Below are 40536 nucleotides of genomic sequence, written 5' to 3' on the forward strand. Positions count from 1 at the left end.
ACATCCATACGTAAACGTTGCGCTGTTAAAGCGGAGGCAGTGGTATTCATCCCATGAAATATAGACATCTATTACTTACCTCCTTTAATAACGGTATTCAATGTGTTTAATTTCCCATTAACACGATCGATTAGCGCATTATAATAAATTTGATTCTCTGCTAATTTTGCTTGCTCGGCATCCATATCTACAGCATTCCCATTGTTTCTATATCGCAAGTTCTCCACAATATTGACACCTGGTGTAGATTGTCGAAACGTGAAATCATAATGTCTATTATCAGTACGATATGCAGAAATAGCTATGCTCTTCTGCTCTTTCAGCATATCCTTAAAACTAACATTTTTCGCCTTATAATTAGGTGTATCGACATTGGCGATATTATTTGCGATTGTTTTATGATTTAAAGTGGCATAGGAAAGTCCTTTTTCCAGGCTACTAATAGTTCCTCCAAATATATTCAAAACTGTTCACCTCATTTTATTTCAATCTATGTACTTGTTAATTTATCCAATAATACAATTGTAATTAAGATGATACCTAGTGTCTATTGTCTTTTGTCACTTTTTAATAGTCTATACGCCCTATTTTTTCTCCCTCTCAACCATGACAAAACTTCCCCATCCTTTGTGCCTCTAAGCTTCAGTAAAGATTATTAATCATCTAGTTATTTTACACCATTTCGACAGTGTTTACGATTTTATTGTGAAATATGCCTTTTTATGAGGTTAATCGCCTTTTTTAATCTTAATTAAGAAAGGTCCCTTTTTACTAGTTCGATCAATAGTAGAGTATTTTATATAGAGATACTATACGTTTATTCACCATTCTTCCAAAGTAACATATATGGAATTTTTATATGCTAATGGTAGTGACAAATTATCGAACATTCTTAGGCTAAAAGCAACGAAATCCATGTTTTTGTATTAAATCTCTAAAAAAGAAGAGCTATAAAATTTCGAAAATACGCAAAAAAGCGTCTATATTTACCATAGACACTTTCATAATTTTGAAAAACAATACAATTAATAAACTTTTTAAGAAAGGTGAAACGCGTTAGCGTTTGCTTCTCTCACTCTGTTCTAAACTTCTTATACTCGTGTTGCTAACCTTTCATCTTATAAAACTACCACTCTGTTTAAGGTCTCATCTTTCTCACTATCTCACGCAGAAATCTATAGGCTTTCCACTCTAATCCTTAAAGGTGTACTCTCTTTTTAGCGAAGGTTGCTTTATCACGCTTTGTTGTGACTATTCACCTTTTCACATTGAAAATAGACATAATACGTTTTATATTTTCTACTGCTATTATGAAAAGGCATTTTTGTATCCTGATAGCTAGCTGCATTCCTAGTGAATTAATCACTCCCCTGTATGCTGGCAGAACGAAAATCAGCCCTTCTCCTTTCCAAAAGGTCATGTACATCATTCTCTTTTTCAACAACAATAAAAGCGTCTATGTTTGCCATAGACGCTTTCGTTAGCTTCTTATAAGAAGCATTTATTTCATTTTAATTTCTGCTAAAGCATTTAAGAATTTATCGTTTAGTACTTTAATATAAGTACCTTTCATACCTAAAGAGCGAGATTCAATGACACCTGCTGATTCAAGTTTACGTAATGCGTTTACGATCACTGAACGTGTAATACCCACTCGGTCAGCAATCTTAGAAGCAACTAGTAAACCTTCATTACCATCAAGTTCTTCGAAAATGTGTTCAATTGCTTCTAACTCACTGTATGAAAGTGAATTAATAGCCATTTGCACGACAGCTTTGCTACGAGCTTCTTCTTCAATTTCTTCAGACTTTTCACGTAAAATTTCCATACCAACTACTGTTGCACCATATTCAGCTAAAATTAGATCATCATCTTCAAATTGTGAAGATAAACGAGCAAGGATTAATGTGCCTAAACGTTCACCACCACCAACGATTGGTACAATTGTTGTTAAAGCGTTTTGGAATAAATCTTTATTTTCTACTGGGAAAGCAGTATGTTCATTATTAATGTCTAAATTTGAGGATGTTTCAGAGATCGTAAATAAGCTATGTGTGTATTCTTCTGGGAATTGTCTCTCTTCGAACATTTTTTTCATACGCTCATTTTCAATTTGTTGGTGAATTGAAATACCCAATAATTTACCTTTACGACTTAAAATATAGACATTACTATCGATAATATCGCCTAATGTATCGGCCATTTCCTTAAAGTTTACCGGCTTACCAGCAGAAGCTTGAAGCATCGAGTTAATTTTACGTGTTTTTTCTAATAAATTCATTATATGTTCCTCCTATAAATAATCCGAAGAGTATTTACTAAATATTCTAAAGGTTTTTATTATTGAATGATACTAATCAGCTTTATCTTACAGTATAAACTGTGACAAATCTTTGTTTTTTACTATACCCGCAAGTTTTTGATCCACATACGCCGCATTGATCGGGATACTTGCTGGTGCAATTTCAGATGCCTCAAACGATAGTTCTTCCAGTAAACGTTCTAATATCGTGTGTAAACGACGGGCTCCGATATTATCTGTTTCCTGATTCACTTCGGTTGCTATCTCAGCTATTCGTTCAATAGCATCTGTCGTGAAATGAATTTCTACGCCTTCTGTCTCTAAAAGTGCTTTATATTGCAAAATTAATGATTGATCTGGTTCTTGTAAAATACGCACAAAATCCTGTTTTGTTAATTTTTCTAGCTCTACCCGAATTGGGAAACGGCCTTGCAACTCGGGAATTAGATCTGATGGTTTTGACATATGAAATGCCCCAGCAGCAACAAACAACATATAATCCGTTTTCACTGCACCATACTTGGTAGTAACAGTAGAACCTTCTACAATTGGTAAAATGTCACGTTGAACCCCTTCACGGGAGACATTCGCCGAAGTATTTCCTTCTTTACTAGCAATTTTATCGATTTCGTCAATAAAAATGATACCCGATTGCTCAGCCCTATTAATGGCTTCCTGTGCTACTTCATCTGCATCTATCAGCTTATTTGCTTCTTCTATTGTTAAAATACGACGTGCGTCTTTTACTTGCACACGGCGCTTTTTCTGTTTTTTAGGCATTAAACTAGATAGCATATCCTGCATACCACTATTCGCAGACATATCCATCCCAGTTCCTTGTAACGCATCAAAAATGGATGGATTTTGTTCTGTTACCTCTACAGTAACCCACTCATTTTCTAACTTACCATTGCGTAAATCAATCGCAATTTGAGCACGCTTCGAGCGAACTTCTCCATCATCTGCTGATGAATCATCATTTGTTGGTTGTTCTTTCCCACCGAATAGCATTTCAAACGGATTTTGCATCGCCTGTTTTTTACGTAAAGAAGGCACCAAAAGTTTCACGATTGCTTCATTTGCTAATTCTTCTGCTTGTTCTTTGACAGACTCCATCATTTCTTCTTTAACAAGACGATGAGAAGCTTCTACCAAGTCACGTACCATTGATTCAACATCTCTACCCACATAACCTACTTCGGTAAACTTTGTCGCTTCAACTTTTACAAAAGGAGCATTAGTAAGCTTTGCAATCCGTCTGGCTATTTCTGTTTTACCGACACCAGTTGGCCCAATCATCAAAATATTTTTCGGAATAACTTCAGCCTTCATATCTTCATTTAACAACGAACGACGATAGCGGTTTCGTAACGCAATAGCTACAGCTCGCTTAGCTTCATTCTGCCCAACAATGTAACGATCTAAATGCTCAGTAATTTGTCTTGGCGTTAAATTTTTTTGTGTCATTAGTTCAGCGCCTCCACGATAATATTATGATTCGTAAATACACAGATTTCAGCAGCTGTTTCTAATGCCGCTTCAGCAATTTCACGAGCAGTCATTGTTTCACCTGCATATTTTTTTAATGCTCTACCTGCAGACAATGCATAATTGCCACCAGAACCAATGGCCAAAATGCCATCATCAGGTTCAATCACTTCTCCTGTACCTGAAACGAGTAATAAAGTCGTTTTATCCATTACTAGTAGCATTGCTTCTAGCTGGCGCAGCATTTTATCACCACGCCATTGCTTTGCGACCTCAACGGCTGCACGCTGCAAATTACCGTTATACTCATTTAATTTGCCTTCAAACATTTCAAAAAGTGTAAAGGCATCAGCAACTGAACCTGCAAAACCAGCGAGGACCTGCCCATTAAACAGACGTCTGACCTTCCTTGCTGTACCCTTCATCACAACTGCATTTCCCAATGTTACTTGACCATCACCAGCCATGGCACAGCCTCCGTTATGATGAACCGCAAATATCGTTGTTGCATGAATTTGTCCCATCTGCCTTCCTCCTTAGCTCTATTATGCCCTTGGATGAGCATTCATATATGTTTGACGAAGATGCTCTTTTGTTACATGTGTGTAAACTTGTGTAGAAGATAAATGTGAGTGACCTAATAACTCCTGCACAGTCCGCAAATCTGCGCCATTATTCAATAAATGGGTGGCAAAAGTATGGCGAAGCATGTGTGGGTAAATTTTCGTATGGAGTGAGGCCTTGTCAATCATTTCGTTTAAAATATGACGTACCCCTCTAGGAGTAAGTTCCCCACCACGCATATTGACAAACAACTGCTGATGATTCGTTTTTTTCATCAATCGTGGACGAGCTTGCTCTATGTAGTCCTGCATTGCTAAACTCGCAAATTGACCAAATGGAATGATTCGTTCTTTTCGACCTTTGCCCATTACTCGAATGATCGAATAATGAAAATCCACATCCTCTACATGAATTGAAGTCAGTTCACTCACACGAATACCTGTTGCATATAACAGCTCTAATATAGCTATATTTCTTAATGATTTCAAATCATCACCAGTATTCGCATCAAATAACTGTTTTAATTCTTCTTCGTAGAAAAAATTGGGTAAGCGTGATTCTTTTTTCGGATGATAGAGCGAACGAAATGCTCCGTCATCTAATCCGTACTGTCTATTTAGAAAGCGAAAAAAGGAGCGGATCGAGGAAATTTTCCTAGAAATAGAAGCCCTCGCCCTTTTCTCATCGTACAACTTTGTTACATAAAGACGTGCATGTATATATTCAACACTTGCTAAATCATGGATTCCCTCCGTTTGTAAAAAGGTTAAAAAATCTAGCAGGTCTGATTCATATTCTCGCACTGTATGAACAGAGAAGTTCTTTTCAACTTGGATGTAAAGCATGAACTGTTCGAGTGCATCTTGGGACGAAACTAACACGGAAGATTCACCACCAATAATTTATTAATAATTTTCTCAAATGACTGACACTTGTAATATAACGGATATACAATTCTTTGTCATCTCTTACAAGTTTGTATCGTTTTTCTTATCATTAATAAACATACATATTGACACTAAACCTATCTTCATAATATAGCAAGTGTAAATAGTTATATTATGAGAAAAACTCCATACAAAATAATAAAATACGTCTAATTAAGCATTTTGTCTACAAAAAGAAAAAGCCTCTAAGAGTATATCAACTTTTAGAGGCTTTTGGCAATTAAATTGTTTGTGAATTCACAAAATTTCGAATTGTGCTTATTGCGCGTGTTGCATGCATTTCCGCACGCTCTGGTTTAGAACGACGACCAGGTGGTAAGTCCGGGAAGATGCCGAAGTTTACATTCATAGGCTGGAAGTTTTTCGACTGTGCTTCTGTTATATAACGCGCCATGCTTCCTAATGCCGTTTCGAATGGGAAAATAATTGGCTCTTGTCCTAATGCTAAACGAGCTGCATTAATTCCTGCAATTAATCCACTACCTGCTGATTCAACATAGCCTTCTACACCTGTCATCTGACCTGCAAAGAAAATATTCTTTTGCTCACGAAGTTGATATGTTTTTTCTAAAACTTTCGGTGAATTAATGAAGGTATTTCTGTGCATGACGCCATAACGCACAATTTCTACATTCTCTAACCCAGGAATGAGCTGTAGTACTTCTTTTTGCGGACCCCATTTTAAATGCGTTTGGAAGCCAACAATGTTGTAAAGCGTGCCTGCTGCATCGTCTTGACGAAGTTGAACAACTGCGTAAGGACGTTTTCCTGTTTTTGGATCCTCAAGACCAACTGGCTTCATCGGACCAAATAACATCGTTTTCTCTCCACGAGCTGCCATTACTTCAATTGGCATACAACCTTCAAAGTAAATTTCTTTTTCAAATTCCTTTAATGGCACAACTTCCGCTTCGATTAGTGCTTGGCGGAAACGATCGAATTCTTCCTTTGTCATAGGACAGTTTAAATAAGCCGCTTCCCCTTTATCATAACGAGATTTTAAATAAACTTTATTCATATCTATACTATCTTTTTCGATAATGGGTGCTGCTGCATCGTAAAAGTATAAATAGTCTAAGCCAGTTAAACCTTGAATTTTTTCAGCCAAAGCTTTTGAAGTTAATGGTCCTGTTGCAATAACTGTAATACCTTCTGGAATTTCTGTGACTTCTTCATGAATAACCTCCACAAGTGGATGGTTTTTCACAGCATCAGTTACATACCCTGCAAATTCGTGACGGTCTACTGCTAGAGCGCCTCCAGCAGGTACTGAACATTGATCTGCTGCCTTTAAGATAACAGAATCTAACATACGCATTTCTTCTTTTATAACGCCTACAGCATTCGTTAACCCGTTTGCACGCAATGAGTTAGAACAAACAAGTTCCGCAAATTTATCAGTATGGTGGGCTGGAGTCTGCTTTACAGGACGCATTTCATAAAGTTTAACTTTTATACCACGCTTAGCAATTTGCCAAGCTGCCTCGCTACCTGCAAGTCCTGCTCCTATTACATTTACTACTTGTTCAGTCATGTTTCTTACCATCTTCCTATCATTGAGTTGGTGCTTCTTCATAGTCACATTTCGTACATTGAATTTGCACACCTTTTTTTATCTTTTTCTCTACTAATAATGCACTACATTTTGGACATGGTCTATTAATTGGCTTGTCCCATGAAACAAATTCACATTCAGGATACTGATTGCAACCATAGAATAGACGCTTTGTTTTACTTTTTCGCTCCACAATTTCGCCCGTTTCACAGGAAGGACATTTCACACCAATAGGCTTCATAATCGCTTTTGTATTTCTACAATCCGGGAAATTAGAACAAGCCATAAATTTGCCATATCGTCCGAGCTTAAAGACCATTGGAGATCCGCAAAGTTCACAGTCTTCACCTGCAGGCTCATCTTTAATGACAACCTTTTCCATAGCCTCATCCGCATGTTTTACATGGACTTCAAAGTCCTTATAAAATTCTTCCACAACTTTTTTCCATTGTCGATTACCTTCTTCAATATCATCTAAATCTTGTTCCATCTGTGCTGTGAATTCGATGTTTATGATATCTGGGAAAAATTCTAGTACGAGTTGGTGTACGATCTCGCCCAGCTCTGTTGGCATAAAGCGTTTAGCATCTAATACAACATAGCCACGGCGCTGAATTGTATCGAGGGTCGGTGCATATGTGGACGGGCGCCCAATTCCTAGTTCTTCCATTGTTTTAACAAGTCGCGCCTCAGAATATCGTGGTGGTGGCTGTGTAAAATGTTGTTTAGGCTCAATTTCAAGCGATTTTACTTGATCACCAATTTCCATCTCAGGTAAAAGTTTTGTTGTCTCTTCTGTTTGATCATCAGTACCTTCAATATATAGTTTCATAAAGCCTGCGAATTTAACTTGTGAGCCGTTTGCACGGAATAAAACATCACCATTTTGAAGATCTACAGCTACCGTATCAAGTACTGCTGGTGCCATTTGACTTGCAATAAAGCGCTCCCAAATTAAGCGATATAAGCGTAACTGATCACGGCTAAGTACTGCCTTTAATTCATCTGGTGTCCGCATTGTACTTGTTGGACGTATCGCTTCATGAGCATCCTGTGCATTTGAAGCTTTCTTGGTTTGCTTTATCTCTGTTGCAATGTATTCTTTGCCATATTTCCCCTCAATATAGGTAACCGCTTCTGCTTTTGCCGTATCAGAAATACGTGTGGAATCGGTACGCATATAAGTGATTAACCCGACTGTTCCCTCTTTTTTTCCAATATCAATACCTTCGTATAATTGCTGTGCTAGCATCATGGTCTTCTTAGCTCGGAAATTTAATTTTCGTGCTGCTTCTTGCTGTAACGATGATGTTGTAAAGGCTGGTGCTGCATTACGTTTACGTTCCTTTTTCGTTACATTGACAACATCAAAGTTTGTTCCTTTAACATCTTTTAAGATTGCCTTTACTTGTGCTTCATTTGTTAATTTTATTTTGTCTTTACCATTTCCATAGTAAAGAGCATCAAATGATTTTTTTCCTTTTTCAAACGTTCCTTCAATTGTCCAATATTCTTCTGGTTGGAAGTTTTTAATTTCATTTTCACGATCAATGATCATGCGTAGCGCTACAGATTGTACCCGACCCGCTGATAAACCTTTTTTCACCTTTTTCCATAAAATCGGACTAATGTTATAGCCAACAAGTCGGTCCAATATACGTCTTGTTTGCTGCGCATCTACTAAATCCATGTTAATTGGACGTGGATTTTTAAAAGACTCTATAATCGCATCTTTAGTTATTTCATTAAATACAACACGACAATCTGAGTGAATATCAATATTTAATGCAGTCGCAAGGTGCCAAGCAATTGCTTCTCCCTCGCGGTCTGGATCGGCCGCTAGATAAACTTTCTTTACTTTTTTAGCTGCAGACTTTAATTCCTGTAACACAGGTCCTTTACCACGTATCGTAATATATTTAGGCTCGAAATTATTTTCAGCGCTAACGCCCATCTGACTACGTGGAAGATCTCGTACGTGTCCAACCGACGCTTTCACTTTATATTTCTTTCCTAAATACCGTTCAATTGTTTTTGCTTTTGCTGGTGATTCTACAATCACTAAATAATCCGCCATCTATGTCTCCCCCTTAGCGAGGTCTATTACTAATTTTTTAAGTTACCTGTTGCAAAATGTATAACAGATTTTAAGATAATGCAACTTTTTTTCAATTTTTGTTAGAAAAGAGGTCCATTGTTTCAATGATTTGATGACCATTCACTATCGGAATTGCTCCTTCTAAAAGCAATTGATTTGTCCCCTTCGATTGAGTTGCGTCTATAGGACCTGGCACCACAAATACATCTTTTCCTTGCTCCAATGCAAGCTCTGTCGTAATGAGTGTGCCACTTTTTAATGCCGCTTCTGTCACAACTAATGCTTGCGATAAACCACTAATGATTCGGTTACGCATTGGGAAATGCCATTTTTCAGGCTTCATATAAGGAGGATATTCTGTCATTAATAACTGGTGCTCTGCCATTTGTGTAGCAAGAATGCGATTTTCTGCTGGATAGAGATAATTAAAACCATGTCCAAGCACTGCTATTGTATGACCGCCCATATCCATTGTTGCCCTATGTGCCATTGTATCTGCACCTCTTGCAAGCCCACTAACAACCGTATAATCACGTTGAACAAGAGGTGGGACAATTAAGTCTATCGCTCTTTTCGAATACGCTGTCGCCTTCCTAGAGCCTATAATAGCTATCTGTTTTTTGTTTGTTAACAGGGAATATTGACCTTTCACATACAATACAGTAGGTGGACTTGATATTTCAAATAATTGCGCTGGGAAATAGGGATGATAAAACGGGATGGGGAAAATATGAGCCCGTTCATAGGCCTCTTCAAGTGGTGTTGTCATAATTTGTCGAAAGCGCTGAGAAAGTTGATATGCTTTATGTGCCGATATTTGTAAAACCTTTGCGATGTCGTCATAATGAATGTCTTCAAAAGTGCTTAAAAAATTCACAGGAGACAACAATTTCTGAAGTTTCTGAAGTGGTAATGGGTATACATAATGTAAGGCTAGTAATCTCTGCGTATCTACTGCTAGGATCATTCAATAAACCTCCTTTTATAATAGAAGAAATTAAATGACCGCATGATAATTTTCAACACAACATTTCATTATTATTTATAACATCTGCCACAAAATTGTTGATTTCTTCATAAGTAAGTAGGTAATTGTTGAATGAAGTATGATAAACAGTGTATAAATAATGAAAAAGATGTAGCCGTAATGGCTACATCTTCCATTTTAATGGGTTTTACACTTTTCGTATAGCCCTTTTTCTTTAATTACTTTAATCAATGTTTCACCAATTACAGAAGGTGTTTCTGCAACTTCAATACCAGCTTCGTTCATTGCTTTAATTTTCTCCGCTGCTGTTCCTTTACCGCCAGAAATGATAGCACCAGCGTGACCCATACGTTTTCCTGGAGGTGCAGTTTGTCCACCAATAAAGCCTACAACAGGTTTTGTCATATTTGCTTTAATCCATGCAGCTGCTTCTTCCTCAGCTGTACCACCGATTTCACCAATCATAACCACTGCGTAAGTTTCTGGATCATTATTAAAGGCTTCAAGTACATCAATGAAGTTTGTACCGTTGACAGGGTCTCCACCAATACCTACTGCAGTTGTTTGACCAATTCCAGCTTGTGTTAATTGATGTACTGCTTCATATGTTAATGTACCGGAACGAGAAACAACTCCTACATGGCCTTTTGTATGAATATAGCCAGGCATGATACCAATTTTACATTCATCAGCTGTAATAACACCTGGACAGTTTGGACCTACTAGGCGAGTGTTTTTGCCTTCCATATAACGTTTAACCTTAACCATATCAAGGACAGGAATATGCTCTGTGATACAGATTGTTAATTCTAATTCAGCATCAACAGCTTCTAAAATTGCATCTGCCGCAAATGGTGCAGGTACATAGATAACTGAAGTTGTAGCACCTGTTGCAGCTACAGCTTCTGCTACTGTATTGAAAACAGGAACTCCCTCGATTTCAAGTCCACCTTTACCTGGTGTTACACCTGCTACGATTTTAGTACCATACTCAAGCATTTGCTTCGTATGGAAAAGAGCTGTTTCGCCCGTAATCCCTTGTACAATTACCTTCGTATCTTTGTTAATAAATACAGCCATTGTTCTCCCTGCCTTCCTTAGCCTACTAGTCCCACAATTTTTTGTGCACCGTCAGCCATTGAATCCGCTGCAACGATGTTTAAACCAGACGCATTTAAAATTTCTTTTCCAAGTTCAACATTTGTACCTTCTAAGCGTACAACTAATGGCACAGCTAAACCAATCTCTTTAGCAGCCGTTACTACACCCTCAGCGATAATGTTACACTTCATAATTCCACCAAAGATGTTAACGAAAATGCCTTTTACGTTTGGATCAGAAAGGATAATTTTGAAAGCCTCTGTTACTTTTTCAGCTGTTGCACCGCCCCCTACATCTAGGAAGTTAGCAGGGCTTCCGCCATAATAACTAATTGTATCCATCGTTGCCATCGCAAGACCAGCACCGTTTACCATACAGCCAATATTTCCATCTAATGAAATATAGCTTAGGTCATATTTTGATGCTTCGATTTCTTTTGCATCTTCTTCGTCGAAATCGCGTAATTCGACAATATCCTTATGTCGATATAATGCATTAGCATCAAAATTGAATTTAGCATCTAGTGCTACAACCTCGCCTTGCCCAGTTACAACAAGAGGATTAATTTCTACAATTGATGCATCTTTGTCGATAAATGCTTGATATAAGCCTAACATTAATTTAACAGCTTTCCCTACAAGGTTTGCTGGAATATTCATATTAAACGCCATACGACGTGCTTGGAAGCTTGTTAATCCAACTACAGGATCTACTACTTCTTTGAAGATTTTCTCCGGATTCGTTTCCGCTACTTCTTCAATATCCATACCGCCTTCTTCAGATCCCATTACTGTAACACGAGATGTGGCACGGTCTAATACTAGACTTAAATAGTATTCTTTTTGGATATCAGAACCCTCTTCAATATACAAACGTTTTACTTCTTTTCCTTCTGGACCTGTTTGATGAGTCACTAAAATTTTTCCTAATAACTCTTTTGCGTATGTGCGCACCTCGTCAAGGTTTTTAGCGATTTTGACACCGCCTGCTTTACCGCGTCCACCTGCATGGATTTGCGCCTTGACTACTGTTACGTTTGAGCCAAGTTCCTTCGCTACTTTTACTGCTTCATCAGGGGAAAAAGCAACTTTTCCGTTTGGTACAGCTACACCATATTTTCTCAGAATCTCTTTCCCTTGATATTCATGGATATTCATAATACATCCTCCCATCAAACATTTGCATAGAATTGTTTTACTAACATAGACTATTCTAACGAAAGATTCTGATAAAGTCTACACTTTGTCTTTAGTTCGAATTTTCTCTCTTATTATGACGCTTTTTTCTATTTTGTGTACTAAAACAGCTTGCAAAAATAATCAGAATAATTCATTTTTTCTATATTTTCGTGCATGTTGTTGATCCAAACGATAAATAAATGCGAAAACTTCAGCTACAGCCTGATATAATTCTTCAGGAATAGACTCGTTTAAATCTAATTGACTAAGCAACTGCACAAGGTTAGGATCCTCATAAATCGGCACATTATGCTCATTTGCGCGGGCTAAAATATTTTCTGCAATTTTCCCTTTTCCCTTTGCTACAACAGTGGGACTATCAAATTGACCAAGCTTATAGGTAAGCGCAATTGCCTCTTTTCGGGTAAATTTTTCTTCGCTCATACGCGGATATCCACCCCACTCTGCTCCTCTCGCTGTTCTACTACAGGACTTATTTTTTCTGTTTGCCCTTTGTCAAATTGTTTAATAAACACACCTGAAAGTTGATAATTTTTTTCTGCCAATCCAATTTTTAAGGCAGCCTTTAACGGCTCGGCAAGTGATTGAATTTCCGAATTTTCATTAAAGACCGTTACTGTGACAACTCTATTTTGAACCTGCATATCAATCACTGTTTCTTGCATGGAAGCCATTTGTAAATAAAACAAAACGCGTGCATAGTTAGCATCAATTTTGCCATTATCTTTCATGCGACCATTCCACTGTAAGGTTGCATCCATCTTCTTACCAAAAAATTCAAGTGGGACTTGCATGATGAGCTGATGTTGATGACCATTTTCTCCTGAAGATAGCTGCATTCCATTCATACGCGTCATAAGCATCTCTGCCGCTTCCTTCATTTGAGGGGTTATATTAGTTTCCTGCAATAATGTATGGAGCTGTGGTTTTAGCTGATGTGCAATCATGTGTAAATCAGCAGACTTGTTCCCTAGTGTTGCCTCATAGCTAATTCCCAAATTTTTCAACACCGTTTTAAGAGCATGTTCCATTGCTTTACTATCCATTGAATTTTGCACTAGTGCATCTGCTTGCGTTACAACTTGTTGTATGAATGGTTGCGAAGAATCAATACTATTTTTTACAAGATTGCGCATGAATGCCTCATTCTGTGAAGGAGAATTGGCCTCTTGCCTAAATAGGGATAACAAATGATCTTTCACCGAAAGTGCATGGGCATCCTGTGTAAATAAACGATCAGCTGTATTTTGAGTAAATGCTTTTAATAACTGATCCTGCATTTGTTTAGCAAAAACCTCTAACGTTTGTTTTGTTACTGGTAACTGATTAAAACGATCCACCAGTTGATTGATTTGCTGTTTTTGCTCATTGGTTAATAAATTTTGACTTCCAGTCCAGGATTTAAGTTGCTCCACTAGTTGACTAGCATTTTCTGGCCTTGTAGCAAGTATGGTTTGAATCACTTGACCAGCTTGCTGCATTGGCTGAAAGGCTTTTGCTTCATTCATATTTGACCAGTTTTGCAATGTAGCTTGCTGAGGCAGAATCCCCGACTCTTTTAAAATTGATAAAGCTTGCATTTTTTCACTCATTGTCGCAGCGCTATTGGTTAAACTTTGTAAAACCCTAGCAAGCACAACACTACCTGTTTCTACTTCAAAGGGCTTTGCAATCGCTTGTATTTGTTGCATTAAATTTTGCCTCAATGACTCAGATAGAGCTGTATCCTTCGCTAAAAGCTGAGCAAAGTTATCCATGATAGTGGTCATACCAGAAGTCTTTTGACCACTCATCAATGCTTGAAACACATCATTTGTCATAGGCATTTTAAGCTCTATCATTTTTTGAATGGTTTGCAGAGCATCTACTTTTGATATACCCTCTGGTAATGCCTTTAACCACATTTCAGCTTGCAACATTTGTTCTTTCGAAATGGGTAGCTGCGCTTTCATAAAATGCCCTAATAATTGCTGCATCTCTGCTGATTTAGGCAAATTCATGGATTCTAATAACTGATTAATTTGCTGACTAGGGGTAGCTGCCTGTGCCATTGGTCCAGTCACTATTTTCAATTCCGTTTGTGGATTTGTTCCTGTTACCTGAAAGAAATGGGCATCCCCAGCTTTTAACGGCACTTCGAGTTTAGCTATAAATTTTTGATTACCTACTTGTATTTCTGCCATTTGATCTGGATATAATTGCTTAATTGTTCCGTGAAATATTTGTCCTTGTTTTAAAGCAAGTGGTTGATTTGTCGAAGTTATTGCATTTTGCTGCAGTTGAATCGGATTAAATGATGTGGCTGTCATATACATACTCCTTTCATCAATTACTCCTTCGTGTAATTGTCTACCGTATTTTAACTTTATGAAAACATAGATTTTATTGGTTCAAATGATTTACGATGGTGAATAGTCGGTCCAAACTCTTCTAACGCTTTTAAATGCTGCTTTGTCCCATACCCTGCATGTTGCCCAAAGCCATACATCGGAAATTCCTCGTCTAATTGCTCCATATACTCATCCCGTGCTGTTTTAGCTAAAATGGATGCAGCTGCTATCGCTAAGCTCTTAGCATCTCCTTTTATAATCGAATCTTGAGGAATTGTAATAGGTAATGTCATAGCATCGATTAAAACAACATCAGGCTTGGTCGATAATGATTCAACACTTGCCTTCATAGATTGTTTTGTTGCCTCATATATATTCAGTTCATCAATTTGTTCGGCAGGTTGAAAATGAATTGAATAGCTTATGGCATGCTCTTTAATTAATGTTGCAAAGCCGTTTCGTTTATCTTTCGATAATTGCTTTGAGTCATTCAGACCAACAAGTGCCTCACAATTTGTCGGTAAAATTACAGCTGCCGTCACGACTGGTCCTGCTAGTGGTCCCCGTCCTGCTTCATCTACACCCGCAATAAATGCATCAGTTCCCCCATAGCTTAAATCGAATGCAACTTTTTTTTGGTGCTCTTGCAGTAATTGACGTTTTTTATCCTGTCTCTTTTGCCAAGTTAGCCATGCCTTTTGTACACCTGCTCTTTCATCCGCTGCAATTTCTTTCATCCAATCTTGCCATTCCTCAGCAGCCTTCAATGCACTTGTAATTTCCTTAATGGTTTTCATTGTGTACTCCTTCTTACTTCTATTCAATCAAACTATATCATGTTCGGTTCTTATGTAGTCTCTTTAACTCGAAAACTATTTTCCTCTCTATCATCATTATCGGTTAAAAAATGTATTCCTAAAAGAAAAACTGCCACAAAAGAATGTGTGACAGTTTCAAATCCTTATAGTTGTTCAGTTGTTTCTTTTTCTAACTGCTCGTCCACAAAATCAAAGGTAAGTTTACCTAATTGTAATCCACGGATATCTCGAACAATTAGTTGGGCCACTTGATCATAATCTATTTCTCCACCAGGACCAAATACACGACGTAGCTTACCAATATGGTCAAAAGTATCCACTAACTCCTCATGGATAAACTCGAGACCGTAACGCTCCTCCATACGCTTTGGATAATGATTAGATAAGAATCGTAACCCATAGACAGCTAGGTCTTCCATATTTGTAATAGTATCCTTAATAGCTCCAGTTAAAGCTAATTTAAAGCCTACTTCTTGATCCTCAAACTTTGGCCATAAAATACCTGGTGTATCCAATAGTTCAAGCTCTTTACCTACTTTGATCCATTGTTGTGCTTTTGTCACACCTGGTGTATTGCCCGTTTTAGCGATATTTTTTTTCGCTAAGCGATTAATCAATGTGGATTTGCCCACGTTCGGAATGCCCACAATCATGGCACGAATAGCTCTAGGTTTCATTCCTCTTGCTTTCATGCGATCAAATTTTTCTTTTAAAATTTCTTGTGCCGCTTTCGTGACTTGCTGTAAGCCCTTGCCCTCAAGTGAGTTAATGGCTACTGCTTTATGACCACGCTTTGCAAAATACTCTACCCATTTCCGTGTTTCTTGTTCATCTGCCATATCCGCTTTATTTAAGATTAAAAGACGAGGTTTTTGGTTAATGACTTCGTCAATCATCGGATTACGTGAGGATAGCGGTAAACGTGCATCTATTAATTCAAATATAATATCGACAAGCTTTAATTTTTCAGTTACTTCACGTCGGGCTTTAGCCATATGCCCTGGAAACCATTGTATCGTCACAGCTATACCTCCTAAACTAAAAGAAAAGGGAGTAATTTTGCTCTCCCTTTCATGCATTACTTTACAATTTTTATGTCACTAAACGGCCAGAAAATCAGACTGGTATTACCAATAATTTCTTTCTGGTCAACAAGGCCAATATGTCGACTGTCTTTACTATATCGACGATTATCCCCCATAACAAAGATATACCCCTCAGGAATGGTATTGCTATCCAAGGAAACATCAATGTCATTTAAGGTGAAATCTTCTGTTAAGGTCCCCTCAGTAATTTGCGCTTTATAGGCATCTAAATAGGGTTCATCAATTGGCTCACCATTTATATACAATTGATCATCCTTATACTCTAGTGTATCTCCTGGCAATCCAATTACACGCTTTATGTAATTTTTTTGTTCAGGTGCATGAAATACAACAATGTCAAAGCGTTTTGGCTCCCCTATTTTATAACCAATTTTATTCACAATCATTCGATCGCCATCTTCAAGGGTTGGCATCATGGACTCTCCATCAACTGCAATGGGTGTAAATAAAAAATATCGAATAACTGCAGCAATCGCAAATGCAATTAATAGTGCTTTTGTCCATTCCCATAATTCATTTTTTTCTTTCACTTGTTTTTCCATTGAGAATTGCCCCCTTGTCTAACACCATTTTAGATGATAGTGAATAAAGATGACAAGCAAAAAGAAAAGAGGCTTGAACACAAGCCCCTCACTTTTAAGTCATAATTATCGAATTTCTTTAATACGAGCAGCTTTACCACGTAGGTTACGTAGGTAGTAAAGTTTAGCACGACGTACTTTACCGCGACGTACAACTTCTAAGTTAGCGATTTTTGGTGTGTGTACAGGGAATGTACGCTCAACACCTACACCGTAAGAAATTTTACGAACTGTGAAAGTTTCGCTAATTCCGCCACCACGACGTTTAATTACTACACCTTCGAAAATTTGGATACGTTCACGAGTACCCTCTACTACTTTCACGTGTACCTTAACAGTATCACCAGGACGGAAAGTTGGTAGATCAGAGCGAAGCTGAGATTTTGTAATTTCTGCAATAATGTTTGACATTGTTTTCTCTCCTTAGACAGATGCTCTTGCACGCAATCTATGCCACAGCGGAACACCGTAATTCAGTACTTCACATAGAAGTACAGATTAGATGTTATCATAAATAGGGTCGGCAATCAAGCATCTAGATGATTGTTTTTTAGTTTTTCTAGATACAATTTTTGCTTGTCTGTTAATGGATATTGCTCCAGTAAGTCTGGACGGCGCTCAAAAGTTCTTTTCAGTGACTGTTCCTCTCGCCATTGCTCGATTTTAGCATGATTCCCCGATAATAAAACATCAGGTACCTTCATGCCACGGAACTCAGCAGGTCGTGTATAATGTGGATGCTCAAGTAGACCCGTTGAAAAAGAATCCTGGATATGTGAATCCTCTTGCCCTAAGACACCAGGTAACAATCTAACTACACTATCAATAACAGTCATAGCCCCTAATTCCCCACCTGTTAAGACAAAATCGCCAATGGAAATTTCGTCTGTCACGAGGTGCTGACGTATACGCTCATCATAGCCTTCATAATGACCACATAAGAACACCAACTCTGTTTCCTGCGCTAGCTCTTCTGCTTTTTTCTGCGTAAAGCGTTCACCCTGAGGACACATTAATATGATACGTGGCTGTTTATCTGCCGTTATAGCCTCTACTGCACTAAACATCGGTTCAGGCTTTAATACCATACCTGCACCACCACCATATGGATAGTCGTCAACCTGATTATGCTTGTTCCCTGAAAATGTACGAATATCCGTTACCTCTAACTTTACAGCACCCTTTTCTTGTGCCTTCTTTAAAATAGATGCACCAAAAACGCCTGAAAACATATCCGGGAACAGGCTCAATACATGAATATTCATCATAATAAGCCTTCCATAACATGAATGACTATTTTTTTGTCCATAACATCAATATCTTTCACGATATCTTCTATATAAGGGATATAGTGTTCTTTCTTAGAGCCTTTTACTACCCAAACATCGTTTGCCCCTGTTTGCAGGATCTCTGTCACAACACCGATTGTTTCGCCCTCTTCAGAAATAACTGTGCAGCCTATTATTTCATGGAAAAAGAACTCATTTTCTTCAAGAAGATCATCAGTCATTTGATCTTTAGTCACTTTCAGCATGCCTTCTTTAAATGGCTCAACCAAGTTGATATTGTTCATGCCTTCAAAAGTTAATAAAATAATGTTTTTATGACGACGCATAGACTCAATCGTTACCCAGGTTGGCTTCTTATCGTCTTTTTTAAAGGCAGCAAGCTTATTTCCTACCGCAAAACGCTCTTCTTCAAAGTCTGTTGTCGATAATACACGTACCTCACCACGAATACCGTGCGTATTGACAATTCGACCTACATTAAACCATTCCATTCTACTTTCACCTCGTAAAAAACATGCTTATCTCCACAATGCATCTCGCTTATCCAAAAAAGGTTCCGTTCTTGCAAATGCGCTTTGGAAGAATGTTGTTTTAGCTAAGACTCATTTGTCTTGTTAAGAATAATATAAGCAATATCCTTTAGCTATACTCCTTATTCAAGCTTTAATTTCCACTTAAATAGAAGTCATAGCGATATGCTGATGTTAAAAAAAGATAAAAAAAGGAAGGAACCTACAAGCTCCCTCCTTTTTCGTCCAGATTTTACGCTTCATACTAAAAGGCCACTTCGAACTCCTAAGCGACATGTAAACACACCTATCAGGACTCACTAGTACTTGTTGCAAGAGCGTGAAAATCTTTTCTATTAATCCAATATATCGACGTAGGTCTTCTTTTGATGGTGACTACCTGCCGCTGAATAAACAATTGTACGAATCGCTTTTGCTACTCGCCCTTGCTTGCCTATGACTTTCCCTCTATCCTCTGGATGAACAAAAAGTTTATAAACAATTCGATTTGCATTTTCATCCGTCTCTATACGAACTTCTTCTGGATAATCGACTAACGGTAAAACGATTGCTTCAATCAGCTGCTTCAAAGACGTCGCCCCCGATTATTTACTGAATTTTTGGTTATGGAATTTTTCCATGATACCTTGTTCTGAGAACAGGTTACGTACTGTATCTGATGGTTTTGCACCGTCAGCTAACCATTTAAGAGCTTTCTCTTCATCAATGTTTACAGTAGCTGGTTGAGTTAGTGGGTTGTAAGTACCAACTGTTTCGATTTGACGACCGTCACGTGGTGAACGAGCGTCTGCAACTACGATACGATAGAAAGGAGATTTTTTAGCTCCCATACGTTTTAAGCGAATTTTAACTGCCATTTTAATAGCACCTCCGAATAAGTTTCACACAAGATAGTATATTATCAATGTTTAGGTTGTTTGTAAAGTGTTTTTTCTTAACACCTAAAAATTATTATTTAAACAATGAATCAAAGCCTGGTAATTTCATTTTTTTCTTCCCTTTACCACTTGCCATTCCAGTCATTTGCTTCATCATTTTTTTCATTTCATCGAATTGCTTAATGAGACGATTCACCTCTTGAATAGATGTCCCAGAGCCTTTCGCAATACGCTTTTTACGGCTACCATTCATAATTTCTGGGTTGGTCTTTTCAGCAGGCGTCATCGAGTAAATAATGGCCTCTACACGCCCCATTTGCTTATCATCAACTTTTACATTATCTAAGCCTTTGATTTTGTTAGCACCTGGTAGCATTTTTAAAATTTCATCAAGAGGGCCCATTTTCTTGACTTGCTGTAATTGCTCGACAAAATCATCAAAAGTGAATGTTTGAGATTTAAACTTTTCTTCTAATTCTTTTGCCTTAGCTTCATCTACATTTGCCTGAGCTTTCTCGATAAGTGACAGAACATCGCCCATACCTAATATACGAGATGCCATACGCTCTGGATGGAATGGTTCAAGCGCATCCATTTTTTCGCCCATCCCGACAAATTTAATTGGCTTTTGTGTCACAGATCGGATAGATAATGCAGCACCACCACGCGTATCACCGTCAAGTTTTGTTAAAACCACCCCAGTAATACCTATTGCTTCATTAAAGCTTTCTGCTACATTGACTGCATCTTGACCCGTCATGGCATCAACAACTAGGAAAACCTCATCTGGCTCTTTTAATGCACGAATATCCTTTAACTCTTGCATTAGGTCTTCATCAATATGAAGTCGACCAGCTGTATCGATAATTACCACATCATGATGCTCTTCCTTTGCCAATTCAATTGCCTGACGTGCAATTTCTACAGGAGATACCTCGGTACCTAACGCAAAAACAGGTAGTGATAACTGTTTTCCTAATGTCTGCAATTGTTGGACAGCTGCTGGACGATAAACGTCAGCGGCAACTAGTAATGGTTTACGATTATATTTTTTTCGTAGAACATTTGCCAATTTACCTGTAGTTGTCGTTTTACCCGCACCTTGTAGACCAACCATCATAATAACAGTGGGTGGCTTCGTATTAAACTTAATGGGACTTTGTTCGCCCCCCATTAATTCTGTTAGTTCATCTTGTACAATTTTAATAACTTGCTGACCTGGCGTTAGACTTTGCATAACATCAACACCGACAGCACGTTCACTTACCTTTTTTACGAATTCTTTGACTACTTTTAAGTTAACATCCGCCTCGATTAAAGCAAATCGGACTTCTCGCATCATTTCCTTAACGTCTTGCTCTGATACTTTCCCTTTGCCTTTAATCTTTTGGATCGTTCCTTGGAGTCGTTCCGCTAATCCTTCAAAAGCCATTGCTTTCGCCTCCTAATCCCATTCTTTCAGCTGTTCAATAAGTGCTAGCTGCTCTTCAGCTGTCATACTCTTTTCTGTAATCCCCATTGTTAGCTGTGACAGCATTTGGGTACGTTGTTGAAATTTTTCAAGTAAACATAATTTTTCTTCATATTCCTCAAGCATCGCTTCTGTACGACGAATATTATCATAAACAGCTTGGCGTGAAACACCATACGATTCAGCAATTTCTCCTAGAGAGTTATCATCTAAATAGTATAGCTCCATATAACTTCTTTGTTTATCAGTTAATAATGCTTGATAAAAGTCGAAGAGAAAGTTCATGCGTGTTGTTTTTTCAAGTAGCATCGAATGTTTCTCCTCCCGCTATTAGTCATTTGTATCATAACGAAAAGCGCCCGTCTGTGTCAAGGTAATCTCCTTGTCTAAAAGCTTAAATTGCTGCTTTCAGGCATTTCTTGCCTTTGGCTAGTATTACTCTTTTAAACAAGTCAATTCACCTATACACAGTCGAGCGTTTTTATCCTATACGTGTCAGCGTCATTTTATCCATTTTTGTTCAAAAACTGAAGCAAACTAAGCATCAAGCTTCCCCAAAAGAGATAAATGCCAAGCAAGATAAAATTATTTAGCTACAGTTAACTGTTACTCTTCATTATTTTCTAGTTCCTTATCCAAACCATCGGCAAAAAGTCCATAAACATATCGTTCTGCATCAAATGGCTGTAAATCATCCATTTTCTCACCAAGACCCACAAATTTTACAGGAATGTGTAACTTGTTTCGAATAGCAAGGACTATACCACCTTTAGCTGTACCATCAAGTTTTGTTAAAACAATCCCTGTTACATTCGTTGCTTCTTTAAATGTTTGTGCTTGAACAAGCGCATTTTGGCCAGTTGTTGCATCTAATGCTAATAATACTTCATGTGGAGCATTTGGAATTTCACGTGAAATCACACGATGAACTTTTTCAAGCTCATTCATTAGGTTCACTTTGTTCTGCAAGCGTCCAGCTGTATCACAAATCAACACATCTGCTTTTCTATTTTTTGCTGCACGAATCGCATCGTACATCACTGCTGCTGGGTCAGAGCCCTCTGATTGTTTAATAACCTCACAGCCGACACGATCTCCCCATACTTGTAATTGATCAATAGCACCAGCACGGAACGTATCACCCGCAGCTAATACAACTGATTTCCCTTGAGATTTTAAACGGTGCGCTAGCTTACCTATCGTCGTTGTTTTCCCAACACCATTTACGCCAACAAATAGAATAACAGTTAGTTCACCATCTGGCTGCATATTTAGCTCAATTAAATCTTCTTCACCTTGCTCATAAATTTCTACAAGCTTTTCAGAAATCACTGCTTGGATGCCATTTGTATCTTTAATATTTTTACGTTGCACTTCATAACGTAGTTTATCCATGAGTTCCATGACTGTTTCAAATCCAACATCAGCCTGTAATAGTAAGTCCTCTAATTCTTCAAAGAAATCTTCATCCACTTTACGATAACGTGCAACAAGGTCATTCACTTTTGAAGTAAAGGAATTACGTGTTTTTTCAAGGCCAGCCTTGAATTTTTGTGTTATTGACCACGCAGAAGGCTTTTTCTCTTCCAGTGGTTCGGCCTCTACTACTGCTAGCTCCTGAACATCCGGCTGTCCTTCTTCTATTTCAGCTGAGGGGTCTGCTTGCACTTCAATTTCTTTCACAATCGTCATTTCTGATGCTTCTTCACCTTGTTCAGGTACTTTTAGATCAGCAGGCTCAATGGCAGCAGGCTTGTTTAATTCCTCAAGCTCCGGCTCCGAATGGTCAGATTCCTGTTCTTTGTCAGCTGTGTCTAGTTTCTCTTCCTCTTCTGGATTACCCATTAATTTATCTTTTAAACGCTTAAAAAAACTCATGCTTGTTCGCTCCTTTGCTCCGCAAGTACGGGTTCATCTTCTAGTTTTACTGATACAAGTTTCGATACACCTGATTCTTGCATTGTTATACCATACAAGACATCAGCCCCCTCCATTGTACCTTTACGATGAGTAATCACAATGAATTGTGTGTCGAGACTAAACTTTTTCAAATATTGGCTATAACGCACAACATTCGCCTCATCTAAAGCCGCCTCTACCTCATCAAGAATACAAAATGGCACAGGTCGAATATTTAGAATGGAGAATAGTAAAGCAATCGCCGTAAGTGCACGCTCACCACCAGAAAGCAAACTTAAATTTTGCAATTTTTTCCCTGGAGGCTGTGCCACAATTTCAATACCTGTTTCCAATAAGTTTTGTGGGTCAATTAAAACCAAATCAGCTTGACCCCCGCCAAACAATTCACGGAAAACACGTTTAAATTGCTCTCTAATAGCATAAAACGTTTCACTAAAGCGCAACGTCATTTCTTCATCCATTTCTTTGATTGCTTCATGTAATGTTTCCTGTGCAGCAAGCAAGTCCTCTCGTTGTTCAGTTAAGAATGTATGACGTTCTAGCACTCTATCATATTCCTCAATCGCACCTAAATTAACGGGGCCTAGCTCTTCAATGGATCTTTTTAACAATTTAACACGTCTTCGCACAAACTCTTCATCTTCTATTGCCAGAGCTTCTTTTTCAGCCTCTTCGAATGTTAACTGATAATTTTCTTCGAGTTGTTCGATAAAATTATCCATTTCAAATTCTACACGATTACGTTTTAACTCATTGGCACGTATTGCTTCAAGATATCCTTTATGAATACGTTGCAGTTCCTTGAGTTGTTCTTCTAATGTAGAAAGTTCTTGTTGCTGTCCTAATTTCTGCTCTTTCTTTTCAGCAATAGTCTCTTGTAGGGCATCTCTTCTTGCTTTCCATGTCATAACCTGTTCCTCAACCTCTTCATCACTTAAGTGATTTGTCGATTCATCAGATTGAAGCCACACTATTTCCTGAGAAATATTTTTGACTTTTTGGTGCGCTTTGTTTAATTGTAGTGCTAGTTCAGCAGTCGTAATTTGAACTTGCGACAGTTGTTCCTGCATAACCGCTAACTGTGAACGTTTTTCAGCAAGCTGTTCTCGTAATACATCTTTCTCTGTCTCACCTTGTAACTTTACCTTACTTAATTGTTCGACAGTTTCATTGATTTCGACAAGGACTATAGCAAGAGTATTTAAACGCTCTTCTGCTGCTTGTTTTTGTATCAATAATGCTTCCTCACGAGTTTTTACATCCTTTGTTTCAGTTGAAGCAAAGGTTACTCTTGCCGATAAGCTTTTTTCAACGACCTCTAGCTCACGAATACGACTAGACTGTTGCATCTCATCTTTTCTTAATTGCTCTCCTTCAAGCTTTAGTTGCTCTACTTGATCTCGCAATTCCGCAAGCTTCTCTTTTTCGGCTGCAACAGCCTGTTCAGCACTATAAATAGAAGCTTGTAACGATTCTAGCTTAATGATTAAATCATCTAGCTCAGCTTTTCTTGTAAAGAGTGAGGATTGCTGTTTCAGTGCACCACCTGTTAAGGAACCCCCTGCATTAACAATATCTCCTTCAAGTGTGACAACTCGGTATCGGAAACCACATAATCGGGCAATTTGACTTGCGCCTTCTAAATTTGCTGCCACTATGACATTCCCTAATAGATTTTCAACAATTGTTCGATTGTCTTCATTAAAAGTGACGAGTGCATCTGCCATTTGAACAAAGGCAGGGTGTTCAGTTGCTAGCTGAATAGTGCCTGGATTAATTTTGCGTGATTTCATGACTGTTTTTGGTAAAAAAGTAGCACGTCCAGCACGTTTTTGTTTTAACCAATGAATGGCCTGCTGTGCGTGGCGTTCATTGGTTGTGACAATATGTTGAGAGGCTGCGCCTAACGCTGTTTCGATCGCTTGTGAATACTTTCCTTCAACTTGGATTAACTCTGCTACTGCACCTTCAATTCCTTGTAGTTCGCCTTTATCTCGCGCAAGTAAAACTTCTTTAACACCTTGGAAGAACCCAGAAAAATCAGCTTCAAGTTCAGCTAATGTATCTTTTCTAGCCTTTAGTTGTTGTTGATGCTGATAGGCTTTGTACAACATATCCTGCTTTTCTGTAAAGGATATGTTGACATTTTTCAACTGTATTTGTAATGTTTCATGTTGCTCTAGTTTTTTCTGCAAATCATTGGTTGTTAAGGAATGTTCAGCCACTAGCTTTTCTTTTTCAGCAATGATTTGCATAAGCTCTTGTCCAATTTCATCTGTTTGATTGGACATTTTTGCCGCCATTGCTTTTTGTTGCGCTAATTGCTGATCGATATTTTTCAATTCATTCTTGACTGTTGCCTCTTCATTTAATGAATCGATATATCGATTTTTATAGTCTTCTATTTCTTCCTCGATTTCTGTCACAGATCGATTTAATGATTGTTCTAACTGCTTGATGCTCTGCTTTAACACGGATACGGCTTGTTGCTTCTCGGAGAATACTTCTTTTTTCTCCTGTTCTTGAACCAGGAGTAATTCTACTTCCGCCTTAGCCTCTTGTAATGTCGTATTCAGCTGTAGTAGTTGATTCGATGCATTTTGGCGTTTTTCAGCCATCAATGCCTTACGACCATCCCAACGCTCTACCTCCATAGTGGCATTGACAAGCTCAGCCTGCGAAACATCCAAATAATCATCTAGATCTTTTAATAGCTTCCGTATATTGGCGGTCCGTTTCTCAATCATGGAAATATTTTGAGCTTGTTCTAGCTCTGTTGCAGAAAGCTTCGTAAATTCCTCTTTTAGCGCATGCAAAGATTGTGCACAATTTTTAAAATCATGCACAAGAATTGCAATATCAAAATCCTTTAGCTCAGAAGACATTTGTACATAATCTCTTGCACTAGATGCCTGCATTTCAAGCGGCTCTAATCGGTTGTCTAATTCATGGAGAATGTCTAATACGCGATACAAATTTTCATCTGTCTCAACAAGCTTATGCTCAGCTTTTTTCTTTCTTATTTTATACTTTAAAACGCCAGCTGCCTCTTCAAAAATAGAACGACGATCATCAGGTCGGCTATTTAAAATTTCATCGACACGGCCTTGAGAGATGATTGAAAATGCCTCTTTTCCAAGTCCTGAATCCATAAACAAGTCCGTAATATCCTTCAGGCGACACTGTTGGTTATTTAATAAATATTCACTATCACCTGAACGGTATACGCGTCTTGTTACACTGACTTCTGTATAAGAAAAAGCAAGTTGCTCGTCAGTATTATCTAAAATAAGTGTTACCTCTGCAAAGTTGAGTGGCTTACGAGAGTCACTCCCAGCGAAAATAACATCTTCCATCTTTGCTCCACGTAACGACTTTGCCGATTGCTCCCCAAGTACCCAACGAATCGCATCTGTGACATTACTTTTTCCACTGCCATTTGGTCCAACAACGGCTGTAACACCAGGTACAAAATCAATTCCAATGCGTTCCGCAAAAGATTTAAAGCCAATCACTTCTAGTCGTTTTAGGAACATCTATTAAGCCTCCTCTTTTGCAGCTTCTTCACGCATCATTCGCATTGCACATTGTGCAGCTTGCTGCTCGGCTTCTTTTTTTGATTTTCCACGACCAATACCAAGCTCTTGTCCATTTAATAATACGCTTGATACAAAGGTACGATTATGTGCAGGGCCTTTTTCATCGATAATCTCATAATGAAGAAGTCCATTATTCGTTTGCTGTACCATTTCTTGCAATTGACTTTTAAAATCCATCACATGCGAAAAAGCACCGACTTCTACTTTTGGGAACACGATTCGTTCTAAAAATGACACGACCGTTTGTAAATCTTGATCTAAATAAAGTGCACCTACAAATGACTCAAATACATCTGCAAGTAGCGCTGGACGTTCCCGACCACCTGTTAATTCCTCACCTTTTCCAAGCAATACAAAGCGTCCAAAGCCTAGCTCGTTAGCAAAAATCACTAGTGATGGCTCACATACAATGGAAGCTCTTAACTTTGTTAGCTCACCCTCGCTCATATTTGGGTATTTCTCAAAAAGATATTTAGAAACAGACAGTTCAAGTACTGCATCTCCTAAAAATTCAAGACGCTCATTATCCGTAAATAATTTACGGCGATGCTCATTCACATAAGATGAATGCGTGAATGCTTGATACAATAAATTTTTATTAATAAATGTGATATTTAATTCATGCTGTAACAGCTCAAATTGGTTGCGTACTTTTTCAGGAAGTACGCCAGATTTCTGCATAGTTCCTTTTCTTTTCATAGCCATTGAACAAATCTGCCTTCCTAATAGTTTCTACCGTTTTAGTGTACCTTTTTCAGGGCGTTTATGCAAAAGTATTTCGGCTTAAACACAATGTTTTGGAAATTTTTCCGGAAATTCCTCTTGATTCAGCATACATCTCCCATTAGAGAGAATTTTGAAGCCGACTTGTCATTAGATTTTTAACATAAAAAAGGGACGTGAATAGATCGAAAACCGATCCATTTCGTCCCCTTTAAATACATCTTCATTCATTGAATCTGCTCCTTCTAACAAGGAATGCAGAAAAAGTAATTTCTACTTTATTCAAGCTACCATAAAACCATTGTATGATTACGATGACCATTACACCATTAGAGGTGATCTATTTTCACTAAATAAAGTTTTAACGAAATTAGTTTAATTTACTTTCGATGTATGAGATTGCAGTACCTACTGTTGAGATTTTTTCAGCATCTTCATCAGAAATTTCCATATCGAATTCGTCTTCAAGCTCCATTACAAGCTCAACTACGTCTAATGAGTCAGCACCTAAATCATCACGGAAAGAAGCTTCAAGCGTTACTTCGCTTTCTTCCACACCTAAACGGTCCACGATTACTTTTGTTACGCGTTCTAATACTGTAGACAAATGATTCACCTCCCCTCAAATGATTATACAAAAAATCAGCGTATATGCCTAATTGAAATTACATGACCATACCGCCATCAATATGAAGTGTTTGCCCAGTCATATAATTAGCGTCATCCGATGCTAGGAAAGCTACTGCTTTTGCGATATCCTCTGGCTGACCAAGTTTCGCAAGAGGAATTTGTGTTAGCATACCTTGTTTGATATCCTCTGGCAATTGTTCTGTCATTTCTGTTTCGATAAAACCTGGTGCAATAGCATTAACTAAAATATTACGAGAAGCTAATTCCTTTGCCGTCGTTTTTGTTAATCCAATAACACCTGCTTTCGCCGCAACATAGTTGGCTTGACCAGCATTACCCGCTACACCAACGATAGAAGAAATATTAATGATGCGCCCTGCACGTTGCTTCATCATTTGACGTGTGACCGCTTTCGTACAAAGGAAAACACCTTTAAGGTTGGTATTTAATACATCGTCCCATTCGTCTTCTTTCATACGCATGATCAAGTTATCTCTTGTAATACCAGCATTATTAACTAAAATATCAAGGGAACCGTATGTTTTCACTGCAGCATCCATTAAAGCTGTAACTTCTTCGGTCTTTGAAACACTAGCTTGCACAGCAATTGCTTCGCCACCGTTTTCTTGAATCATCGCCACTACTTCTTCTGCTTTTGCCTGTGAGCCACTATAGTTCACAACAACCTTAGCACCTTCTTCTGCAAGCTTTAAAGCAATAGCGCGTCCGATTCCTCTTGAAGCTCCCGTTACAACGGCTACTTTTCCTTCTAATTTACGCATTAATTGACCACTCCTTCGACGCTTCTAAAACTGCTTCTAACGAAGCTTCATCATAAACACAATAGGCTGCAACAGAGCGATCAATTTTTTTCAAGAGACCGCTTAATACTTTACCTGGTCCACATTCGATAAAGACGTCAACACCTTGCGCAAGCATTTCGCGCATAGAAGCTTCCCATTGTACAGCACTATATACTTGTTCAACTAGCTCTTGTTGTATTGCTGCTACATCTTTTAATTCCTTCGCCATCACATTGCCAATCACAGGTATTTCAGGTGCGGAAAAAGGAATTTCTGCCAATGCTGCTTGCAGTTTCTCTGAAGATGGTTGCATCAAATCAGAGTGGAAGGGACCACTTACAACTAAAGGTATTGCTCGTTTTGCACCAGCTTCTTTAGCAGCAATGCTTGCTTTATCTACACCTTCTTTCGTACCCGAAATAACAATTTGTCCTGGACAATTCACATTAGCCACCTGAACAGAGTCACCCGATGCCGACACCTGCTCTGTTACCTCGTTCAATGCCTCTAGTTCCATTCCTAAAATTGCCGCCATTGCGCCTTGACCTGCTGGCACAGCTTCATTCATATAAAGACCTCGTTTATGCACGATTGACACAGCATCATCAAATGACATAACGCCTGCTAACACCAATGCACCATATTCTCCAAGTGAATGACCCGCTGCGTAGTGTGGTTGAATACCTGCTGCGCGTAACTTTTCAGCCACCATTACACCAGTAGTAAGTAGCGCTGGCTGTGCATGATATGTCAGTGTTAGCTCTTCTGCTGGACCCTCTAACATTAATTTAGATAATTCAAACTGAAGAGCTTGATCTGCACGATCATAAAACGCTTTACTTTCTACAGCATTTTCAACAAACTCTCGACCCATTCCAACTACCTGCGATCCCTGTCCTGGAAAAATAAATGCTATTTTCGTCATTTGAATAATCCCCTTTGCTTAATCAATTTCTATGTGACGTACTGTCTCCGTAATCGTCGAAATAACGGTATGCTCTACCATCGTATTGGCTTGTCGAATGGCACTGAAAATCGCTTTTGCATTTGATGATCCATGTGCCTTAATAACAGGTGCTTGTAAGCCAAACAATCCTGCGCCACCATACTCTGTATAATCCATTTTATTTTTCAAGTCACGTAAATTATTTTTCATGAGCGCTGCTGAAATTTTCGTTTTCGTTGAAGACATAAAGGCATCTTTTAACATAGAAAATAAAGCACCCGCCGTCCCTTCAATAGACTTCAATACCATATTTCCTGTAAAGCCATCCGTTACAACAACATCAGCTACGCCTTCAAGTAAATCACGTGCTTCTACATTTCCAATAAAATTCAAATCTGCTTCCTTCAATAATTCGAAGGCAGCTTTTGTTAATTCATTCCCTTTTTTATCCTCGGTACCGATATTTAATAAGCCAATACGTGGTTTTTGTATACCTCCAACCTTTTTAGCATAAATATCACCCATAATGGCATATTGCACTAAATGCTCTGGTCGAGCATCTGCATTTGCCCCTAAATCAAGCATTAAAAACCCTTTACCATCTAGCGTTGGTAGCGTTGTAGCTAATGCTGGTCGGGCTATTCCCTCAATGCGACCTACTTTAAATAGGCCACCCGCCATTAAGGCCCCTGTGTTCCCTGCAGAAAGGCAAGCATCTGCTTTACCCTCTTCTACTGCATCCATCATACGCGCCATTGAAGAATCCTTTTTTCTACGAACAGCACGGGCAGGATCATCAGTTCCTTCTACTACTTCCTCACAATGTATAACCTTTAATCGATCGTGTTGTTTTAAAAATGGTTCCAGCTTATCTTGATGACCATATAATTGGATTTCTAAGTTTGGAATTTGCTCTAATGCTAAAAATGCACCTTCAACAACTGATTTTGGTGCGTTGTCTCCACCCATTCCATCAAGCGCTAATTTCATTGTTACTCACCTTTACCTTTCGTGCGGTACATATCAAATTCACCAACAAAAACGGTTTCACCATTAACAGTAGATGTTACCTCGACTTTTGTACGATGTTTTTGTTCATCTCGTCCGATAACAATCGCTTTTGTAATAACACGATTTCCAGCTCGTACAGGTTTCACAAACGTAATATTGGAATGTACGGTTAATGCTAGTTCGTCATCAATTACTGCAACCGCTAATGAATTTGCTTGCGCAAACAAATGATGACCACGTGCGATGCCATTACGCTGAAACACATGCTCTTCTTGTACATCAAAAATCGAGAGTGCTCGATGATCTAATTCAATATCTACAATCTCACCAATGACCTCATCAATCGGGAGAGATTTTACTTCATTTTCATAGCTTTTTGAAGCAACATCTTTAATTCGCTCGCGTAATTCTGGTATTGATAATTCCATACGGTCTAAACGAATTGTTTGGACACTTACCTGAAACTGTGTTGCTAGCTGTTCATCTGTGACGAATGGATTTTCAGCTATCGTTTCAGATAGTAGTCGCTGTCGCTCTTTTTTCGTTCGTCTCAACTTCATCCGCCACCTTTTGAGTTGTTATTAGCACTTGGTACTAATATCAGTATATAGAGTATAAAAAAAGAATGCAAGACTTGTTTTGAAATCAAGTACTTACATTCTTTCTTTGCTAATAAGCTTCACACATTAATCGAAGCGCTCTCCTTGTAAAACGCCAGTATCTTCTAGCATTTTACGCAAGTATTGATAGTCGTCATCCTGCCAAAACGCTTTTGTTTCAAGCATCTCTGCAGCATCTTTTCTAGCAGTCTCCAGAATACGATAATCATGTACTAAATCAGCTACTTTAAAATCTGGTAAACCACTTTGCTTTCTACCAAAAAAGTCTCCTGGTCCCCTTAATTCAAGATCTTTTTCAGCTAAACGGAAACCATCATTTGTTTCCGTCATTGATTGCATACGTTCTTTTCCCTCATCAGACTTAGGGTCAGCAAGTAAAATACAGTATGATTGATGCTCACCACGTCCAACACGGCCTCGAAGCTGATGCAATTGTGCTAAGCCAAAGCGTTCAGCATCATAGACTATCATAAAGGTAGCATTCGGTACATTTACACCTACCTCTACAACGGTTGTAGAAACTAAAACCTGAATAGTCCCTTCACTAAAAGCACGCATAACCGCATCTTTTTCATCAGCTGATAAACGCCCATGCATTAAACCGACATGGTAACGATCTTTAAAATAAGTCGCTAGCTGCTCATAAATTTCCACAGCATTTTGAACATCAAGCTTATCGGATTCCTCGATAAGTGGACAAATCGCATAGGCTTGTCTTCCAGCCGCTAATTCTAATTCTAGTTTAGATAAAACGGAGCCGAATTGCTCTTTCTTCATCCAATGCGTTTCAATCTGTTTACGCCCTGCCGGCATTTCATCAATCATCGATACATCCATTTCCCCAAATGCAGTAATAGCTAATGTTCGTGGTATCGGAGTAGCTGTCATAAAAAGCACATCGGGATTCTCCCCTTTATCACGCAAAATACGTCGTTGCTCCACACCAAAACGGTGCTGTTCATCCGTGATGACAAAGCCTAGCTTATGAAAAACAACATCTGGTTGGATTAACGCATGTGTACCAATAACAATATCAAGCTCTCCATTTGCCAAATCAGCTAATAGGACACGTCGCTCCTTTGTTTTAGTGGACCCAGATAACAGTGCAACACGAACGCCAAATGGTTGGAACCATTCTTGCAAGTTCTCTAAGTGTTGTTCTGCTAATATTTCAGTCGGTGCCATTAAGGCTCCTTGAAAACCTGCTGTTACGGCCGCATATAGCCCTATTGCTGCTACGACCGTTTTACCTGAACCTACATCCCCTTGTAGCAAGCGATTCATTCGGTGTGGTTCCTTCAAATCCTTACAAATTTCATTCACCACACGTTTTTGGGCATTCGTTAATTCATAGGGTAATGAAGCGATAAAATCCCGTAATTTATGCACATCAAATTGAATAACTGTACCGTGTTCACTATCCTTCCTAATTTTCCGCAAAGCTTGAATACGCAATTGAAAGTTTAATAGCTCCTCATAGGCAAAACGTCTTCTTGCTTGTTTAGCATGTCCAGCATCCAACGGAAAATGAATACCCTCCAAGCCCTCTCTTATTGAAACGAGCTTATACGACTCTTGTAAATATTGTGGAATGGTATCTGGCAACATGGCCCCACAGTCATCTAACACTTGTCGCATATATTTACGAAATCTTTTTTGGGGGATCAAACCTTTCAGACTATAGACAGGCTCAAAGTCAACTTGATCCGTTTTAGGACCAAATGTAACTGAAGTGCCATTGATAACTTGTCTACCACGATCCCATTTACCAGTCACCGTAATAATAGAACCAGGTACAAGCTTTTGCTTTAAATAGCCCTGATTGAAAAATACGACTTTCACTAAATGTCTTCCTGCTAAAACAGTTACTTGGAGTCTTGACTTATTGCGGCCTAAAAATAAAATCGTAGGCTCCCGCTCCACCTTACACTCAACTGTAACCCGTTCGTTATGTGGCGTTTGCGTTAAATCTTTTAAACGAAAATCTTCATGTCGATGTGGGAACGTCCATAATAAATCAGCTATTGTATTGATTCCTAGTGATTCAAGATGGGCTGCTGTTTCTTTCCCGACGCCTTTTAATTCATTGACGGGTCCATATAATTCAGTCACCTTATCCCACAACTCCCTTCATTGATTGTTTATGTAGTGTTTATTACCTCTCTATCTAATGTACCATAAATTATTTCCCTAACCCTACACATAAGCAAAAACCCTACCAATGATTGATAGGGTTAAACTACATCATTTATATTTCCTAATAATATCAATAAAGAGCTTTATGGCATCAGGGAAAACATCTTCATCTAAATCAAACCTTGGATGATGATGAGGATATTGGCTTTTCTCACCGCCCATTCCGACAAATATAAATGCACCAGGTTTATGCTTTAGATAATAGGAAAAATCCTCACCACCCATAACTGGATCGACAAGCTCAAATACATCCTTCCCAAATTCTTCACAAATGATAGATTCCACAAAGCGAGATTGCCGAGGATCATTGATAAGTGGAGGTGTCCCTATAATAAAGTCGATTTTCCCCTCCGCTCCAAACGAACGGCAAATCCCTTCTGTTAAACTCACCATCTTCGTTTGAATCGTAGCTACGGTTTCTGGTGTTAATGCCCTAATCGTTCCTATTAATTTTGCTGTGTCTGGAATAATGTTATACGTTGTTCCTGCTTGGATATTGCCTACTGTTATAACGCCAGCATCTAGAGGATTAATAGTTCGACTAATGATACTTTGAAATGCTTGCATTAAATGGCTTGCAATATAGATTGGATCAATCGTTTCATGAGGCATTGAGCCATGTCCACCATGACCTTGAATCTCAATTTCAAAATCATCAACAGAAGCCATCATTGGTCCATGTGTTAATCCAATTTTCCCCTTCTTTAAACCCTGCCATAAATGGATACCAAAAATAGCATCGACACCTTCTAGCACGCCGTTTTGAATTAAGTAATCTGCTCCACTTGGTGTAATTTCCTCAGCTGATTGAAAAATAAGCATTATATTTGGCTCAATTTCTTTCTTATTTCTAGCTATCCATTCTGCAACTGCTAATAAGATGGCTGTATGACCATCATGTCCACACATATGAGCCACTCCTGGCTTTTGGGAGATATATGGCTTATCACCTTCTTCAACTATCGGTAATGCATCTATATCGGCCCGTAAAGCAATCGTCTTTGTACCTTTTGTCCCTTGAACCATAGCTACTACGTTTGGGGAATCATACGCTAATATTTCTATTTGAAGATGTTCTAATCTTTTGCGAATAAATTGACTTGTTTCAAATTCCTGACCAGAAAGCTCTGGATATTGATGAAGATAACGTCGATCTTCTATTGCTTGTTTTGCTAAATATTGCAAATCTATTTCCACTAAAAAAACTCCTTTTATTTTCCTTTAACGCTCTACATAAGAAAAATTCCCCTGAGGTCCTATGCAGATGACTTGCCACTACTATTCCTTGTACTTATTTCATTATACTAAAATCTTTCTTAACGAAATCAACATAAAAACATGCTACCTATTTAGATAGCATGTTTCTTGTTTTTATTGAAGGGCTTTAATACTCTGTAAGCCACCATTTTCAAGAATGGCTTTACTGATCGCCTTACCTGTTGGAGTTGCTGCTAGACCGCCTCGTGCCGTCTCTTTAAGATTAGGACTCATAGATTGTCCGATGCGATACATAGCACCAATTACTTCATCACATGGAATACGACTTGTTACACCAGCAAGTGCCATATCCGCTGCTACAAGAGAATTAGATGCACCCATTGCATTACGTTTAACACAAGGTACTTCAACCAAGCCAGCTACGGGATCACAGACAAGACCTAGCATGTTTTTTAGTGTAATGGCAAATGCTTCTGAACATTGCTGTGGCGTACCTCCAGCCATTTCGACAATAGCAGCAGCAGCCATACCTGCAGCTGACCCAACCTCTGCCTGACATCCGCCAGCAGCTCCAGAAATGGAAGCGTTATTGGCTACCACAAATCCAAATGCTCCTGACGTAAATAAATAACGAATCATTTGCTCACGTGTTGGATTTAGTTTGTTTTTTACAGCAAATAGTGTTCCTGGTACTACACCCGCCGAACCTGCTGTTGGTGTTGCACAGATTGTGCCCATTGCCGCATTTACTTCATTAGTTGCAACCGCTTTACTTACTGCATCTAATAATAAGTCACCTGAAAGTGACTTTCCTTGCGCAATATAATTTTGAAGCAATACGGCATCCCCACCAGTTAGACCTGTTACTGATTGCACACCTTGTAATCCACGTTCAATTGCTTCTTCCATTACCGTCAGATTTCGATCCATTTGCTGGATGATTTCTTCACGCGTTCTACCTGTGATCAATATTTCCTGTTCAATCATAATTTCTGATATTAATTTTTCTTCTTTCTCTGCTCGTTCAACAAGTTCACGAACATTATGAAATAAAACGTCCATCACGGGACACCTCCTTAGTTATTAATTTTTGAGACCTTTGTAATATATGGAATTAAAGATATTTGCTGTAGCACCTTATCCTCAATGTTTTGATCAACTTCAATGACCATTAAAGCAGTTAAACCACGTTCGATACGTGAAACCTCCATATGCCCAATGTTGACTTCATGCATTGCCAAGCAATTGGCTACATTGGCAATACAGCCTGCACGATCATCATGAACAACAAGAATAGCTGGCATGCCACCAGTTAAACGTAACTTAAAGCCATTGACTTCACTAACTTCAATTTTTCCGCCACCAATCGAAATACCGACTACTGACATTTCCCCTTCATCGTCTCCAATGACAAGTCGAGCCGTATTTGGATGCTCCGTATTAGCTGTTTCAGGAATAAATTCGTATGTTAATCCTGCTTTTTTGGCATCTTCAAATGCCGTTTTAATACGATCATCAAATGTATCGTAATTTAATAAGCCTCCTACAATCGCAACATCTGTACCATGCCCTCTATACGTTTCTGCAAATGATCCATATAAATGAATTTTCGCCCATTTAGGTTGTCTACCAAATAAATCCCTTGCAACACGCCCGATGCGAGCTGCTCCTGCCGTATGAGAGGAGGAAGGCCCAATCATGACTGGTCCAATAATATCAAATACTGAAGTAAACTTCATACAAACACCCCTCTATTCTATTCGTATAATAATATTTATTTTTATTTATATCATGCTTGATAGTTACTATAAAAGTAAAGCATTTAATTTATCAACTTTCAGAAAATTACCACTACTATAATTTATAGTAAATATTTATGCTTCTTTATTGTCCGCACCATATATACACAACTATAAAAGCGTTGACATTCCAATATTTCCAAATTTTATATCCTGTGGGTACGTACATTGAATTATTCATATTTAGTACGTTTTTAATAAATTTAATCCAACATTCTCTTTGTAGCATAAACAAAAGCAGTACACGTTTTGTGCACTGCTTTCTTTACGGAATAGCAAAGTAGCATGTAATTATTCTACTGAAATAATATATGGATATAACCCTTGTTTGCCATCAAATAATTCAACTTCTACATCTGGATAATTCTCTTCTATGAAAGCTACCAACTCAGATGCAGCTTGTTCAGTTGTATCTTCACCATAAATGACTGTAACAATCTCAGCATCTTCATCGACTAAATCCTTGATTACTTTTTCAGCTGCATCCTTTAGTGCTGGTGTAGAAAGGACAATTTTACCTTCTGCCAATGCCATAAAATCATCTTTGCGAATTTCAACACCATCAATAGATGTATCACGCACTGCATAGGTAACTTGACCTGTCTTCACATTTGCAAATGCGTCTGACATTGTTTTTTTATTTACATCAACAGCCGCCTCTGGATTAAACGCTAAAATCGCTGCCATTCCTTGAGGAATCGTCTTAGTAGGAACAACTGCTGCATCAATTTCTAATAGTTCAACCGCTTGCTCTGCTGCCATCACTATATTTTTATTATTCGGTAAGATTAATACTTTTTCTGCCCCGATTTCTTGTACAGCTTTCACGATATCTTCAGTTGAAGGATTCATTGTTTGACCACCTTCAATGACATAGGAAGCACCGATAGAGCGCAATAAATCTGCTACACCCTCACCCATAGCAATCGTGACAATAGCATACGGATGCTTTTCTACTTTTTTGGTAGGCGTTGGCGCTTTATGTTCTTCACCCACGATTGCTGAATGCTGCTCACGCATATTATCGACTTTAATTTTTATAAGACTACCGTATTTTTGTCCAATCGATAGGACAGAACCCGGTTGCTCGGAATGGATATGAACCTTCGCAATTTCCTCATCTGAAATCACAAGTAAAGAATCACCTAAAGGATTTAGCTCATTACGGAATTGTTCCTCATTAAAAGGTTCTTTTCCATCTTCTAAGCGTACCATGATTTCTGTACAGTAGCCAAATTCAATATCGGCAGTGTTCATGAAATCTTGCGCTCTATGATGTTCTGCATTGATTAAATCATCAAGTGTCGCATCATTTTTCTCAGGAAGAGCCTCACCTTTCAAGGAAGCTAAAAATCCTTCATACACAAATAATAAGCCTTGACCACCACTATCTACCACACCGACTTCTTTTAAAACAGGTAGTAGGTCAGGTGTACGATCCAACGATGCCTTTGCCTCTGCTGTAAAAGCTTCCATTACGGCAATGATATCGTTTTCAGTTTCTGCTACTTCTACACCTTTTTTCGCAGCTTCACGTGCTACTGTTAATATCGTTCCTTCTACTGGTTTCATAACAGCTTTATATGCCGTATCGACACCTGCTTGGAAGGCTCCAGCAAAGCTCTTTGCATCAATCGTTGACTCTTTTTCAATAAACTTCCCAAAGCCACGGAATAATTGAGATAGAATAACGCCTGAATTTCCGCGCGCTCCCATTAACAAGCCCTTTGATAATGCCTGTGCTGTTTTACCAATATGCTCTGAAGCAGCATGCTCTGTTTCTTTTGCACCAGATGTCATCGATAAGTTCATATTTGTACCTGTATCACCATCTGGAACTGGGAAAACATTTAATGAATCTACATAATTTGCATTTTGGTAAAGGTGATGCGCACCCATTTGTACCATTTCAGCAAACTTTATACCGTCTAAAGACTGCATTCGATTTACTTCCTCCTCTTAATTCGCTACACGAACGCCCTGTACAAAGATATTGACAGATTTTACGCTCATACCTAATGTTTTATCTACTGTATATTTCACTTTCGATTGTACTTGATAAGCCACTTCCGAAATTTTTGTCCCGTAACTAACAATAATGTACATATCTATATGTAAATCGTCGTCCTGTTGTCGAATTACAACACCTTTTGCGAAGTTTTCTTTACGTAAAATATCAGTTAGACCATCACGAATTTGATGTTTAGATGCCATGCCAACAATACCGTAGCATTCTACAGCAGCTCCACCAGCAATTTGTGCAAGTACATCTGTTGAAATATCAATTTGGCCGAATTCATTGTTTAATTCAATTGACATAGAAATGCCCCCTTGGCTCTTTTTGACTAAACTATATTGTAACACTTCCGTTATAATTTAAGCAACCTAAGGGGGTATTGAAAGGCTTCATAGCAACGTTTTCTGACTTTAAATAGACGCATTTGCTTCTTCATCAAATATGGCCATTTTACAATAATAGTTATTTCGTCCGTTTTGCTTTGCCAAATACAACGCTTGGTCAGCTAATTCACAACATGTTTGTACATGCTCATTTTTTGCGATTTTAGCCTGACACATGCCAATACTGACCGTAACTTGTTGGGCAATAGTAGATTGTATATGTGGAATATGAAGTTGTCGAATTCCTTCTAAAATTTCTTCACACACAGGTTCGGCAAACTTGTGAATCTGCTGGCTTATCATAACAAATTCCTCGCCTCCCCAACGGGCAACAAATGCATCATACTTCCCTGCAATTTCTTCCAATAGAGAGGCGACTTTGACAATTGCTGCATCGCCTTGTAAATGTCCATAGTAATCATTAAATTTTTTAAAGCAATCAATATCAATCATTATGACTGTTAAAGGTTGCGTTTGATGAAGTTGCTGTGCTATCTTATTCAATTTTTGATTAAATGCACGTCGATTAGGTAGATTCGTTAAAGAATCTTTTAATGCTTGCTCTGCTAATTCATTATTTTTAATAGCCAACAATTCTGATAGTCGCTTCGTTTTGGTCATTTCCTCATTCAATAAAATATGCTGGATATGGATTTGTTTACGAACCTTATAGGTCTGATATTGAATCATTACACCAATAGGTATTAATAATGACATGGGTAATATAATTTTTATATTTTCACTCGATATTCCAGCACTCATATATGCACTCACAATAATGGCTGATGCAGAAAGCAAAATAATCCAGACAATTTTTCGTAAAGGTAATGCGAATACTGTACAAATAATGATTAAAATAACCTCATACAATGCTGCATGACGGAAAAAGTAAACATCCAATACCGATATCGCAGTAATCAATAGCATTATTGTGTAAATATAAACAACAACCAACCGTTCATACTTCTGTATATTTAAAGGAGTAATATGAATTCGCTTTTCTCTGATAAACAATAATACTGCAACATCTATATAAAACATGGCGATATGAATGGCAATATAGACGGGAACCATGGCTCTTTCCGCCTTCACAAAAAATACCTCTCCATAATGTATTACCGAAATAATGACTGATACATACATGAGTGTCCAAGCAACTATTCTCATCCCTTTTAAATTCGACTGAACCATTTCTTCGCGAATAAAAAAAGCTATTTTTTCTTGATTTTCCATCATGCTCGCTCCTCATGCCCACTTTCAAATAATTATAATGTCCTATATGTATCGTCATGATAATGAAAAATACAAGTCAATCTAAATTTTTTTGATAAATAAAAAAGTTGATACCTTTATAGCATCAACTTTTTACATTGTATTCAATTAAATATCAAAAAATTTATCTAGCTAAAATAGACTTTTAATAAGC

Annotated in this window: 38 protein-coding genes (1 of these 38 running past the window's edge); all 38 read right to left on the bottom strand. The window is 38.3% G+C overall.

Annotated elements, in window-relative coordinates:
* Window positions 1-68 carry the 5' end (the start) of a flagellar basal body rod protein FlgC gene (gene flgC / locus V1L66_RS17625; protein ID WP_312123998.1) on the bottom strand. 394 nt of this gene lie to the left of the window's left edge, so 68 of the gene's 462 nt are visible here — the first part of the coding sequence; its start codon is at window positions 66-68; its stop codon lies beyond the left edge, outside the window.
* Window positions 69-71: 3 nt separating this feature from the next.
* Complete coding sequence (flgB, locus tag V1L66_RS17630; protein WP_333005789.1) at window positions 72-464, bottom strand: flagellar basal body rod protein FlgB; 393 nt, start codon at window positions 462-464, stop codon at window positions 72-74.
* A gap of 1037 nt (window positions 465-1501) precedes the next feature.
* Window positions 1502-2281, bottom strand: a complete 780-nt coding sequence (codY, locus tag V1L66_RS17635; protein ID WP_004229266.1) for a GTP-sensing pleiotropic transcriptional regulator CodY — start codon at window positions 2279-2281, stop codon at window positions 1502-1504.
* An 87-nt stretch (window positions 2282-2368) separates the two neighbouring features.
* Window positions 2369-3769 (bottom strand): ATP-dependent protease ATPase subunit HslU, encoded by a 1401-nt coding sequence (hslU, locus tag V1L66_RS17640; RefSeq protein WP_036080485.1) that lies wholly within the window; start codon window positions 3767-3769, stop codon window positions 2369-2371.
* Window positions 3769-4314 carry an ATP-dependent protease subunit HslV gene (hslV, locus tag V1L66_RS17645; protein ID WP_004229270.1) on the bottom strand — a complete coding sequence of 182 codons (546 nt, stop codon included), beginning with the start codon at window positions 4312-4314 and terminating at the stop codon, window positions 3769-3771. Before hslV ends, hslU begins: the two co-directional genes overlap by 1 nt.
* Before the next feature lie 21 nt (window positions 4315-4335).
* Complete coding sequence (gene xerC / locus V1L66_RS17650; RefSeq protein WP_036080487.1) at window positions 4336-5235, bottom strand: tyrosine recombinase XerC; 900 nt, start codon at window positions 5233-5235, stop codon at window positions 4336-4338.
* Window positions 5236-5521: 286 nt separating this feature from the next.
* The gene (gene trmFO, locus V1L66_RS17655; protein WP_036080490.1) at window positions 5522-6835 is read right to left on the bottom strand and encodes an FADH(2)-oxidizing methylenetetrahydrofolate--tRNA-(uracil(54)-C(5))-methyltransferase TrmFO; all 1314 of its coding nucleotides are present in this window, start codon (window positions 6833-6835) and stop codon (window positions 5522-5524) included.
* A gap of 19 nt (window positions 6836-6854) precedes the next feature.
* Window positions 6855-8933, bottom strand: coding sequence for a type I DNA topoisomerase (gene topA / locus V1L66_RS17660; RefSeq protein ID WP_016994084.1), 2079 nt, complete (start codon window positions 8931-8933; stop codon window positions 6855-6857).
* Between the two features lie 91 nt (window positions 8934-9024).
* A complete protein-coding gene (gene dprA, locus V1L66_RS17665) occupies window positions 9025-9921 on the bottom strand; it encodes a DNA-processing protein DprA (RefSeq protein WP_258859562.1) in 897 nt (298 codons plus the stop codon).
* Between the two features lie 198 nt (window positions 9922-10119).
* Window positions 10120-11022 carry a succinate--CoA ligase subunit alpha gene (sucD, locus tag V1L66_RS17670; RefSeq protein ID WP_004229280.1) on the bottom strand — a complete coding sequence of 301 codons (903 nt, stop codon included), beginning with the start codon at window positions 11020-11022 and terminating at the stop codon, window positions 10120-10122.
* A gap of 17 nt (window positions 11023-11039) precedes the next feature.
* Complete coding sequence (gene sucC / locus V1L66_RS17675) at window positions 11040-12200, bottom strand: ADP-forming succinate--CoA ligase subunit beta (protein ID WP_036080495.1); 1161 nt, start codon at window positions 12198-12200, stop codon at window positions 11040-11042.
* Window positions 12201-12362: 162 nt separating this feature from the next.
* A complete protein-coding gene (locus V1L66_RS17680; RefSeq protein WP_312124000.1) occupies window positions 12363-12665 on the bottom strand; it encodes an EscU/YscU/HrcU family type III secretion system export apparatus switch protein in 303 nt (100 codons plus the stop codon).
* Window positions 12662-14551, bottom strand: a complete 1890-nt coding sequence (locus V1L66_RS17685; RefSeq protein ID WP_312124001.1) for a hypothetical protein — start codon at window positions 14549-14551, stop codon at window positions 12662-12664. The genes V1L66_RS17680 and V1L66_RS17685 overlap by 4 nt, the downstream gene beginning before the upstream one ends.
* 56 nt (window positions 14552-14607) lie before the next feature.
* Window positions 14608-15369 carry a ribonuclease HII gene (locus V1L66_RS17690; RefSeq protein ID WP_258859564.1) on the bottom strand — a complete coding sequence of 254 codons (762 nt, stop codon included), beginning with the start codon at window positions 15367-15369 and terminating at the stop codon, window positions 14608-14610.
* Between the two features lie 164 nt (window positions 15370-15533).
* Window positions 15534-16412, bottom strand: coding sequence for a ribosome biogenesis GTPase YlqF (gene ylqF / locus V1L66_RS17695; RefSeq protein WP_258859565.1), 879 nt, complete (start codon window positions 16410-16412; stop codon window positions 15534-15536).
* Window positions 16413-16468: 56 nt separating this feature from the next.
* The gene (lepB, locus tag V1L66_RS17700) at window positions 16469-17038 is read right to left on the bottom strand and encodes a signal peptidase I (protein WP_036080510.1); all 570 of its coding nucleotides are present in this window, start codon (window positions 17036-17038) and stop codon (window positions 16469-16471) included.
* 105 nt (window positions 17039-17143) lie between these two features.
* Entirely contained in the window at window positions 17144-17488 is a 345-nt protein-coding gene (gene rplS, locus V1L66_RS17705; RefSeq protein WP_004269407.1) for a 50S ribosomal protein L19, read from the bottom strand.
* Window positions 17489-17604: 116 nt separating this feature from the next.
* On the bottom strand, window positions 17605-18342 hold the full coding sequence (gene trmD / locus V1L66_RS17710; protein ID WP_026023516.1) for a tRNA (guanosine(37)-N1)-methyltransferase TrmD: 738 nt from the start codon (window positions 18340-18342) through the stop codon (window positions 17605-17607).
* A complete protein-coding gene (gene rimM, locus V1L66_RS17715) occupies window positions 18342-18857 on the bottom strand; it encodes a ribosome maturation factor RimM (RefSeq protein ID WP_333005790.1) in 516 nt (171 codons plus the stop codon). Before rimM ends, trmD begins: the two co-directional genes overlap by 1 nt.
* Window positions 18858-19231: 374 nt before the next feature.
* Window positions 19232-19465 (bottom strand): KH domain-containing protein, encoded by a 234-nt coding sequence (locus V1L66_RS17720; RefSeq protein WP_004269410.1) that lies wholly within the window; start codon window positions 19463-19465, stop codon window positions 19232-19234.
* A 15-nt stretch (window positions 19466-19480) separates the two neighbouring features.
* Window positions 19481-19753, bottom strand: a complete 273-nt coding sequence (gene rpsP / locus V1L66_RS17725; protein WP_004269411.1) for a 30S ribosomal protein S16 — start codon at window positions 19751-19753, stop codon at window positions 19481-19483.
* Between the two features lie 94 nt (window positions 19754-19847).
* On the bottom strand, window positions 19848-21206 hold the full coding sequence (gene ffh / locus V1L66_RS17730; protein WP_205441925.1) for a signal recognition particle protein: 1359 nt from the start codon (window positions 21204-21206) through the stop codon (window positions 19848-19850).
* Between the two features lie 12 nt (window positions 21207-21218).
* The gene (locus V1L66_RS17735) at window positions 21219-21554 is read right to left on the bottom strand and encodes a putative DNA-binding protein (protein ID WP_016994912.1); all 336 of its coding nucleotides are present in this window, start codon (window positions 21552-21554) and stop codon (window positions 21219-21221) included.
* A gap of 297 nt (window positions 21555-21851) precedes the next feature.
* The gene (gene ftsY, locus V1L66_RS17740) at window positions 21852-23123 is read right to left on the bottom strand and encodes a signal recognition particle-docking protein FtsY (protein ID WP_333005791.1); all 1272 of its coding nucleotides are present in this window, start codon (window positions 23121-23123) and stop codon (window positions 21852-21854) included.
* Entirely contained in the window at window positions 23120-26701 is a 3582-nt protein-coding gene (gene smc / locus V1L66_RS17745) for a chromosome segregation protein SMC (RefSeq protein ID WP_333005792.1), read from the bottom strand. Before smc ends, ftsY begins: the two co-directional genes overlap by 4 nt.
* A 3-nt stretch (window positions 26702-26704) precedes the next feature.
* Window positions 26705-27469 (bottom strand): ribonuclease III, encoded by a 765-nt coding sequence (rnc, locus tag V1L66_RS17750; RefSeq protein ID WP_012293239.1) that lies wholly within the window; start codon window positions 27467-27469, stop codon window positions 26705-26707.
* A 388-nt stretch (window positions 27470-27857) separates the two neighbouring features.
* Window positions 27858-28094: an acyl carrier protein gene (gene acpP, locus V1L66_RS17755; RefSeq protein ID WP_009371143.1), complete on the bottom strand. Its 237-nt coding sequence runs from the start codon at window positions 28092-28094 to the stop codon at window positions 27858-27860.
* Window positions 28095-28152: 58 nt separating this feature from the next.
* Window positions 28153-28899: a 3-oxoacyl-[acyl-carrier-protein] reductase gene (gene fabG / locus V1L66_RS17760; protein ID WP_016994910.1), complete on the bottom strand. Its 747-nt coding sequence runs from the start codon at window positions 28897-28899 to the stop codon at window positions 28153-28155.
* Window positions 28892-29845 (bottom strand): ACP S-malonyltransferase, encoded by a 954-nt coding sequence (gene fabD, locus V1L66_RS17765; protein ID WP_333005793.1) that lies wholly within the window; start codon window positions 29843-29845, stop codon window positions 28892-28894. Before fabD ends, fabG begins: the two co-directional genes overlap by 8 nt.
* An 18-nt stretch (window positions 29846-29863) precedes the next feature.
* Window positions 29864-30856, bottom strand: a complete 993-nt coding sequence (gene plsX, locus V1L66_RS17770) for a phosphate acyltransferase PlsX (protein ID WP_036080522.1) — start codon at window positions 30854-30856, stop codon at window positions 29864-29866.
* A gap of 2 nt (window positions 30857-30858) precedes the next feature.
* Window positions 30859-31431 (bottom strand): transcription factor FapR, encoded by a 573-nt coding sequence (fapR, locus tag V1L66_RS17775; protein WP_016994907.1) that lies wholly within the window; start codon window positions 31429-31431, stop codon window positions 30859-30861.
* A gap of 132 nt (window positions 31432-31563) precedes the next feature.
* The gene (gene recG / locus V1L66_RS17780) at window positions 31564-33609 is read right to left on the bottom strand and encodes an ATP-dependent DNA helicase RecG (protein WP_016994906.1); all 2046 of its coding nucleotides are present in this window, start codon (window positions 33607-33609) and stop codon (window positions 31564-31566) included.
* A 132-nt stretch (window positions 33610-33741) separates the two neighbouring features.
* Entirely contained in the window at window positions 33742-34890 is a 1149-nt protein-coding gene (locus tag V1L66_RS17785; RefSeq protein WP_333005794.1) for an amidohydrolase, read from the bottom strand.
* A gap of 174 nt (window positions 34891-35064) precedes the next feature.
* A complete protein-coding gene (sdaAA, locus tag V1L66_RS17790; protein WP_036080527.1) occupies window positions 35065-35973 on the bottom strand; it encodes an L-serine ammonia-lyase, iron-sulfur-dependent, subunit alpha in 909 nt (302 codons plus the stop codon).
* A 14-nt stretch (window positions 35974-35987) separates the two neighbouring features.
* Window positions 35988-36650: an L-serine ammonia-lyase, iron-sulfur-dependent subunit beta gene (sdaAB, locus tag V1L66_RS17795; protein ID WP_036080529.1), complete on the bottom strand. Its 663-nt coding sequence runs from the start codon at window positions 36648-36650 to the stop codon at window positions 35988-35990.
* A 351-nt stretch (window positions 36651-37001) separates the two neighbouring features.
* Window positions 37002-38651: a DAK2 domain-containing protein gene (locus V1L66_RS17800; RefSeq protein WP_036080531.1), complete on the bottom strand. Its 1650-nt coding sequence runs from the start codon at window positions 38649-38651 to the stop codon at window positions 37002-37004.
* Window positions 38652-38669: 18 nt separating this feature from the next.
* A complete protein-coding gene (locus tag V1L66_RS17805; protein WP_004269431.1) occupies window positions 38670-39029 on the bottom strand; it encodes an Asp23/Gls24 family envelope stress response protein in 360 nt (119 codons plus the stop codon).
* 108 nt (window positions 39030-39137) lie between these two features.
* Entirely contained in the window at window positions 39138-40343 is a 1206-nt protein-coding gene (locus tag V1L66_RS17810; protein ID WP_312124006.1) for a diguanylate cyclase domain-containing protein, read from the bottom strand.
* Window positions 40344-40536 lie beyond the last annotated feature (193 nt).

Source organism: Lysinibacillus sp. IITD104 (assembly GCF_036698265.2).
GTDB lineage: Bacteria > Bacillota > Bacilli > Bacillales_A > Planococcaceae > Lysinibacillus > Lysinibacillus boronitolerans.

Coding starts and splice junctions, on each gene's coding strand:
- lepB (WP_036080510.1), bottom strand. CDS start 17,038: ATGGAAAAACAAGTGAAAGAAAAAAATGAATTATGGGAATGGACAAAA.
- trmFO (WP_036080490.1), bottom strand. CDS start 6,835: ATGACTGAACAAGTAGTAAATGTAATAGGAGCAGGACTTGCAGGTAGC.
- hslV (WP_004229270.1), bottom strand. CDS start 4,314: ATGGGACAAATTCATGCAACAACGATATTTGCGGTTCATCATAACGGA.
- rpsP (WP_004269411.1), bottom strand. CDS start 19,753: ATGGCAGTTAAAATTCGCTTAAAACGTATGGGAGCTAAAAAATCTCCT.
- V1L66_RS17810 (WP_312124006.1), bottom strand. CDS start 40,343: ATGGAAAATCAAGAAAAAATAGCTTTTTTTATTCGCGAAGAAATGGTT.
- V1L66_RS17735 (WP_016994912.1), bottom strand. CDS start 21,554: ATGCTACTTGAAAAAACAACACGCATGAACTTTCTCTTCGACTTTTAT.
- trmD (WP_026023516.1), bottom strand. CDS start 18,342: ATGAATATTCATGTATTGAGCCTGTTCCCGGATATGTTTTCAGGCGTT.
- rplS (WP_004269407.1), bottom strand. CDS start 17,488: ATGTCAAACATTATTGCAGAAATTACAAAATCTCAGCTTCGCTCTGAT.
- codY (WP_004229266.1), bottom strand. CDS start 2,281: ATGAATTTATTAGAAAAAACACGTAAAATTAACTCGATGCTTCAAGCT.
- rnc (WP_012293239.1), bottom strand. CDS start 27,469: ATGGCTATGAAAAGAAAAGGAACTATGCAGAAATCTGGCGTACTTCCT.
- sdaAB (WP_036080529.1), bottom strand. CDS start 36,650: ATGAAGTTTACTTCAGTATTTGATATTATTGGACCAGTCATGATTGGG.
- sdaAA (WP_036080527.1), bottom strand. CDS start 35,973: ATGGACGTTTTATTTCATAATGTTCGTGAACTTGTTGAACGAGCAGAG.
- V1L66_RS17685 (WP_312124001.1), bottom strand. CDS start 14,551: ATGACAGCCACATCATTTAATCCGATTCAACTGCAGCAAAATGCAATA.
- fabG (WP_016994910.1), bottom strand. CDS start 28,899: ATGCGTAAATTAGAAGGAAAAGTAGCCGTTGTAACGGGAGCTTCAAGA.
- V1L66_RS17680 (WP_312124000.1), bottom strand. CDS start 12,665: ATGAGCGAAGAAAAATTTACCCGAAAAGAGGCAATTGCGCTTACCTAT.
- V1L66_RS17690 (WP_258859564.1), bottom strand. CDS start 15,369: ATGAAAACCATTAAGGAAATTACAAGTGCATTGAAGGCTGCTGAGGAA.
- V1L66_RS17805 (WP_004269431.1), bottom strand. CDS start 39,029: ATGTCAATTGAATTAAACAATGAATTCGGCCAAATTGATATTTCAACA.
- topA (WP_016994084.1), bottom strand. CDS start 8,933: ATGGCGGATTATTTAGTGATTGTAGAATCACCAGCAAAAGCAAAAACA.
- smc (WP_333005792.1), bottom strand. CDS start 26,701: ATGTTCCTAAAACGACTAGAAGTGATTGGCTTTAAATCTTTTGCGGAA.
- hslU (WP_036080485.1), bottom strand. CDS start 3,769: ATGACACAAAAAAATTTAACGCCAAGACAAATTACTGAGCATTTAGAT.
- fabD (WP_333005793.1), bottom strand. CDS start 29,845: ATGACGAAAATAGCATTTATTTTTCCAGGACAGGGATCGCAGGTAGTT.
- V1L66_RS17800 (WP_036080531.1), bottom strand. CDS start 38,651: ATGCAGTCTTTAGACGGTATAAAGTTTGCTGAAATGGTACAAATGGGT.
- ftsY (WP_333005791.1), bottom strand. CDS start 23,123: ATGAGTTTTTTTAAGCGTTTAAAAGATAAATTAATGGGTAATCCAGAA.
- plsX (WP_036080522.1), bottom strand. CDS start 30,856: ATGAAATTAGCGCTTGATGGAATGGGTGGAGACAACGCACCAAAATCA.
- rimM (WP_333005790.1), bottom strand. CDS start 18,857: ATGGAATGGTTTAATGTAGGTCGAATTGTCAATACGCACGGTATTCGT.
- dprA (WP_258859562.1), bottom strand. CDS start 9,921: ATGATCCTAGCAGTAGATACGCAGAGATTACTAGCCTTACATTATGTA.
- sucC (WP_036080495.1), bottom strand. CDS start 12,200: ATGAATATCCATGAATATCAAGGGAAAGAGATTCTGAGAAAATATGGT.
- ffh (WP_205441925.1), bottom strand. CDS start 21,206: ATGGCTTTTGAAGGATTAGCGGAACGACTCCAAGGAACGATCCAAAAG.
- sucD (WP_004229280.1), bottom strand. CDS start 11,022: ATGGCTGTATTTATTAACAAAGATACGAAGGTAATTGTACAAGGGATT.